Origin of the sequence: Botrimarina hoheduenensis (assembly GCF_007859815.1) — a bacterium.
GTDB classification, from domain to species: Bacteria; Planctomycetota; Planctomycetia; order Pirellulales; family Lacipirellulaceae; genus Botrimarina; species Botrimarina hoheduenensis.
This window is the reverse complement of the sequence record NZ_SJPH01000002.1, coordinates 802,289-852,765: the sequence shown is the minus strand read 5'-3', so window position 1 is coordinate 852,765 and position 50,477 is coordinate 802,289. Positions and strand designations below refer to the sequence as shown.

The 50,477-nt window shown below is 62.4% G+C and carries 34 protein-coding genes, 2 tRNA genes and 1 pseudogene (1 of these 37 cut by a window edge); 19 read left to right on the top strand and 18 right to left on the bottom strand.

The features are described from left to right. Positions 1–473 precede the first annotated feature (473 nt). From Pla111_RS07195 to astD, 13 genes are all read left to right on the top strand, one after another. Positions 474–998 (top strand): sigma-70 family RNA polymerase sigma factor, encoded by a 525-nt coding sequence (locus tag Pla111_RS07195; protein ID WP_197524832.1) that lies wholly within the window; start codon positions 474–476, stop codon positions 996–998. Further along, positions 995–2,668 carry a FecR domain-containing protein gene (locus tag Pla111_RS07190; protein WP_146572738.1) on the top strand — a complete coding sequence of 558 codons (1,674 nt, stop codon included), beginning with the start codon at positions 995–997 and terminating at the stop codon, positions 2,666–2,668. The genes Pla111_RS07195 and Pla111_RS07190 overlap by 4 nt, the downstream gene beginning before the upstream one ends. Positions 2,669–2,679: 11 nt before the next feature. Next, positions 2,680–3,762: a DUF1559 family PulG-like putative transporter gene (locus Pla111_RS07185; RefSeq protein ID WP_146572736.1), complete on the top strand. Its 1,083-nt coding sequence runs from the start codon at positions 2,680–2,682 to the stop codon at positions 3,760–3,762. Beyond that, the gene (locus Pla111_RS07180; protein ID WP_146572734.1) at positions 3,749–4,192 is read left to right on the top strand and encodes a carboxypeptidase-like regulatory domain-containing protein; all 444 of its coding nucleotides are present in this window, start codon (positions 3,749–3,751) and stop codon (positions 4,190–4,192) included. The genes Pla111_RS07185 and Pla111_RS07180 overlap by 14 nt, the downstream gene beginning before the upstream one ends. Positions 4,193–4,239: 47 nt before the next feature. After that, a complete protein-coding gene (locus Pla111_RS07175; protein ID WP_146572732.1) occupies positions 4,240–4,902 on the top strand; it encodes a hypothetical protein in 663 nt (220 codons plus the stop codon). A gap of 168 nt (positions 4,903–5,070) precedes the next feature. Then, entirely contained in the window at positions 5,071–6,720 is a 1,650-nt protein-coding gene (locus Pla111_RS07170) for a LamG-like jellyroll fold domain-containing protein (RefSeq protein WP_197524831.1), read from the top strand. A 122-nt stretch (positions 6,721–6,842) separates the two neighbouring features. Then, complete coding sequence (locus Pla111_RS07165; RefSeq protein ID WP_197524830.1) at positions 6,843–10,298, top strand: sulfatase-like hydrolase/transferase; 3,456 nt, start codon at positions 6,843–6,845, stop codon at positions 10,296–10,298. 23 nt (positions 10,299–10,321) lie between these two features. Then, entirely contained in the window at positions 10,322–12,976 is a 2,655-nt protein-coding gene (locus Pla111_RS07160; protein WP_146572726.1) for a glycosyl hydrolase, read from the top strand. Further along, a complete protein-coding gene (locus Pla111_RS07155) occupies positions 12,973–13,824 on the top strand; it encodes a glycosyl hydrolase (RefSeq protein WP_197524829.1) in 852 nt (283 codons plus the stop codon). Before Pla111_RS07160 ends, Pla111_RS07155 begins: the two co-directional genes overlap by 4 nt. Before the next feature lie 267 nt (positions 13,825–14,091). Continuing rightward, positions 14,092–15,477, top strand: a complete 1,386-nt coding sequence (locus Pla111_RS07150) for a sulfatase-like hydrolase/transferase (RefSeq protein ID WP_146572722.1) — start codon at positions 14,092–14,094, stop codon at positions 15,475–15,477. A 47-nt stretch (positions 15,478–15,524) separates the two neighbouring features. Continuing rightward, complete coding sequence (locus Pla111_RS07145) at positions 15,525–17,042, top strand: sulfatase family protein (RefSeq protein ID WP_146572721.1); 1,518 nt, start codon at positions 15,525–15,527, stop codon at positions 17,040–17,042. 50 nt (positions 17,043–17,092) lie between these two features. Then, positions 17,093–18,001 carry a glycoside hydrolase family 16 protein gene (locus tag Pla111_RS07140; protein ID WP_231930797.1) on the top strand — a complete coding sequence of 303 codons (909 nt, stop codon included), beginning with the start codon at positions 17,093–17,095 and terminating at the stop codon, positions 17,999–18,001. A gap of 160 nt (positions 18,002–18,161) precedes the next feature. Beyond that, positions 18,162–19,652, top strand: coding sequence for a succinylglutamate-semialdehyde dehydrogenase (gene astD, locus Pla111_RS07135; protein WP_197524828.1), 1,491 nt, complete (start codon positions 18,162–18,164; stop codon positions 19,650–19,652). A 39-nt stretch (positions 19,653–19,691) separates the two neighbouring features. Here astD and Pla111_RS07130 read toward each other — a convergent pair whose 3' ends face one another. From Pla111_RS07130 to Pla111_RS07100, 7 genes are all read right to left on the bottom strand, one after another. After that, positions 19,692–20,828, bottom strand: coding sequence for a thiolase family protein (locus tag Pla111_RS07130; protein ID WP_146572719.1), 1,137 nt, complete (start codon positions 20,826–20,828; stop codon positions 19,692–19,694). A 73-nt stretch (positions 20,829–20,901) separates the two neighbouring features. After that, positions 20,902–21,525 (bottom strand): 3-oxoacid CoA-transferase subunit B, encoded by a 624-nt coding sequence (locus Pla111_RS07125; RefSeq protein WP_146572717.1) that lies wholly within the window; start codon positions 21,523–21,525, stop codon positions 20,902–20,904. 63 nt (positions 21,526–21,588) lie between these two features. Next, positions 21,589–23,022, bottom strand: a complete 1,434-nt coding sequence (locus Pla111_RS07120; RefSeq protein ID WP_197524827.1) for a KamA family radical SAM protein — start codon at positions 23,020–23,022, stop codon at positions 21,589–21,591. Between the two features lie 50 nt (positions 23,023–23,072). Beyond that, positions 23,073–23,774: a CoA transferase subunit A gene (locus tag Pla111_RS07115; RefSeq protein ID WP_146572715.1), complete on the bottom strand. Its 702-nt coding sequence runs from the start codon at positions 23,772–23,774 to the stop codon at positions 23,073–23,075. Positions 23,775–23,825: 51 nt separating this feature from the next. Then, a complete protein-coding gene (locus Pla111_RS07110; protein WP_146572713.1) occupies positions 23,826–25,049 on the bottom strand; it encodes an aminotransferase class III-fold pyridoxal phosphate-dependent enzyme in 1,224 nt (407 codons plus the stop codon). A gap of 118 nt (positions 25,050–25,167) precedes the next feature. Beyond that, positions 25,168–26,271 carry a C45 family autoproteolytic acyltransferase/hydolase gene (locus Pla111_RS07105; RefSeq protein WP_146572711.1) on the bottom strand — a complete coding sequence of 368 codons (1,104 nt, stop codon included), beginning with the start codon at positions 26,269–26,271 and terminating at the stop codon, positions 25,168–25,170. Between the two features lie 33 nt (positions 26,272–26,304). Then, on the bottom strand, positions 26,305–29,400 hold the full coding sequence (locus Pla111_RS07100) for an aminotransferase class III-fold pyridoxal phosphate-dependent enzyme (protein ID WP_146572709.1): 3,096 nt from the start codon (positions 29,398–29,400) through the stop codon (positions 26,305–26,307). Positions 29,401–29,728: 328 nt separating this feature from the next. On the opposite strand from Pla111_RS07100, the gene Pla111_RS07095 reads away from it, so the two are divergent. Together Pla111_RS07095 and Pla111_RS07090 are read left to right on the top strand one after the other, a co-directional pair. Beyond that, positions 29,729–30,940: a DUF2088 domain-containing protein gene (locus Pla111_RS07095; protein ID WP_146572707.1), complete on the top strand. Its 1,212-nt coding sequence runs from the start codon at positions 29,729–29,731 to the stop codon at positions 30,938–30,940. Positions 30,941–31,411: 471 nt separating this feature from the next. Continuing rightward, positions 31,412–32,503 (top strand): annotated as a pseudogene (locus Pla111_RS07090) (IS3 family transposase); the annotation flags it as partial. Between the two features lie 196 nt (positions 32,504–32,699). Here the strand turns inward: Pla111_RS07090 and Pla111_RS07085 are convergent. Beyond that, positions 32,700–32,773, bottom strand: a tRNA-Val gene (locus Pla111_RS07085). Positions 32,774–32,922: 149 nt separating this feature from the next. Between Pla111_RS07085 and Pla111_RS07080 the strand changes: the two genes are divergently transcribed. After that, positions 32,923–33,885, top strand: a complete 963-nt coding sequence (locus tag Pla111_RS07080) for an aldose 1-epimerase (RefSeq protein ID WP_146572705.1) — start codon at positions 32,923–32,925, stop codon at positions 33,883–33,885. Between the two features lie 154 nt (positions 33,886–34,039). Here the strand turns inward: Pla111_RS07080 and Pla111_RS07075 are convergent, their stop codons facing one another. The 8 genes from Pla111_RS07075 to glgX form a co-directional block, all read right to left on the bottom strand. Then, positions 34,040–34,462: a hypothetical protein gene (locus tag Pla111_RS07075; RefSeq protein ID WP_146572703.1), complete on the bottom strand. Its 423-nt coding sequence runs from the start codon at positions 34,460–34,462 to the stop codon at positions 34,040–34,042. Positions 34,463–34,576: 114 nt separating this feature from the next. Then, positions 34,577–35,056 carry a hypothetical protein gene (locus tag Pla111_RS07070; RefSeq protein ID WP_146572701.1) on the bottom strand — a complete coding sequence of 160 codons (480 nt, stop codon included), beginning with the start codon at positions 35,054–35,056 and terminating at the stop codon, positions 34,577–34,579. Between the two features lie 5 nt (positions 35,057–35,061). Beyond that, positions 35,062–35,143, bottom strand: a tRNA-Leu gene (locus Pla111_RS07065). Between the two features lie 144 nt (positions 35,144–35,287). After that, on the bottom strand, positions 35,288–36,622 hold the full coding sequence (locus Pla111_RS07060) for a Gfo/Idh/MocA family protein (protein ID WP_146572699.1): 1,335 nt from the start codon (positions 36,620–36,622) through the stop codon (positions 35,288–35,290). Between the two features lie 255 nt (positions 36,623–36,877). Further along, a complete protein-coding gene (locus Pla111_RS07055) occupies positions 36,878–38,953 on the bottom strand; it encodes a vWA domain-containing protein (protein ID WP_146572697.1) in 2,076 nt (691 codons plus the stop codon). 85 nt (positions 38,954–39,038) lie between these two features. Further along, positions 39,039–39,902, bottom strand: coding sequence for a DUF58 domain-containing protein (locus tag Pla111_RS07050; protein ID WP_231930795.1), 864 nt, complete (start codon positions 39,900–39,902; stop codon positions 39,039–39,041). Between the two features lie 77 nt (positions 39,903–39,979). Continuing rightward, positions 39,980–41,239: a precorrin-6y C5,15-methyltransferase (decarboxylating) subunit CbiE gene (cbiE, locus tag Pla111_RS07045; protein ID WP_146572695.1), complete on the bottom strand. Its 1,260-nt coding sequence runs from the start codon at positions 41,237–41,239 to the stop codon at positions 39,980–39,982. 153 nt (positions 41,240–41,392) lie between these two features. Next, a complete protein-coding gene (gene glgX / locus Pla111_RS07040; RefSeq protein ID WP_231930793.1) occupies positions 41,393–43,471 on the bottom strand; it encodes a glycogen debranching protein GlgX in 2,079 nt (692 codons plus the stop codon). 373 nt (positions 43,472–43,844) lie between these two features. Between glgX and purM the strand changes: the two genes are divergently transcribed. Further along, positions 43,845–44,900: a phosphoribosylformylglycinamidine cyclo-ligase gene (gene purM / locus Pla111_RS07035; protein WP_146572692.1), complete on the top strand. Its 1,056-nt coding sequence runs from the start codon at positions 43,845–43,847 to the stop codon at positions 44,898–44,900. Then, positions 44,897–45,391, top strand: a complete 495-nt coding sequence (locus tag Pla111_RS07030) for a hypothetical protein (RefSeq protein ID WP_146572690.1) — start codon at positions 44,897–44,899, stop codon at positions 45,389–45,391. Before purM ends, Pla111_RS07030 begins: the two co-directional genes overlap by 4 nt. Before the next feature lie 137 nt (positions 45,392–45,528). On the opposite strand, the gene Pla111_RS07025 is transcribed toward Pla111_RS07030, so the two are convergent. Together Pla111_RS07025 and Pla111_RS07020 are read right to left on the bottom strand one after the other, a co-directional pair. Then, on the bottom strand, positions 45,529–47,448 hold the full coding sequence (locus Pla111_RS07025; RefSeq protein WP_146572688.1) for a protein-disulfide reductase DsbD family protein: 1,920 nt from the start codon (positions 47,446–47,448) through the stop codon (positions 45,529–45,531). Positions 47,449–47,595: 147 nt separating this feature from the next. Next, the gene (locus Pla111_RS07020; protein ID WP_146572686.1) at positions 47,596–48,588 is read right to left on the bottom strand and encodes a hypothetical protein; all 993 of its coding nucleotides are present in this window, start codon (positions 48,586–48,588) and stop codon (positions 47,596–47,598) included. A 211-nt stretch (positions 48,589–48,799) separates the two neighbouring features. On the opposite strand from Pla111_RS07020, the gene Pla111_RS07015 reads away from it, so the two are divergent. Next, positions 48,800–50,477 carry the 5' portion of a zinc-dependent metalloprotease gene (locus Pla111_RS07015; protein WP_197524826.1) on the top strand. 1,136 nt of this gene lie beyond the right edge of the window, so the window shows 1,678 of its 2,814 coding nt (coding positions 1–1,678); the start codon lies at positions 48,800–48,802; the stop codon falls past the right edge of the window.

The following is a 50,477-nucleotide window of genomic DNA, read 5'->3' as shown; positions in this document are numbered from 1 at the left end:
GGGGCGTAGGCCGAGGCGGTGAGGGTGGGCAGGGCAAACAGGGTCGCGGCGGCGAGCGTGAACAGGGTCTTCATCGCAAATCTCCTCAGATTAAAGGGGGTCAGCCCGTGGGGGGCGTGGGTGGGTGACGCGGGGCCGAGCGGTCGTCCGCTCGTCAGGCTCCCTCGTCAACCGCTCGACGCCCGGCCCCCGCCCCGTTGCGCGCCCAAAACCGAAAAAATGAAAAACGGCCCGCCGGCGTGTCGGGGAGCGGAATGGAGGGCGGCACAGAACCAGCTCTTAAACGGCAACAGTGGCGGCCGCAGGGGTTTTTTTGCGTCAAATTTCGGCATTTAAACCGTCTGTGCCGGGGTCTGGCTGAAGAAAAAAACTACGGATGGCGGATTTTCCCGCGTGTGAAAAGCGGGCCGATCAAAATCTAACTGCGGTGAGGCAAGGCTCTGCCGACCCCACTTCGAGTCAGGAGGCGGCCCTTGTCACGATCCGATCATCGCGAGCAATTCCTCGCGCTGCTTAGCGAACACGAAGCACAGCTGATGGGCTTTCTGTGCGCTGTTGCGCCGAACTATCAGGACGCCGAGGACTTGCTTCAGCAAACCGTACTGACGATGTGGCAGAAGTTTGACCAATACGAAATCGGCACGAGCTTTGTCGCCTGGGGGCGGCAGATAGCGCGCTACAAGGCAATGAACCTGTTGCAATCACGACGGCTCACACCGCTTGACGCTGACGTGATCGATCTGCTGATCGTGTCGCTCGACGAGCAGGAGCCCGAGCAGCGTGTCGCGCGGCGGCGGGCGTTGAGCGGTTGCCTGAGCAAGCTGCCCGCCGACGACCGTCGCTTGGTTGAAGTGGCGTACGCGGGGGAACAGAGCATTAAGGAGATCGCGGCAACGATCGATCGTTCAGCTGGTGGCGTCTACAACTCGCTCGCACGGATTCGCGCGGCGCTGCTTAAGTGCATTCAGTCGACGCTCGCCCAGGAGGGATTCGCGTGACGAACAACATTCAAGAGCAGCAGCTCTTCGACGCCGCCTGCTCAGGCCGTTTAGACAACGACTCGCACCAAGCGCTTCAGACGCTGCTGCGGACCTCGCCCGGGGCGCGTCAGCGCTACCTCGATTACACCGCGTTGCACGCCGATCTGTTTGCAGCGGTGCGTACCGCCCGCGTACACGTTCGGCTGGCCCAGCTGATTGAAGAATCGAGCCCGGCGGGCCCGAAGCACCTGGCTCCGCCTGCTGCTCGCGCCGGTTTGGGTCGCACAGGCTTAGGTCGCACAGGCTTGGGTAGCACAGGCTTGGGTAGCACGTTGGGGCGACGGATGCTGGCATTCGCCGGGGTCGTTCTTGCCACGGCAGCGGGTCTGCTGGTTGCTTTGGGCCCCGATCTTGGCGGCCCGGCAACGGAACCCGCGGGGGCTGATCTCGTTGCCGATCAAGACTTTAAGGAGCCGAGCCGTGTAGCACCGACGGAGGCACTGGAAAGAGAATCGCAGGACACCTTGCTGGATGACGACGCCCGTTGGCTCGAGTTGGTGGCGCGGGTGAGCCGTGTCGAAGGGGTGCAATGGAGCGATGACGGGCGTTCGTATGCGGTTGAGGATCTCCTCTCGGCGGGCGACGCAATCCGGCTGACGGACGGTCTCGTGGAGATCGAGTTCCGGCAGGGTGCCGTCGTGGTGCTCGAAGGCCCGGCCCATCTGGTTGCCAACGATGCGAATGCGGCCTTGTTGCTGCAAGGCAAGCTGGCCGCGGTGGCACCGCCCTGGGCGACCGGCTTTCGGATCGACACTCCCGGCGTTGATGTGATCGACCACGGGACGAAGTTCGCGGTGAACGTTTCGGGCGCTCTCGACGAGACCCAAGTGAACGTGGTGGTAACCGAGGGCGAGGTCGAGCTGGTTGCCGACGAGCAAGCCGAAGGGGGCCGACGCCTGCGCGCCGGTGAAGGGATCCAGTCAACCAAGAACGACGTCCAGGACGGCGATGACGCTGAGGCACGCCAGCTAACCAATCATTTGCCCAGTCGCCCGGGCCTGAAGAACGCGGTCGTGGTGGCCGATCGCTGGCAAGACTGGAAGCCGGGCGTAGCGAACCAGCCCAATCGTGAGGGCAACTGGCGGTACTACACCAACGGATCGGTCTCGTTTGGCGATACCAAAGGTTACGAAGAGCTCGTCTGGAACGAAGCTGATAATTGCTACCTTCCCGGCAACATGGAAGAAAAGCCCTGGCTCAATCATTACGTTCGCGTCCACCGCGAGGGGGGTCACCCGGGCAAGGGACGCGACCAAGTGAAAGACAAGATCGATCGCTACAGCATCACGGGCTTTGTCGTGCCGGAAGAAGGAAAGTATCGCATCGAGGCGGGCTGGCTCGAGCGGCGTTGGGCACGTCGTTGGGACCGCGATGCAGAGCTCGACGTGGCGATACACGTCAACGACGGTCCGATCTTGATGCGCAAGTTTTGTAACCGCGACTGCTACGTCCCCTTCCGACAACCGCTCGGAAAGCTTGCTGCGGGCGACACGATTTACGTGGGGGTTGGCCCGAACGGAGCTGACCACAACGACAGATTTCGTTGGGGGTTTTTCATCGTTCGTGAAACCACTCCGGCCGGTGAAGCTTCCATTGAATCTCAACGCGACATTGCATTGTCCGATTAGGCAAGGAAAGCATGACTCTTCTCAAATCTCTTCTCTCTTATCGCTCCCCTCGACGTCTCGCCCGCAGCCCCGCCGGCTTCACGCTGGTGGAGTTATTGGTGGTGATCGCGATTATTGGCATCTTGGTGTCGCTGCTGCTTCCGGCCGTGCAATCGGCGCGGGCCGCCGCGCGGCGTAGCCAATGCCAGAACCAGCTCAAGCAGATCGGTTTGGCTTGCCTGAATTACGAATCAGCACAGGGGGCGCTTCCGGCGGGCGTTGAGGGCAAGGGGCGTTTCAACGACGACGATGCTCCCGGCGGTCAAAAGGAAGAAGTCGGCATGGCCTGGGGCGTCACCCTGTTGCCCTACCTGGAAGAGCAGACGGTCTTCGACCAGTTCGATTTCTCGGGCGACAAAAACTTCCTGTCCACCGCCGTCAATTCTTCGGGCGTGTCAAACCTTCAAGCAGGCCGCACGGCGCTCTCGGTCTACATCTGCCCCGAGGACCAAGAGAGCGCCGAGCCCTTTGAAATCTTCAATAATCCGTGGGGCCCAAGCACTTATCGGGCCTGCTCTGGAACGATCGACCAAACCAAACAGGGTGGCGGTGCTTATATCTTTTGGGATCGCCTTAACAAGAGTGGCGTCACTGCCCGTAGCGATAACCGTAACTACCGAGGAGCTTTGATTGCCGCGGGCGGAAGGTTGGAGATCGCCCCGACTCGTATATCCCAGGTAACCGACGGCACCTCGCGCACGGCGATGGTGGGCGAGTTTCATCCGGGCCCCGAAGCCGTCCGCCGTAACACATGGGCTTCGGGGTGGCGGTACCACAGCAAAGGACATTTCGTCCGAGACGCTCAGGGACGCAGTTCGATCTACCGCACCGCGGGGGTTGAAGAGTGCTACGCCTCCACGAGAAATAGCCCGCCGGGGCTTGGTGGCGATGTCTTCTTGTGCATCCGCTCCTTCTCAACCGTACACCCGGGGGGCGTGATCCAGTACGTGTTTTGTGACGGCTCGGTCCACGGCATCCGCGACGTGATCGACGACGATGTTTACCTCACGCTCGGCACGGTCGCCGGAGAGGAGACGGTCCGTGGCGAGATCTAATCATCCATGGCTTTGTGTACCGCTGATGCTGTTCGCCGCTGCTGCCGGTTGCGGTGGTGACTTTCAGCTCGGAGAGGTCTCGGGAGTTGTCTCCCTCGACGGCGAGCCGCTGTCAGGCGCATCGCTTTACTTCCAGCCGCAGCGACAAGGGGAGGGTCTCATGGTCGGTCCCCCGTCGATCGGCGTGACCGATGAGCGCGGCCATTACACGCTAAAAACTTCCGAAGGTAGTTATGGCGCTGTCGTCGGACCACACAAGGTAAGCATCTCTACCTTTGAATCACGAATGGTAGATCCTAAGAACTCGGATCGTGTCGAAACGGTTTCGAAAGAACGCGTGCCGGCACGATACCGAGCTCCGTCTGAGCTGACGTTTACTGTTTCGCCGAGTGGCAGTAGCGAGGCCGATTTCGACCTCACGACTCGATAACTCGGTTTGTCTCTTGTTCCGCTTTTCTTACTCTCCCCCACAGCACCATGAAACGCTCCATGCAGACCTTCTTGGCTACGCTCTGCGTTGCCTGCCTCGTTCCCCTTTCGGCGCAAGCCGCGCTGATCAGTTTGGGCGATCCCACAACTGAACTGGAAGGCAGCTTGTTTCTCAACGACGCCACAACGGGCGGCGGCGACACCGCTATCATCACACCTCCGGGCTCATTAAATCCCGCTCGTTACTTCGATCTGGATGGCTTGCCGGGTGCGCCGGGTGTTGGGGGGGTCGTCACGATTCAAGGCTTTGGCTTCGCCACCAACGCATCGACCACACAGAACACCGCCACCTCGGTCACGATCACGGTCACCTACCTGGGAGCCGACGAGCTCGTTGGTGGTACGGATGACATCGAGATCGGCTCGGAATCGGTCCTGTGGAACAACGGTGCGGATGACGGCGGCTGGGATGGCGCAGGCACGTACTACGTGAACTTCGACACCGACCCGAGTGCCGCGATTGATGGCCTCGGCGAGCGCTTCCGCATTACTGTCGCGCCGGACAACGGCTCGATCCGCTTCAAGGTAGACACCGGCGGCGTGAAGTTCAGCATGTCCGGAACGTTTGCTGCGGTGCCCGAACCCGCGAGTCTGCTAGCGCTGATTTTTGGCGCTGCGGCAGTTCTGAGCGGACGGCCTCACCGCGTCTGATTCAAAGCCTCTGCCGTTCATCACGGTAGAGCAAACGGAAAGCCGACCGCGGCGGGGTGGTCGCGGTCAGCTTTCCGTCATTTTAAAACGTGAGATGTCCTCCTCCTGGAAAATCATCCAATCATGGCCTATCGACTCTCTCTTCTTCTAGCAGCGATCGCAGTGCTAATGGTCACTGCTTCGACCTCGTCGGCATTGGATCTCGTGCAGGGCTATGAGAAGGGCGTGAACCGCCTGGATCAGCTCGGCGCGGCGTTTGTTTTTGATGAAGCCATGACCGGTGGTGGCGACGCCACCGCCACCTCCGCTCCGTCGTCGTTCGGCTGGGTTGCCCAGTACACCGATCTCTGGGACGTGGGGACTGCCGTTTCCCTAACGGGTGTTGCGATTCCCCTTCATGCGCAGGGCTCGGCCGGGTCAAGCTCGACACAAAACGGCGACTGGACCTTTACGTTCTTTGAGCTGGACGGAGGTGCCAACCCGAATGCCTTCGACGGCTACGACTTTGCGACCACGACCGGCGAGACGGTGCTCGGCTCGGTCACCGCGACCTATACCTTCAATCCCTTGGGGCCCGACAACCAAACCGACGAGTACTTTGTTGCCTTCGATTCGCCGATCAATTTCACCTCGGCGAGTTCGGGGTTGGCGTTCCACATGCAGAGCACCAACACGATGCGTGTGAAGGTGAACACGCCGGGCGCAACGCGCCGGGCCGATCGGGTCAGCCTAGCGAACGGCACCCCCGTCGCGGGCACGAATTCTTCCTTCGCGGCAACGATCGCCGGCACGCCCGTCGCTTTTCCGCCGCCCCCGCCGCCGACCGTTTCGCACCGGGTGAACGCCGCGATCGAGACCCCGGGCAACCGCGTCTGGGAGACGCTGGCTCCCTCGCAGGAGCAGTACGCGTTCACTTTTCCGCAGTCAGGCGACTACAACGGCGACGGCCTGACCGACATCGCTGATTACACGGTATGGCGTGACAACCTGGCGGGCGATGCCGATCTCGCTTTCGCCGCCGGCAGCCGCAGCACCAGCAACAGCGGAGCGGTCAATCAAGTTGACTACAACTACTGGGTTAGCAACTTCGGCGAGCCCGCTAGCATGCCGGTCAACGACCCGTCGGTGCCCGGCATCACGCGGGCTTTCCGCCAAGGTGCCATCGGGCAGGCCAACGTGTACGAGAACCAAGTCAACGGCGTTCAGGCCAGTCGGCAAGATGGCTCGTTCGAGATCTGGTTCAAGCCCGACAGCCTTGCCGGTGCCGGCCAGGTTCTCTTTGAGATCGGCGGCTCGGGGATGGGGTCGTATCTGTCACTCGATGGCGACACCTTGAGTTTCTATGTGAAGGGGCAGTTCTCGGGCAACGAGCAGACGCTCACCACGTCTCTGTCAAACTCAGACTGGACCCAGGTGGCGGTGGTGATTCACAACACCTTCAGCCCGGATCTTCCCTCGCCGGATGACTATGTCGACCTGTACGTCGATGGCGTTCTGGCCGCCACCACGGCGCTTTCGCCCACGGACATCAATCGCTGGGCGGGTGGCAACCAGGGTGCCATTGGTCTGGACGGGGGGGTGATCGCCGAAGGGGGTCCGCTCACGGGGGATACGATCAATGTGGTCGAGTTCCCCTTCCTCGGCGAGATCGCCATCTTCGAGTACGCGACCACCGCTTGGAACTCGTCCGAAGTGCTGTCGCGCTACAACGCGATCACCAGCGCGACCTCGGTTGCGGTCCCTGAACCCGCCGCGGCAATGATGATGACCCTTTTGCTTGGCATGGCAGCCAGTCGGCGGGGTTACGTGCGCAGCTAACCGCGCCCGTTAAGCCCTGCTCGTTAACTTCTGAGACGCTTGTTGACTGCCCGTTTTGATGGGTGCCGGGGTGGCACCTATCAAAACAAGGCTTCACGCACGCACCTACCGTAGAGAACACTGTGAAAATTGCTTCTGTTACGCTCGCCTGCTGCCTGCTCTTGATAAGCAGTATCAGCGAGGTTGCCGGCACGCAACCCAACGTCGTACTGATCATCAGCGACGACGCCGGATGGGCCGACTACGGCTTTGTGCGTAACGCCACCGCCGACGCCAACCCGGGCGGAGCCGGAGCGGTTCCGACGCCCCACCTTGATCGTCTCGCCTCGGCAGGCGTCGTGTTCACCAACGCCTACACCGCCAGCGTGTGCTCCCCCTCAAGGGCCATGATCACTACCGGTCAGTACGGCATGCGGTTTGGATACGGTTCCAACATCATGGGGGGTACGGATCCCATCCATACGGCGGCGAATCTTCAGGGCCTCCCGACATCGGCGATCACCATCTGGGAAAGGATGCAGTCGGTCGGCTACAGCACCGCGGCGATCGGCAAATGGCACCTGGGAGAGCACGCCAACGGCGGAGGGCAACTCGGCAACCGCCCTGAGAACCAAGGCATCGAGCACTTCGAGGGGCTCTGGGGAGGGTCTCGCAGCTTCTTCGTCGGCGGGGCCACCAACAGCGAGGCGTTGCGACGCACGGTGTCCGATGGCATGGGTGCCATCACGAGCAACGCCATCATCGAAAACGATTACAGCGGACAGTATGTGACCGATGTCTTTGGAGATCAGTCCGTTGACTACATCCGTGACAGCGCGAACACCGCAAACCCCTTCTTTCTGTACTCGTCGTTCACCGCCCCGCACACCCCTATGCAAGCGACCGCGGCGGACCTGGCGTACATCGACACGCTCAATATCCCCGGCTTCACCGGCCAGCGTCGCACCTATGCCGCCATGCAGTACGCTATGGACCGCAACGTCGGCAAGATTCTGGACGCCCTGGACGACCCCAACGGGGATGGCAACACCGCCGACAGCATCGCTGACAACACGTTGCTGCTGTTTATCAACGACAACGGCGGTGACTGCTGCGACATCGGCCCCAACTCAAGCGACAACGGCGTGCTCCGCAACGGCAAAGGGAGCCAGTTTGAGGGGGGGATGCGGGTCCCGATGATTGTCGCCGGTGCCGGCGTCAAAGCTGCCGTAAGAGGCACCGTATCGACGAACCTCGTTCACGCGATCGACTTAGTGCCAACCGCCTTTAGCGGAGCCGGGGGGGGCGCGTTCGCGGCCAACGAGATCATCGATGGCAAAAACCTGCTGCCCTACATCAACAGCGAAGTCGCCGGTGTGGCTCACGAGGAGCTCTTCATCCCGCGCTACAACAACCTCCAGAGCGCGGTCCGAAAGGGTTCTTGGAAGTACATGTACCAACCCGGCACGGGTTATCAGCTTTACAACCTGGCCAGCGATCCCGACGAGTCGAGCAATGTCGTAGCATTGCCGGGCAACGCCGGTGTGGTGGAGGAAATGCACCAGCTCCTGGCAAGTTACCACGTTCAAATGGACAAGCCTCGGTACGACAACCAAGGACCCGAGACGAACGACTTCGATCACTTCCGCTTCCGTGCCGAGGCGCTCGCCACGGCGGCGTTCAGCACAACCGGAGCGTGGCTCGACGGAGATAGCCCCAACGCGCCGCAAACCGCGTCTTGGCGCGAAGGCTACGCTGACAATCGCTTGACGTTTCCCGCTCGATCCGGCGCGAGCTACACGGTGACGAACGATCTGACCTCGGTGGGCGGATTCGCTTACATGGCCAGTCGCCTGTCACTCGCCAGCGCATCGGCACCCCTGACGGGTGAGCACAGCGCGCGTATCGACGGATTGCCGATCATGCTGACCGCCAGCCGTTCGGGAGCGGGGCCCGTAATCGAGCTCGACGCAACCGATGCGGTTCCGAACGCGTTCACGTTCAACCACGACACCGATATCGTGATCTACGACGACCTGTCGATCACCGGCGATGGGAACCAGCGCTTTGTGTTCGGCGGACAACTGCGAGAATTTCGCAGTCAGCAAAGCGTCACCAAGACGGGTACCGCGGGTCTCACCTTGGCCGGAGGCGTCGATCTGACCGGTACGCTGCACCTGCAAGGGGGCCGCGTCGCGTTCACCAACGGTCAGATGCGTGGCAATCTTGTCGCGATGGCCGGCGTGACGGTTCAAGTCGGTCCTGCAGGGATTGTGCCCCGTGAAGGAGGCGGCTCGGGCACCCCCCGCCAGATCGTTTCCACGGGCCTAGAACTCAACTATGACGCCGCCCTCGATATCTCGGGTGACAGCCTCTGGAGCAACGCGGCAAGCGGCACCGACAGCCTGAGCTTTTCCGCGCCGGCGTCCGTATCGGCGATCAGCAGCAGCGTCTTCCCACGCTTGACCTCGGCCTACTCGATCCCGCTAACGGGGGGAGCTGGCGGGTTGAGCGACTTCTTTGAGCAGTCGGGGCCTCGCAGCCGACAAGACGGAACCTTTGAAGTGGTTTTTCACGTTAGTGACCTCAGCGCCGGAACCGATCAGGTTCTGTTGGAAACGGGTGGTGCCGCACGCGGAGTGGCTCTGGTGATCAACAACGGCGTGCTGACGTTCAACGTGGACGGCGACGCCAGCGATTACAACCTCACCACCAATCTTTCGACCGGTTGGCATCAGGCGGTGGGCGTCATCGACCTGAGCAGCGCCGACGACTCAATGACGCTGTACTTGGACAACCAACTCGTTGGCACCCTCAGCGGGCTCACGATTGGCGACTGGGCGGGAGGCAATCCGCTCGGCCTAGGCGCTGGCGAGAGCAGCGTCACGGGCGTCACGGCAGGAACGGGCCAGCCCTACCATGGCGAGATCGCCCTGGCGCGTTACTACAGCAACGCGGCTTTCGGCTCCACCGAAGTCGACACGAATTATCAGTGGCTGCTCGAATCGGATCCGGTCACCAGCGGTCAACCCGCGGTGACGCTCGCCATCGACGGCGACTTTTCGGTGCAGAACGGGACGTCGCTTGAAATGGATCTGCTGGACACGGTTCAACACGACCGGGTTGAGGCGACCGGCGCTGCGACACTTGGTGGCCAGCTCAAGATCACCGCCTCGGCAGGCTTCGCTCCCACAGCGGGAGACGCCTACGCGATGGTTGCTGGTGAGACGGTTCAGGGCGTTTTTTCAACGGTTGACCTGCCCGCTCTCGACACCGGCCTCATGTGGCAAGTTGCATATGGTCCGAGCAGCGTTTCGATCTTGGTCACGCTGGCCGGAGACTACAACGGCGATCTGGTTGTTGATCTCGCCGACTACACGGTTTGGCGCGACACGCTCGGACTCGAGGTGTCGCCCCACACCGGTGCTGATGGCGATGGAGACGGTCAGGTCACGCCTGCCGATCTTCAGATTTGGCAGGCCCAATTCGGAGCTGTTGTCCCCGCGCTGTCATCCGATACGGCGATCCCCGAGCCGGCGACGATCTTAGCCACCGGTTCAATGCTGGGCGGAATCCTGCTTGGCACCTCGCGGCGGTAATACTGAAGAGAAAGAGAAGAGCAATGGTAAATCGTGTCGTTAGCTATTCGTTAGCGATGTTGGTGCTCGGCATAGTGTCGTGCGTCGAGGCAGGCTCGCCCAAGCGTGGTTGGGCCGGCAGCAGCGCGCTGGATCACAACGCTTCCAACGCCAGTTGGTACTACCGGTGGTGGCATACGATCCCTTCCGATGCCAGCGGTACGTTGTCGGAGTTTATTCCGCTCATTAAGTATCCGAACAATATCCAGACAAAGGTGAGTTCGGTGGCCGCGCTACCAAATGTCGATACGCTGCTTGTGCTGAACGAGCCGGAAAGACCGGATCAGTCGAACACGACGGTCATGGAAGCCCTCGATATCTGGCCCGTAGTGCAAGCCGGTTTGCCGACACACAAGCTCGTTAGCCCGGGTGTCTCGGACAATGCCGCGGGGATCGATTGGCTGACCGACTTCATGAATGAGGTCGAACTGCGCAACGCCAACGCCAATCCGGCCGACGACCTGCGTGTCGATGCGATCGCGTTCCACTGGTACGGGGCAAGCTCACCCAACGCGGTCAGTGCCGCGAACTCGTTCCTCAACCGCGTGGATTGGTATCACACCCAGTTCAATCGGCCTGTCTGGATTACCGAGTTTGCGATGCATGACTGGGAGGAGAACGATCCTACTCAGGCCATGATCGAAGCGAACGCGCAGTTTCTCAGCATCGTGATCCCCGAACTCGAGTCGCGAAGCTATGTCGAACGTTACTCTTATTACAACTGGTTTGACGACGCGATGGTGTTCGAGTCGCCCAACAATATGCCCACGGTCATCGGCGATCAGTACGTCGACACCGCCCTACCCGGGACGATCCGCGATCTTGCGGGCGTGAGTCTCGGCACCGACATCGGCTACCTGCGTGGGGGCGAGATCACCAACACGGGAGCAGCCCTCCCCCTTGCGATGCGGGCCCTGGATGCCCTTGGGGGGGTTAGCAAGATCTCTGGCGTTACCGATTGGTCACTATCGGATCGCCGCGACACTTACACCCGCGTACGTCCGGGAGCAACGCTCCGCAAGACGGGGTCCAACACGATCAACCTGACCGGAGTGCTCGAACTCGACGGCAACCTGGAGGTGATCGAGGGCGTTCTGAGCCTTCAAAGCAATTCGCCCAGCGGCACCGGGGGTGCGATCCGTGTGAAAGAAAACGCGACGCTCCAGATTGTCGCCGGCCGCAACCTGTTCACCGTCGCGGCACGACCCTTCCAATCCGCGGGGACCGTTGAGGGAGCGATCCGCTTCAGCAGTGGTGCCAGCGTGACGGCAGACGGTCCGGCCCCGACGTTTACCTCCAACGTAACGGTCGAGGGCTCGGTGTTCGACATCGGCGGGGCCGGCTTCACCGTCGCCACCTCATTCTTAGCCCCCGTCACCACGCAACTGCGCTTGGATTACGACGCCGCGAACGACGCTCCAGGGGACAACCTCTGGAACGACGCCACCGGTTCGGCTGACAGCCTCACCTTCGGCAGCGTCGCCAGTCCGATCACGGTCGCTGACTCCGCCTTTCCCGGCGTGACCGCGGCATATCTCACGGCACCGATCGGGGGTGCCAGCGGACTAAATCAGTTCTTCGAAGGCGGCGGTCCCCGCAGCCGTCAAGACGCCACCTTTGAAGTTGTGTTCCGCGTGGACAATGCAGCAGCGGGGAGTGACCAAGTGTTGCTCGAAGTGGGCGGCGCTGCTCGCGGGGTCGCCTTTGTGCTCAACAACAACCAGCTAACCTTCAATGTTGACGGCGATGGAAACGACATCAACCTAACGACGGCTGTCGCTCAAGGATGGAACCATGCGGTCGGCGTGATCGACCTGGAGACCGGCGGCGACTCGGTGACGCTCTTCATCAACGGACAAGCGGCGGGCACCCTCAGCGGCCAGAGCATTGTTGACTGGTCGGGCGGCAACCTCAGCGGTCTGGGGGCAGGCAGCAGCTCGGCAACCGGTGTTTCCTCGGGACTCGGAGCGCCTTTTCACGGGGCAGTTGCGAACGCTCGGTATTATGAGAATTACAAATTCAGTGCCGCCGACGCTCTGCAGAATTACGAAGCTTTAACGACGGCTCCGCTGCTCTCTCCGACCGAAGCGTTGGTGCAGGGCACCTTCTCCATCGACACGACCAGTGAGTTGCGTCTGGACCTCGGCGACGCCGGTGCCGCTGACAAGCTAACCGTCGATGGTGCGTTTAGTGTCGTCGGCACAGCGCTGTCGGTGAACTACGTTGGGCAAACCCCGCTCGCCGCGGGGAACAGCTTCGACCTGTTCGACTACACCACGGCGAATCTGAGTTTCGGCGTCGTAACCCTCCCGACGCTCGATCCCACACTGCGCTGGCGGCTCGACGGACTCATGATAGACGGCTCGATCCAAGTCGTGCTCGCTGGCGATCTGAACGCCGACGGTTTCGTTGATATCGCTGATTACACGGTGTGGCGTGACTCGCTAGATCAGAGCGTAACACGCTTCACGGCGGGTGACTCGAACGGCGACGGCCTCGTGGACCAACTCGATCTAGCGGAATGGCAAAACAACTACGGTGCCAGTCTCTTCGGAACCGCTCAAGCGGTCCCCGAACCCGGATGCCTCGGGGCCATCCTCGCTACAGCTGTGGCCTTTATGCGAGGCAGGCGACGATGATCTCACGCCGGGATTTCACGAAGCTGGCCCTTGTCGGCACCCTTGGTGCCAGCCACGACGCCTTCGCGGCGGTCGCTCCGCGGTTGTCAAAGCGGGGCTGCTGCTTCACTGCCAAGTCAACCGATGCGGCCTGGGTACGGCGTATCGAAAGCCTCAATCCGGCTTGGCTGTACTCCTGGGGAAGCCAGCGTCCCGAGAAACTACCGAAAGGCGTCGAGTTCACTCCGATGATCTGGGGGAACTCAGAGAACGAGCGATTCAGCCAAACGATTGCCGATCTCAGAAAGCGCGCCGAGCTGGGTGAGTTGCAATACCTGCTCGGGTTCAACGAGCCTGATCAGCAGAAGCAATCCAACATGACGGTCGAGAGAGTGCTGGAGCTCTGGCCCGGTTTGATGGAGGTTGGTGTTCCGCTGGTCAGCCCCGGGTGCGTCCACCCCGACCGCGAGTGGATGAACGACTTTATGGAGCAAGTGGATCAAGGCGGTCTGCGTGTCGATGCGATCTCGGTTCACAGCTACATGGGACCCAGTGTTGAGCACCTGGTGCGCCGACTAGAAGCGGTGCACCAGCGCTTTGGACGGCCGCTGTGGATCACCGAGTTTGCGGTTGGCGACTGGCAAGCCACCACGCGCGCCCAGAACCGCCACTCGCCCCAACGTATCGCATCGTTCATGCGCGAGTTGCTGCCCACTCTCGACACGCTTGACTACATTCACCGCTACGCATGGTTCAGCGCTGCACCCGACAACGGCCCGCTCGGCACTTCGGCGCTGATTGGCGAAACCGGCGCGCTGACCGAACTCGGTAGAATCTACGCCAATCACCCCCGTAGACCCTCTCGCTAGCAGAGAACGAGACCGCTGCTATCCCGGATCTTTCAACAGGGCACCGATACACCGCTTGCACGACAAGCATTGATCGACACGCTCACAGCACAGTCACAATCGTTCTCAACGGCTTTGCGAATCGCCTGAGAGCGACCGCTGCACGCTGCTATTAAGGAAGCACTGCCCGCAAACCTATCAGGGCACGACTCTCCTTTCGAGTTTTTTATTCACCATCTCTCCAACTGACTACCTGTGCTTCGGATGTATCTAAAGCATTCTTGTGTGATGGGAAAACTGTTTGCTGTTGGTTTTCTGACAGGAATCTTGTTGTTTCTTGCGGTCATTCCGGCAGGGGCTTCGTCGCCAAACTTAGTCGTCATTCTGGCGGATGACCTCGGCTACGCCGATGTGGGCTTCAACGGCTGCACCGACATCCCCACCCCGCACATCGATCGGATCGCCGCGGAAGGAATCCGTTGCACCAATGCCTACGTGACTCACTCGGTTTGCGGCCCGAGTCGAGCCGCATTAATCACAGGGCGCTATCAGTGCCGTTTCGGCGCTTGCCGTAATCCGACCGTCGATCCGAGTGTTCCTAACAACGGCGTACCGCGGTCGGAGCAGAATCTTGCTGAGCTATTAAAGCCGCGTGGTTACCGCTCAATGGTGGTCGGCAAATGGCATCTGGGAACGTATCCTGATTTGCACCCTTTGGTGCGTGGCTTTGATGAGTTCTTCGGTTTCTTGACGGGTGGTCATAACTACTTTCCCGACCAGCTGACACTGCAAGACTTATCCGAGGTAAAGAAACCTTGGGATTGGTATCGGACCAAGCTTCTACGCGGTGAGGAACGCGTCACCACGACCGAGTACCTGACGGATGAGCTCTCTAACGCCGCCGTTGATTTCATCCATCGGAGTCACGACAAACCGTTTTTCCTCTACCTGGCTTATAACGCGCCCCACGAGCCGCTCCAGGCCACCGAGAAATATCTGTCCCGTTTTCGTTCGATCGAGGACCCGAAACGTCGCACGTATGCGGCGATGGTGTCGGCGGTCGATGACGGCGTGGGAAACGTGCTCCAGGCACTCTCCGATCATCAGCTCGATCGGCAGACCATCGTCTTCTTCTTGTCTGACAATGGCGGTCCCTCAACGAATGGATCGAGCAACGGCCCGCTCCGTGATTACAAGGGAAGTCCCTTCGAAGGGGGCGTTCGTGTGCCCTACGCCGTCCGCTGGGTCGGAACTCTCCCCGAAGGGGTTGATTACAACGCGCCCGTCTCTTCGATGGACATTGCGGCGACAATCGTTGCGCATTCCGGCGCAGAGGTACGGAGCAACAAGCCGCTGGACGGCGTTGATCTGATTCCGTACCTCAAGGGGGATACCGCTTCACTGCCCCACGCAGCTCTTTTCTGGCGATGGTACGACAATCAGCGCTGCGCCGTGCGTGTGGGCAATCGAAAGCTGATCATGATGGCAGAAGCCGCGGATCAGCAAGAATTCAATCCGCCGCTGTACTACGATCTACATCAAGACCTGGGCGAGACGAACAATCGGTTCAATCGCGAGGGCGCTCAGGTCGACGAAGCCGCGCAGTTGCTCTATCGATGGAAGCAAGAATTAGTGCCGCCGCTGGCACCGGGCCTTGGAAGCTGGCCCCCCTGAAGGCAAGAAGGTTCGCCACTTTCCATCAGACATCCCAAGTAAATTTGATGTTTCAAACGCTACGACTACTGGCACTGCTGGGTGCCGCCATTGCGGCATCGATCGGCGCGGCGGAGGCACCAAATATCGTGCTGATCTATGCCGATGATCTCGGCTATGGCGATGTGGGCTGCTACGGTGCCAAGTCGATACCGACACCCAACATCGATCGCTTAGCAGCAGGCGGGCTGCGCTTCACCTCCGGCTACTGCACCTCGGCCACTTGCACGCCAAGCCGCTACAGTCTGCTAACCGGACAGTACGCATGGCGCACGCCGGGCACCGGAATCGCTCCCCCCAACGGCACGGCACTGATCAAGCCGGGCACTCCCACGCTTCCGCAAACGCTGCGTGAGGCGGGTTATCGGACCGCGGTGATCGGCAAGTGGCATCTTGGTCTCGGAGCGGCTCCCAAGCCTAACTGGGCAGGAGAGATCAAGCCCGGCCCGCTCGAGATCGGCTTCGACGAAAGCTTTATCCTGCCGACCACCAACGACCGTGTGCCCTGCGTGTACGTGCGGGGTCACCGGATCGTAGGGCAAGATCCTGACGACCCGGTCGACGTTTTCGATACCCAGCCCGACGATCAGCCCACCGGCATAACCCAGCGTGACCAGCTCAAAATGGATTGGTCACACGGTCATAACGAGACGATCGTTAACGGAATCTCGCGGATCGGCTTCATGGTTGGCGGCGTTGCCGCCCGCTGGATCGACGAAACGATGGCTGAGATTTTCGTCAAAGAGGTCGATACCTTCCTCGACCAAGGCAAAGCCCAGCCCTTCTTTTTGTTCTATTCGGCCCACCAAACCCATGTGCCCCGGGCCCCCAACGCGATGTTTGTTGGTGCTACGCCCCACGGACCAAGGGGAGATGCGATCGTTGAACTCGATTGGTGCGTCGGCAAAATCGTGGCACAGCTCGAACAGCGCGGGATGCTCGAGAACACACTGATCCTGTTCACGAGCGACAACGGGCCGATTCTTGACGACGGCTACCGGGATCAAGCAAACGAGTTGCTTGGCAACCATCAGCCCGCAGGAGCTTTCCGGGGTAGCAAGTACAGCCGCTTCGAAGCGGGTACGCGTGTGCCATGGATTGTCCACTGGCCCGCTGAGGTAAAGGCCGGTGTCACTGACGCGATGATCAGCCAGGTTGACCTGTTTGCCTCTTTCTGTGCCCTAGCCGGTACGAACCTCGCTGAAGGCGTTGCCACCGACAGCCTTGATCTCTCACAAGCGCTGACAGGCCATCGGCCTGCTGCGCGAGAGTATGTGGTCGAGCACTCGGGCTTGACCGCCAAGCTTGCCGTCCGGCGTGGGGATTGGAAGTACATCGAGCCCGATGACGGTCCGCAGGTTCTTACCAATACGGGCGCAGAGACGGCAAATTCCTTTCATCCGCAGCTCTACAACCTCAGCACCGACGCGGGTGAACGTAAGAACGTTGCCGGCAAGCATCCTCAGATCGTCGATCAACTTGCCAACCTTTTGCAGCAAGAACGCCGTAAAACCGGTCGAGACTAACGCTGCTAAGCTCGTTGATCGACTAGCAAGCCCCGCCCCTAAGAGCTTTCATGATTCCTTCGGACGCTATGTACCGCTTCAGAGGATTACTCGCCGCCTTTGCCCTGACGGCGGGTGCCGATTTCGCGCAGGCCGAAGGAACCAACCGCTCAGCAAGCGCAGCAGCCCTCGCAGCCGACGGGTACACCTTGAGCTGGGCCGATGAATTTGACCAGGACGGCCCCCCCTCAGCAGACAACTGGAGCTTCGAGCAAGGGTTTAAGCGGAACGACGAGGCTCAGTGGTACCAGTCGCAAAACGCCTACTGCGAAAACGGCCTGCTGATTATCGAGGCGCGGCGCGAACGGATCGACCTCAAGCATGTGAAGGACAAGAGTCTGATTCCGGGCTGGGCCCGGCAGCGCTCGCATGCTGAGTACACTTCGTCATCGCTGTTGACGAAAGATAAGCACGAGTGGCTGTACGGCCGCTTTGAGATGCGTGCCAAAGTGCCGACCGCCGACGGCTCTTGGCCGGCGTATTGGACCCTGGGCAAGGGGCGTTGGCCCGCGTGCGGCGAGATCGACATCATGGAGTACTACGACCGTAGTGTGCTCGCAAACGTGGCATGGCTCGGAAGGCATAACAAAACCGAGTGGCGGACCGTAAAGACACCTGTTGTCGCGTTGGGCGGTCCCGCTTGGGCCGAGGCGTTTCACCTTTGGCGGATGGATTGGAACGCTGACTCGATCGAGCTGTACCTGGACGACCAACTGCTCAACCGGACGGATACCACCGAGATCCGTAACGCGAACGCTGCGGCAGATAATCCTTTCCGCAAGCCGAACTTCTTGCTGCTTAATCTGGCGATCGGTGGCGAGAAAGGGGGAGACCCCTCCCGTACCGTTTTCCCGCTTCGGTACGAGATCGATTACGTTCGCGTTTACCAGCGAACTCCCCATACCGCTGCGATACCGTGACTCTTATTGGCTATCGTGCGGCTGCAGCGCGCTAGCCCGCCAACGTCAGCAGGGGTGACTGACCCTCGCCACGCGGCAAAGCGCCCCCCCGACGGGTTTCGTACCGCCGCCAATCTGCGATAATCGAACCTCGCAAGAGGGCGACCGCTCTCTGGATTCTTTGAGCACGCCTTCCGCCCGAGTCGATCGGTTGAACACCAACTTCATCAACGGCAAATGGACCGCCGCCAGCGGGTCTCCCTTTACCTCAACTGATCCGTACAACGGAGCAGAGATCTGGAGCGGGGCGGCGAGCACGCCGGCCGAAGTCGCGACGGCTGTCGAAGCCGCGCGGGCCGCATTTCCCGGGTGGGCGTTGCTGACCCTCGCCGAGCGCGCCGAGCGGCTGCGGGCCTTCGAAGCGCTGGTCGTTCAGCACGAGGCACAGATTGCCGAGCTGATCAGCCGCGAGGTTGGCAAGCCCCTCTGGGAGGCCAAGACCGAAGCGACCGCCATGCACAAGAAGATCGGCGTTTCGATCCAGGCAATGGAAGAGCGGTGCGGTGAGCGCGCGACGCCAATGGGAGCGGGGCAAAGCGTGACACGCTTTAAGCCCCACGGCGTGGTCGGCGTATTTGGTCCGTTCAATTTTCCCGCGCACCTGCCCAACGGACACATTGTTCCCGCCCTGTTGGCGGGTAACACGGTGGTCTTCAAGCCGAGCGAATTGACCCCCGCAGTGGGACAGAAAGCGATCGAGCTTTGGGAAGCCAGCGGACTCCCCGCCGGGGTGATCAACCTCGTTCAGGGAGCGCGGGAGACGGGCGTCGCGCTGGCCAGCAATCAGGGACTCGACGGGCTGTTCTTTACCGGCAGTTCGCAGACCGGCAAGCTCCTGCACGAGCAGTTTGGCGGTCGGCCCGATAAGGTGCTTGCGCTGGAGATGGGAGGCAACAACCCGCTGGTGATCCACGACTTTGAAGACGTCGATGCGGCCGTCTACCTGACTTTGCAATCCGCCTATGTCACGGCAGGGCAGCGCTGCGTGTGCGCGGGACGCCTTATCCTGACCGAGAGCGAAGCCAACCACCGGTTCCTCGAGGCCCTGTTGGCGGCGCTGCCCAAGATCCGCGTTGGACACTACACCGAGCAGCCCGAACCTTTCATGGGTCCGCTCATCTCGGCGCAGGCCGCAGAGAAGGTGCTCGCTGCGCAAGAATCGCTGCAAAAACTCGGGGGCAAAACGCTCTACCCGGTTGAGCGCAAGCCGGGCTCCGCTGCGCTGCTAGGTCCGGGACTGATCGATATGACCGACGCCACGGAGCGTCCTGACGACGAGGTCTTTGGCCCGCTCTTGCAATTGGTTTGGGTGAAGGACTTTGACGCCGCGATCGAAGAAGCCAACCGCACGGCTTATGGTCTCTCGGCAAGTCTTGTTAGTCGACAGCAAGAGGACTACGACAAGTTTTACAAACTGAGTCGAGCCGGCGTTGTGAACTGGAATCAGCCAACGACCGGCGCTGCCTCGACGGCCCCGTTCGGCGGGGTCGGCATGAGCGGCAACCACAATCCCAGCGCTTACTTTGCGGCCGACTACTGTGCCTACCCGGTTGCTTCGATCGAGCAGGCCACGCTGCAGGTTCCGGCGGTCAAGACGCCGGGGCTCGAGTAATCCGGCGACTCGACCGGCCTGCGGCGTGACGAAGGTGGCCTACAGCTGGACATAACGCAGCAGCAGGGCCATCCCCATGCCGCCGCCGACGCACAGGCTGACGATCGCCAAGGCACCGTTTTGCCCCTCGGCCGCGAGCCGATCCTGCGCCGTCATAACCAGCCGCAACCCGCTGGCACCCAGCGGGTGGCCGAGCGCCATGGCTCCCCCCCAGGTGTTGATCCGCTCACTTGGCAAGCCGAGTTCGGCGGCCGAAGCGAGCACCTGAATCGCAAACGCCTCGTTGATCTCGTAAACCGCAACCTCGTTGGGAGTCAGCTTGTTGCGTGTGAAGAGCTTCTGCATGGCGGGGACGGGACCCATGCCCATCACCTCGGGGGGCACGTGAGCGACGGTCGCATCGAGAATCTCTACCGCTGAGCTAACACCGGCTGCTTCGGCCGTTGCCCGATCGATGACCCAGCCGCTGGTCGCGCCGTCAGTGAGTGGTGAGCTTGTCGCGGCGGTTACCGACCCTGCCTCGGCAAAGGCGGGTGGCAGCGTCGCCATCTTCTCGCGATTCACCGGGTACCGGATGAACTCGTCGCGGTCGATCAGGTGGGCGAAAATCTGACTCGCATAGTCGCCGCGTTCGTAAGCTTTGTGAGCAAACTCATGGCTTCGTTCGGCAAGGTCTTCTTGGGCACCGCGCGGGAACTGCGGGTACTGCTGTGCGACGATCTCGGCGGTGTCGCCCATGGGAATGTAAGCCAGCTGGCAAACCCGCTTGATCTCGGCGGATTCCGAAAAATTGGCTCCCCGGCGTGGCACGCGGCTCATCGATTCGACCCCCGCCACCAGATAGCGCTCTCCCCATCCGGCTGCGATCCGCGCAGCGGCGATGGCGACGCTCTCCAAGCTGCTCGCGCACAGCCGGTTGAGCGTCAGTCCCGGGGCCTCGAGTCCCGCCCCGAGCGCGGCCATGCGACCGAGGTTGTAGCCTTGCTCTCCTTCGGGGTACGCGCAACCCACGATCACGTCATCAACCCCTGCCCCGACGATCGAGGGCCGCCGGCGCACCTGCTCGCAAAGTAGTGCCGTCAGCAGATCATCGGGGCGGATCTCGCTGTAGGCGCCCTTAAAAGCACGACCAAAGGGCGTCCTCAAACCGCCTACAAACAACGCGTGCTGGGGCATAGACAAATCAATTCAAACGAAGGAGAGGACCAGCGGCGGAGAATCGAGCAGGCGATGCCCGCCAATGGTTTGACTAACAGAGCAACTCGGCGGGCAGCCATAGATCGTCGGCGCTTACGCCATCGGCGAGCTTATCCACTCGAAACGCGGTGCCTGTTGGGCTGAAGATCCCCAGCTCGGTGATTACCGTGTGGACCACCCCCACGCCGGTCAATGGCCAGGTGCAGCGGGCCATCAGTTTTCCGCTACCGTCCTTAGCAAAGTGGGTGAGCATGACGATCACGCGCTTCGCGCCGTGGACGAGGTCCATGGCCCCTCCCATGCCAGTTACTTTTTTGCCGGGAATCATCCAGTTGGCGAGGCTCCCCCGGACGTCCACCTGCATGCCGCCGAGCACGCAAAAATCGATGTGCCCGCCGCGGATGATGCCGAAGCTGGTAGCGCTATCGAAATAGCTGACACCGGATCGAACCGAGATGCTCTCTTTGCCGGCGTTGATCAGCGTCGGCGAGATCGTCTCGCGCGTCGGGCGTCCTTCGACCCCCAGCACCCCGTTCTCGGAATGGATAAAAACCTGGCGTTCAGCAGGCAGTCGCTCGGCGATGAGCGTCGGCATCCCGATGCCCAGGTTAAGGCTACAACCATCGGTGAGCATGCCGACGATTTCGTCGGCCATTTGCTCCTTCGTCCATACCATTGTGCAACTCGACTAGAAAACGACGCGCCCCGCGGGGCTCGGGCGGAAGGCACCTGATGAGTGTCAATGCACCGCGATCTGCAACAGGTCTTCGATCATCTTGGCTTGCTCGCCGCCAAGATTCGGCTCGACCTGATGGATCGCGTCGCGGACCATCGCCTCGCGCTCGGCTTGAACGGTCCAGCGCTTCTGCATCTCGGGGCTCAGCGCGTGCAGCGGATCGAAGTAAAGGAACAGTCGTCCCGGCTTCACGCGCGGGGCCCGCCAGACCGAGACCCCGGTCTCCGGGTTGTAGTGCTCGTGCGAGGCGATGTGGCGTTTGCCACCGCCGCCAGGTGCATCGCAGACAAAGGTCGGCACATGGAAGCCCGCCGTCGTGCCGCGGAGCTGTTTCTCGAGCTCGATGCCCACTCCCAACGGCGTACGCAGGTGCTCACACCCCGGCACCATATCGTGCTGGTACACATAGTAAGGCTGGAGGTTCATCCACGAGAGCTGCTTGGTCAACAACGAGAGCGTCTCGATCTTGTCGTTCACACCCGCCTGCAAGACCGCTTGATTGCGGACAATCACGTGCTCGGCATAGAGCCGCTGCATCGCCATGGCAGACCACTTGGTGATCTCGCGGGGCGAGGAGAAGTGCGTGTGAATGTACACCTGCTTGCCCATCTCGTGAGCACGCTTGTGGATAGCTAGAAAAGCGCCTACCCACTTATCATCGGTGAGGATCTTCTGCGGCAAGATCGCGATCCCCTTGGTCGCAACGCGCAGGCGACGGATGTGAGGAATCGCCAGCAGATTCTCGCCGATGTGCGTCAGGTGCGTTGCGGTCATGTTGAACGCGTCGCCGCCAGAGATCACCACGTCTTCCACCTGGGGGCTCTGCCGCAGGTACTCGAACGCCGCTTCCCACTTCTCCTTGTTAGCACCGTAGGTGTCCTTCTCCACGGTCTCGGTCGAGCCCCCGATGATCCGGCTGCGGGTGCAGTAAGAGCAATAAACGGGGCACGTTGTCAGCGGCAGGAACAGCACCTTGTCGGGGTACCGATGCGTCAGCATCGGTACGGGGGCGTCGGTATCTTCGGCGAGCGAGTCGGCCAGATAGAACGGATGGTCGGGCAGCATCTGCGATCCCAAGGGCAGAAACTGCTTCCGCAGCGGATCGTCGGTGGGGTTGTCCCAATCGATCAGCGCAAACACATACGGTGTGATGCGGATGTTCATGGGAGCCTTGCGTAGACCGGCCTCAACATCCGTAAAAAAGCTGTCCGGCACGCGCGTGCCCAGCACCTGGCGCACCTGCTTAAGATTGATGACCGAATTCTTGGACTGCCACAGATGGTTGCCAAACTCGGCCTCGGTCACATCGCTCCAACCGGGGATGTCGCGCCAAAACTCGTCGGTGCGGAACTCCCGATGAAGCTGAGGCGCACTGGCGGCTGCCGACGGTCCGATCGAGAGGGGGGTGACGACTGGGGTCGTAGTGTGGCGAATCACAGCAACGCTCGCTTGACGGAAGGATGGGGAGAGAATTCCTTAAAGGGCTCTTACTCCCCCGCATAAATGGGGATCTCAATCGTGTTCTGGTAGTTCGCGCCCTGGTAAATCCGTTGGACAAAGATCCCCGGCAGATGCACGTCTTCGCCGCGGATCTCTCCCAACTCAACCAGTTCTTCCACCTCCGCGATGGTCACGCCGGCGGCCATCGCCTGCAGGGGCGAGAAATTACGGGCGGTTTCTTTGAACCATAGGTTCCCATAAGTATCACCTCTTTGCGCCTTGATGATGGCGAAGTCTGCGCGAAGCGGATATTCCAAAACGCATGGCTTATCAAACTCGCGGGTTTCCTTTCCCTCAGCGATCGGCGTGCCGTATCCCGTGGGCGTGTAGAACGCGCGGATGCCCATGCCTGCCGCCCGCATCCGCTCGGCGAAGGTCCCCTGCGGCACGAGGTTCACTTTAACCTCGTTCGCCAGCATCTGTTCCTCGAGATCCGGATTCCCCCCCACGTAGGAGCACGTTGCCTCGCTGATCTGGCGATTCTTGAGCAGCACCGCGAGCCCCCGGCCCGAGTTCCCAATGTTGTTCGAGATGGCATGCAGGTTCTTCACACCGCGGCGGGCGATCTCGGCGATGCTGTTCTCGGGAATGCCGCATAAACCAAAGCCACCACTCATCAAGCTCACGCCATCGACCATGTCGAAGAGCGCTGCGGTGGCGTCGGGATAGACTTTCGTGGCGGCGGCCATTGCGATCGATCGGGAGGTTACGGGGTGGTGATCCCGTGGGGGATGGAGCGGTTAAGCCTGAAGCGTAATTGGTGCTCGCGCGTCGTTCAGCGATGCGACGATCAGCTCCTGCAAGGTGTCGAGAGCCGCGGCCAACCGGTCGGGGTGCGAAACCAGCGGGGGTCCCAACACGAGCATCGAGCCCTTGCTGAACAGATGCAACCCGCGATCGAAGCAGGCCCGCCAACTGGGCGCGGTACCGGGCAGCTCGATCGCGGCGAGCAAACCCTTGCAGCGATAACGCTCTAGCCAGGGTTCCCGCGACCACGCACGCAGGCGCTCGGCCAGCACGGTTTCGAGCTGTCGCTGGTTGGCTTGGAAGACGGGGTCCGACATCACGTCGAGCACCGCATCAAGCGCCGCCAGCCCCAGCGGATGCGCGTAGCTGGTCAGCCCACAGGCAAGCAACTCCTGCTGATAGTAACCCGTAATGCGGGGTCCGGTGTAAACGGCCCCAAACGGCACATAGCCCCCGGTGATCCCTTTGGAAAGGCAAACCAGGTCGGGCCGCAAACCATAGGCTTGCAACGCGAAGTCGGTTCCGGTCCGTCCGAAGCCGCACAGCACCTCGTCGCTGATGAGAACGATTCCGGTCTCATCGCACAGTTGCTGCACCGCATCGAAATAGCCCTGCGAAGGAATCGCAACACCGTTCGCTCCGCTGACGGTTTCAAGAATGATCGCGGCGATGCTGTCAGCGCCCGCTTCTTTCACCAGCCTGTGTGTCTCGGTCAGGTCAGGATCGTTGCTCGGCTCGGGGATGCGGATCGTCTCGGAGTCGACCGTCCAGTGGGGCCCGTTGCGCCAGTCTCCGGTGACCGACAACGCGCCCAACGACGCGCCATGGTACGACTCACGCCGAGCGAGCACCTTCGTTGCTCCGCGGAACTGGCGTGCCATCTTCAGCGCGTTCTCGACCGATTCGGAGCCGCTGGTGGTGTAAAAGAGCTTGCCACCAGGCAGACCCAGCTTCTGCAGAAGACGCTCCGACACCCGCTGCTTCAGCGCGAAAGACGCCTTCGGCGAAGCGATCGGCATCGTATCGAGCTGCTCGTGTATCCGCTTGCGAAGCAGCGGATGGCTATGGCCGTAGTTCGACTGAAAACTGGTCGAGATAAAGTCGTACACCCGGCGCCCGTCTTCGAGCACAAACTCATCGTGCTCTGCGCAGCGCACCGGGAACGCCCCGAGATCGGCTTGCCGGCTCCACGTTAGATAGTAGGGGTAACTGTCCATCGGTCCGACAGAGCGTTTGTTATTGAGGTTTTCGCGTTGTGTGGCCCGGTAGCTCTCGACCTTGGCACGTGATCCGCACTGCCGTTAGTCGCCCGCGAGACCTTTGGGAGCGTGCCGTTCAATCGAACCGAAATTCGTGTCGAACGAAGTTGTCGTCGTAAAGCTCATCACCACGCCACATGGTTACCCGACCGTTCGTCAGATCGCCGACGGCACCGCCGCAGGTGATCGCCGGATCCAGCGCTGACGTCTGATGGTTCGAGCAGATCGACTGGGGGTAATTCTCATGGTCATTGAGCAACGCGTAGACGTCGTCAAAGCTGCTGATCGCGTTGATCTTTTTCTCGATCAGGTCGTAGCGGATATGGGTCGAAGAGTTGAGCGCCGCCGCCTGCTCGCGTGCCACCGCCTGCCCCGCTAGACAGTGGTTGGTGTGGTAGATCCTGCGGTTAGACTCGCCGTAGCGGCTCGCACACTCGGCCAGATCGGGCATCACTTCCCACATCTCGGCCCGACTCTGGTGGTCCGCTGTCCGCGAGGCAACCAGGTAATTGTGTCCGGACGTGACCGCCGCATCCTTCAACTGGCTGACCATCGCATCGTGGGTGCGTTGGGCAAGTGTCTTGCGCACCAGGGCGGGCCACACCACTCCCGGGCGAGCCCCGTCCGTGTTGATGTTGTTCACCCCCACGGCGGTTCGCCAGCTCGTGTAGCCCATCATGCCGAGACAGCCGACGATGCTGAAAACGACCATCCGCTCCTCAGAATCGGGCACCGGCACATCGAGGCAGCAGACGAAACGCTTGGCCGAGCCGTGCATGTCCCAGGTTTGCCCGGCGATGGCCCCGGCACCGGTATCAACGAAGACCGCCGAGCACCCCTCGTCTTGCAGGCGCGTCCCCTCCCCCGGTTGGATGTCACGGAAATCGGTGTAGTTGTTCACCACCACCAACTGTGTGTTGGTGAGCCCCGCCCCCTCGCCGATTCCCAGCAGCTCATCTGCCAAGAGGGGGTCCAACTTCTCGGTAGCATCCCACTGCTCACCCGCCAGCTGCTCGACAACTGCGGGGGTCAGCGCACCGTTCTTCTCTTGCATGAGCGCCAAGCGGATCTCGAACAGCTCTTGGATGCCCTCGCGATGCGCCTCGCCGTGCGCGCGGCCCCACTCACGCGGGGTAGCGCCGCGACGGTATTCGATGATCGGGAAGCCTTCGTCCTGCATATGCTTGTCGCGTTCTTTAGCCTGTGGGTGAAATCATGAGCCGAGATTCGCCGCGTTAAAGCGGAGCATCTCAGAGTAAGCCGGACAGCTCCGCCAGAGGTTCGATTCCTGCTGGGCCAGATGCCGCATGAGGGGTTCGCTAAGCGGGCCCTGGATCAGGCCGACGCCCCGAGCGAGCGTGCTCGTAACGCCCGGCTGGCCGGCGAGCAGGGTATCGATCTTCTGCTGGTAGGCGGCAACCGTTTGGTGATAGGCGGCCTGGTCGTCCTGCACGAGCGTCATCGCGCGGGCAAACTGCGCGAGCGATAACGCATCGCCGTCCCATGTGCTGATCAGCAGCAGCGGCTCTTCGAGAAAGAGCGCGTCCGAAGCCGCGACCAAAGCCGTTTGGCCGCCCAGGTACGCAATCGTTGCGTCGGGCTGCATGCCCTCGACGGCCGACGGGCCAAAAGCCTCCGACGAATAACGATAGAACATTCCCGCCGTGTCATTGTAAACGACCGGCACGCCGTGGTCACGACAGGTCGTGACAAGCCGCGTGAGCGCGTCCTGCGACACACGTTGCAAAGTGCGCCGCATGAGTGGTTCGACAAAGACCCCCATCAGCGTGTCGCTAGCCACACGCGATTCTAGCTCGCGGAAGAACGGCTCGTCGGCGGCGTCGCGGGGCAGGGGCAGAGAGTCGGTGGCAAAGTACGCCTCGCCCGCACCGGAGAGAGAACGCGACATAAAGCTGCCGGAACCAAAATCGCTGCCGGCGATCGTCAGCAAACCCGTGCGTGGTTTGCGGTGGGTCCACAGCACCTTGACGATCTTGTCGACCGCCTCGGAAAGCCCGCTGGCGGTGTAGAGCCGCCGCAGCGGAGCCGGAAAGGCATGCGAGACCGTCTCGAGGTCTGTCAGGAAGTCGTCGGTCACAAAGTTGGAGAGGGTCAGCTTGTTGACCAACACCGGCAGATTACGTCGGACAAACGCGGCGTCCAGGTGGGCGGGACCCAGCGGTGCCTCGATGCCCGACGCCAAATCGATCGGGGCCGACCAAGCGGTTTCGGCCCGGTAGTACAAACAATCGCGGTAGCGCTCTTGGTCAGGATAATCGCGGGGCAGATACTGGCTGACGTACGCCCCCAGCGACAGGTTGATCGACCACATGCCCGCCGCCATCCGATCACGATTGCGCCCGTGCAGAGCCGAGACGCCCGTCGCCAGGGCGAGCAGTGTCATGGCCTGCTTCATCGCCCGACCCAGCCCCCCGCGAAACTGCTCGTCGATGGTCAGGTCCATCGCGTAGTGAACCGTCGGATCGTCGTGCGACGGATCGTCTTTGACGCCCCGCATGTAATCGAAGCGGGCGAGGGGCCCCGCAAACGCCATCGCGACGATCCGATCGCCCTTGAGCACCGCGAGCGCCAGCGGATTCTCGCCGGCGAACAGGGCGTCGAACTCTTCGGCCGATGACCGCCGCGTTGGCTCGTAGACCGCTTCTTGCATCGCGACAATTCGGTCACGATGCGCGGGGTATTTCGCGGCTTCGAGCCGCACGACGGTGAGGGTTTCAGCCGGGTAGGCGGTCGCGACATGACGCTCGACGAGGGCGAGCGCATCGTGCACCGCCGGGCGTTTGCCCTCGTGCAGCAGATCTAGCTTGGCCTCGATCAGTTCCGAGTGGACCTGATAGTAGCTCGCCGCCCCGCGGGTGCGGGTATCAGCTGGCGCACCGATCGCCGCATCGCTGGCCTCGGCAAAAGTCGAGTCGAGCGCTTCCTCAAGCTGCGACCAAAACAGATCCCGGTCCGCCGCGGCAAAGCCAAGGTTCATCCGGAACCGGGCGGTCTTGGCCCCGGCCGGGTAGTACAACAAACCGTGCTGGAAGCGCTGGGCCACGAATCGCCCGACCTCGTCGGCCGAGTCGAGATCAAACGCGAACGACATACCCTGCACGCGCGGCGCACGGACTCGGTCGCCCTGTCGCTCGACCAGATCCGTTAGGCGCTGACGATTCTCACTTTCCATGGCGAGCAACTCGTCATGGAACTGATCGATCACCGATGCCTGGATGTAGCCCCGCACAACAGAAGCGGCGCTGGTCTGCTCGATCGCGGTTGCGGCTCCGGCTTGGATCGGCCCTTGCGGCTGGTAAACCAGCGCAACGCCAGCCTGGGCTTTCTTGGCACACACCACCCCAGCCGGGAAGAACTCGTCGCCCGCGGGCGTTTGCAAACAGAACTTTCGGTGCCAAAAGAACTCGGCCCCCAGACCAAAGCCGGTCTGGATCTCGTCGTAGACAAGCGGCGTGTTGTGGGTGTGGCTCAGCAGGGCGAGCCCTTGGTGGAATCTTCGCGAAGAGTACCGATCGCCCCCTTCGCACTGCATCGGTTCGATCAAGATGGCGAGCACCTCGCCCGCGAGGATCGCCGATCGCACGGCGCTCAGCGAAGCCGCCTCGGCGGCCAGCCCCGCGTCGGCCGCCGTGGGGAGCTTCGAGAGCAGCGTCTGGTGCCGCGTGTCGTCGGTTTCGGTCCACACGGCCTGCCAGCCGTCGGGCTCGGCAGGAGCATGCACATCGTCCCCTTCCATGACCGGATAGGGGACGAAGATCGATTCATGGCCCGGCAGGGTGAACGGCTCGCGCTTCGCGGGGTTCCAGGTCGAGGCGAGCGAAACGAACATCCGGCCGTGGAACGACCCCTCGAACGCTAGCACCCGACGGGCCGAGGGGTGGCGGCGATGCTCAAACAGGTGGCCCAGCACGGTCTCGTTCGCCTCGGCCCCCGACGCACAGAAGCACGCCGCAAAACGATCCGACCCCAGCTTGCGTTGCAGCAAGGCCTCATAAGCGGCGCGGACCGCGGCGTAGTGGGGCGTGTTGGTTTGATTGGTCCAGCTCTCAAGATGCTGGCCCGCGCCAAACTGAGCCCCCGGGTTGAAACCCAATCCGATCGAGGCAATCTGCGAGGCCCCGTCGCAGATGAGCCCCCCCCCGCGCACCGCCATGTACGGCCCCGAGGAAGCCTCAAGATCGATCAGAAAGGGCTTCTTCTCGGCCGGGATCAAACGTTTGGCGTAGATCGCGTTCAAACGCTCGGCCGACGGAGCGTGACTGGTCGTTTGATTGAGGAGCGTCGACATCGGGGGCACATTGCTTCGCTGAAAGACGGCGGGCAGGACCTCTCCTTGAGAGCAGCCCCGGAGGAACAACTCCCGGGGCCGGGCACGGAGAGGGGAATTGGGCGAAAACTACGGGGAAAACGCCCCCTCCGCCACGTCAAACCGTCAATCTAGTCCTCCGCTCACCGGGTGCGAACCCGTACCCCACCTGCCGCATGGAAGGCGCGAAAAAATCACGGAGAAGTGAGACCCCCCCCGCTCTCAGCGAGGGTTCTGCGAACCGCTGGCGGTTTCGACTAGACTCGGGACGCACCCCTCCACCGCCCCTGCCCGCCCCTTTTCTTGACCTATGCGCGTCGTTCAGGTTCGCCAGCGTCTTGTCTCTGCCCCGATCGCCGATGTGACAGCCGAAGTCCGTCGGCAGCTGGACGGGCTCGGCGCGCCGCCGCAAGGCGAAGTCGCGCTAACGGTCGGCTCGAGGGGCATCGATAACTTGGTCGAAATCACCCGTGCTGCGGGCGATTGGCTGCGCGACCACGGTGCCACGCCCTTTGTTGTGCCCAGCATGGGCTCGCACAACGGTGCCACCGCCGAGGGGCAGCGCGAGATGGTCGAGTCGCTCGGCGTGACCGAGGCCACCGTCGGCATGCCGATCCGCTCCAGCATGGAGTGCGTCCGGGTTGGCGCCGTCCCCACCGGCGATGTCTGGATGGACCGCCACTCGTTCGAATCGGCAGGCGTGCTCGTCATCAACCGTGTGAAGCTCCACACCTGTTTCAGCGGACCGGTGCAGAGCGGGCTAACGAAGATGATGGTCGTCGGCATGGGCAAGATCCGCTCGGCCGAGACCTTCCACGCGACCCCCACGCCGCAGATGAAAGACATGCTGCTCGAGATGGGGCGGCTGCTGGTCGACTCGGGCAAGATCTGGGCCGGGCTGGCGATCCTCGAGGACGGCTACGACCAAACGGCCGAGCTGCACGCCCTACCCGCCGCCGAGATCCTGACGCGCGAGCCGGCGCTGCTCGAAAAACACCGCTCGTATTTCCCCCGGCTGCCGCTGGACCAAATCAACGCGCTGGTCGTCGATGAGATCGGCAAGACCTACAGCGGCACGGGGATGGACCCGAACGTGATCGGCTTCCGCGGCGTGAAAGGGTACGAAGACATCGTCCAGCCCGAGGTGCGGGTGATCGCCGCTCTCCGCCTGGCGGAGGCGTCCAAGGGGAACGCGATTGGCGTGGGTCTGGCCGACTTCATTACGCGCCGCCTGCGTGACGCGATCGACGAGCACAAGACGTTCATCAACGTCTTTACCACCGGCGATATGGATCGGGCAAAGATCCCCGCCACGCTGGCCGACGATGCCGAGGTGATCGCCAAGATGCGTGAGCGCTACGGCGACCACCGCTGGGTGTTCATCCCCAACACGCTGCACCTCGACACGCTGTGGGTGAGCGAAGACCTGGCCGAAGAAGTCGCCGCGAACGAAAACTGCGAACTGATCGGCAAGCCACAGGAGCTAACGTTCATCGCGGGCCGACACGAGCTGGCGTTTTAGGTAGCAAGCAGTTAGGCACTTACTACGTGCATTTCCTATAAAATAATATCTAAAATCATGGAACTGATAAAATTCAGGTCGCTTGGCGATTGCAATTCACTCCTAAGAGCAAAAGATATAATCGGCAAAAATTTGTTTTGGTGCAGCAGAATTTGGGAAATGAATGATCCCATGGAGGGCGTCTACAAATGCTATCCAAACAGTAACGCTATATCCAAATTATACAACGCGAAAAAAAAGCGTTTTATTTGCTCCTGCTCTGACACCGCCGCCTTATCCACTCCATCTATGTGGGGCTACTATGCGAACGGATTTAGGGGGATTGCGTTGAAATTTACAAGCAATAGCAGGCAACTAAATAAAATACAATACTGTGACGAGTTGCCAACGATAGAATACTGGCCTGCTGTCGAAAATCTGATCCACGCGTTATGAAGGTCTCACCCGCCGTAGTGGCCAGGAGACCGAAGGATGAGCGAGAAGCGAAGGAAGCGGCATTCGCCGGATCAGATTGTCCGCAAGCTGCGAGACGCGGACGCGATGCTCAACGCGGGGAAGGAGACGGCAGCCGTGCTGCAAGCGCTGGAGGTGAGTGAATCGACGCTCGACCGCTGGCGTAAGCAGTACGGCGGGATGAAGTCAGAGGAGGCGGTGCGGCTGAAGAAGCTGGAAGACGAGAACAAGCGGTTGAAGCAGTTGGTGGCCGACCTCTCTCTCGACAATCAGATGCTGAAGCATCTGCAGGAGGGAAACTGGTGAGCCCTTCTCGGAAGCGTGCGGCGGTCAAGGAACTCCGACGCGAGTTCTCGACATCCGAGCGGAGGGCGTGCCGCGCGATCGGCCAGCCGCGTTCAAGTCAGCGATACCAAGCGAAGCCACGCGGCGACGAGCCGCGATTGGTGAAGCGGATGCAGCAGCTGGTGCGGAAGCGTCCACGGTTCGGGTACCGGCGGATCGCGGCGCTCTTGCGGGCCGAGGGCTTCCGCGCGAGCGAGTCACGCGTGTTGCGGTTGTGGAGGAAGGAGGGCCTAAAAGTGCCGCAGAAGAAGCGGAAACGGCGTCGGCTTGGCGTGGCGGAGAATGGCTGCGACCGGCGGCGGGCGACGCACCGCAACCACGTGTGGACGTGGGACTTCGTATTCGACAAGACGACGGGCGGTGGCCAGCTGAAGTGGCTGTCGATTGTCGATGAGCACACCCGCGAGTGCCTCGCCCTGAAGTGCGACCGGAGCATTACGAGCGAGGACGTGAATCGATACGCTGGCGGAGCTCTTCGCGATGCACGGCGTGCCGCAGCACATCCGCAGCGACAACGGCGCGGAGTTCACTGCGAAGGCGATCCGGCGATGGCTCGAGCGGCTGGAGGTCGAGACACTGTACATCGCGCCGGCGAGCCCGTGGCAGAACGCGTACGCGGAGAGCTTCCACAGCCGGCTGCGGGACGAGTTCTTGGCGGTCGAGGTGTTCGAGTCGCTCGCCTCGGCTCGCAAGCTCACGGCCGCTTGGCGAGAGGATTACAACAACTACCGGCCGCACGGATCGCTGGGGTACGTCGCCCCGAGTGAGTTCGCGGCCCGCTGCCCCGCTTCCGCTCCGAAGGCTGCTTCGGCTACGCCTCAGCAGCCTTCTCCGCTCCAGCAGGGCAGCGGCATTACCCAACCCATACCTTCATAGCGGGTGGTACAGGAATTCGACGCTGGTCACTGCCGCGTTGCCCCCAAGCAGCGGTTCCACAGGGCACCCGTAAGGCGGGCAATAGTGGGCGATGAGGGACTCGAACCCCCGACATCCTCGGTGTAAACGAGGCGCTCTAGCCAACTGAGCTAATCGCCCTTGCAGTTGGTATCGCAGTTTACCCTGCGGCAGGGCCAAGGGCGAGCCTCCCGGGCGGGTGGTTGCCGCGGTAGCAGTGCGGCATAATCCGCGCCATCACTTCCCGGCCGCCGTTTGGCCCCTCCCCCCTCTCTGGCTACGCCCCGACGATGAGCTCTGCCCCCGTCACGATCCAAGATCCCGCGAGCGGATCCTCTGCCAGCCTGTTGCCGTCGCTCGGCTTTAACTGCTTCAGCTGGCGTCCCGCACTCGCCCTGGCCGAGGGCCCGGCCACACCCGAGATGCTGTGGGCAGAAGAGGAGTTTGCGCAGGGCTCGGGGCGACCAAGCCGCTCCGGTACACCGCTGCTGTTTCCGTTTCCTGGCCGGATCCGGGCCGGGGCCTTCGAGTTTGAGGGCAATCGCTACCAAGTCGAGCCCAGCGATGGCCTAGGAAACGCCATCCACGGTTTCGCGCTCCGTGCCGCGTGGCGCGTTGTCGAGCAAACGACCGAGGCGATCACGGCCGAATACCAACCCTCGATCGATGACCCCGACGCGGTGGGACAGTGGACCGGCGACTATCGGCTGCGGGCGACCTATCGCGTTGTGGGAACGCGGCTCGACTTGAGCGTTGCTGCAACCAACCTCAGCGATCACCCCTTGCCCTTCGGCTTTGGCACGCACGCGTACTTTCGTTTGCCGCTGGCGGGGGCAACGGACGACGCCGAGGCAACGATCGTACGGGCCCCCGTGGACGCGGTGTGGAACGCAGCGGGCTTGGTGCCCGATGGGGGAACGGCTCCGCTGGGTGCCTTGGGCGAATCGCTTCCCGCTGGGGGCGCGCTGGCCGGCCGCGAGTTCGATACCCCCTACCGCTTCGCCTCCGGCGCTCGTGAAACGGTCATTCACGATCCCCGGTCGGGCGTCACACTCACCCAAACGTTTGATGAATCCATGCGGTGCTGCGTGATCTACACACCGGGCCACCGCGAAGCGATCTGCCTTGAGCCGTACACCTGCGTGCCAAACCCGTTTGAGCTTGAAGCCGCGGGGATCGATACGGGTTTGTTGGTGCTCGCACCGGGTGAGACCTACCGGACCGCGATCGGCCTTGAAGTTTCTGTGGCCTAAGCGTCGGGCCTGAGCGTCGGGCCTGAGCAGGCGGGGGCTTAAGTGCCGCGGCTAGGATACGCCAGCTTGGCAAAGAGCCGTACGAAATGAGCCCCGCGTCGCTAACCGAGCGACGCGGGGCTCGTAGTTTTTGTGGAGCGCTGCGGAGCCGGCTTCAGTCTTCCGACGGCTCTTGCTGTGCCTCTTCAAGCGTTCCCCCGGGCAGACGCCCCTCGGCGATCAACTCGCCAAACGTGGGGGCCCCTTCCGCCTCGGCGTTGGAGGATTCGGCGGCAACCGTCTCAAGCGCCGCGACGATCTTTTCAACGTCCTTCTTGTCTTTCTTGCCGAGGTAAGCTTCTAACGCTTGGCCGTAGGCGTTGCGATTTTTCTTGTTTTTGCCCTGGTGACAAACGAAGCACTTGGCTTCTTTCGCGGTGTCGGTAAACGCCGCGTCGGTACCGTCGGCGTACTTGGTCAAGAACTCTTTTTGGAACTGCGGGAAAGCCTCGGCACCCGGCAGCGGCACTAGCGCGACGAGGGCGACCGCAATAGCGGTCCGAGTCCAGGCAGCACGCAACGAGAACGCACGGATCATGGTGAAGTAACTTTTGCTGGCGGGGAGGCTTGGATAGGAAGACCGGGTGGTCCAATAAACGCTAGTTCTGCGGCGCTGTGCGTCCACGCGGGGGAACGAACCCCCCGCGCTTCGTCAGCCCTCGGCCGGTGGGGGCGTCTCCGAATCGTCGTTGGCCTTTTTCGGCGGCTCGACCTTCGCGTCCTCGATCGAGCCGCCGGGCAACTCGTTCCGCAGCAAGCGCTCTCCGAAAGTTCCCGACGTTTCGTCGGCCGAATCGATCGGTTCTTGCTCGACGGTGCGCAGCGCCGCGACGATCTTCTTTTTGTCTTTCCGATCGTCTTCGGTCAGATGGGCGGTCAGGGCTTGGCCGTAGACGTTGTAGTTGGTGCGATCCTCTTTGCCTTGGTGGCAAGCGTAGCACTTGGCCTTCTTGGCAAGCGTGCGGAAGCCCCTGTCCGCGTCCTTGCCCGCATAGGTGCGGAGGAATTCTTTCTGAAACTCGCTGTGAGCCCGTACGGACGGCGCGATTGCCAGCAGAGAATGAAGGGCCGCGGCGCATGCCAGCAGCCAGAGCATGCGGTGCCCGGCCCCAAGCCGGACACCGCAGCCCATACGAGTAGGGGCGACAGGAGTTGAACCTGCACTCCCGAAGGAACTGGAACCTAAATCCAGCGCGTCTGCCAATTCCGCCACGCCCCCTCGCTTTGTCATTTGCCCCCACCCGTTCGTCGGACGAACCTGCGTGGGGAGCACTTTACGTTCTGAAAACTATACCACGCTACGCAGCGTTGGTTGAGTCGGGTTCGGTCCAACGTGCGGTTTCTGGGTAAAGGCCGCTGGAAGTCAAACCGTGACGGTTTTGCCGGGCTCGGCGATCGGGTAACGACCGTCCGAATCGGGCAGCACCGGCGGTGTGGCGTCGAAGGCGTACCGCTCGGGGGCCAGGCTTATCGACGAGTTCATCGCCTCGTCCCATTTGATGACTTGGCCGGAGTAGGTCGCCATCCGCCCCATGATGGCCGTTAGCGTGGCCTCGGCCCCAATCGAGGTCTCGTTGTAGGGGTTGTTCGCTCGGATCGAGGCTTGCAGATCGGCATGCTCGGTCCCGTAGCCCGTTTTAAACGGACGCTTGAGTCGGCTCACGGTCTTGCCCTGTCGATCGAGGAAAATGCCGTTGCCCACGTGGCACGAGCCCGTGGGGCCGTGCGCAAACTCGTTGACTGAGGTCCAGGTACCGGGAATGTGGCGGCACTGGCTCATCATCGTGGAGCCATCGGCGTAGGTATATTCGACGGTGTGGTGGTCGAAGATCTCGCCGTTATCGATGCCGGTGCGAACCTGGCGGCCCCCCATCCCGCGGGCCTCAACGGGCGTTGCGTTCATGACCCAGTTTCCGACATCCAGGTTGTGGATGTGTTGTTCGACGATGTGATCGCCGCACAGCCAATTGAAGTAGTACCAGTTGCGCATCTGGTACTCCATCTCGGTCTGTTCGGGCCTTCGCGGTCGAGTCCACACACCACCGCCGTTCCAATACACGCGGGTGTATAGCGGATCGCCACCGAGGGCCCCGGCGTGAATTTTTTCGATCGTTTGCAAATAGTGCTGCTCGTGGCGACGCTGCAAGCCGACTCCGACGGCGAGCCGCTTCGCTTGTGCCTTGCGGCCGGCTTCCAGCACGCGCCGCACGCCGGGGGCATCCACCGCGACCGGCTTCTCCATGAACACGTGCTTGCCAGCATCAACGGCGGCTTCAAAATGAATCGGCCGAAACCCGGGCGGTGTCGCGAGGATGACGAGGTCCAAGTCGCAGGCAAGCACGCTCTGGTACGCATCGAAGCCAACAAACTGACGCTCTTTCGGCACCTCAACGCGTTCTGGAAAAGCTCTCTGAAGAAGCGAGACGGCATCTTCCAGACGATCTTGGAAGGCGTCGGCCATCGCCACAATCACCACGTCTTCGCCCGCTTCGAGGGCGTCTTGCGCCGCTCCACGACCTCGATTGCCTGAGCCGATTACTCCCACCCGCAGCCGTGAATCGCCCGCCGCGTGAACCCCTGCGAGCGGGGCGTCTTGCGAAAGAACTCGGCTCGCGGCGAGCACGCCGCCCGTCGCGGCGGCAGAAGCAAGAAACCGGCGCCGGCTGGATGCGAGCGTATCAGTGCGGTCGTGTGGCATGAGAAGTGTCTTACAAGAGAGAAGAAAAAGGACCGACGGCGTCATCCGGTAGACGGTAAGACGTCATCACCCTCTATATTCTATATTTGCGGTGAGCGACCGATTACACGTAAAAAAGGCCTAACCGACGCTACTCCAAGCCACAGCAGGCATCAAGTAGCGCTATCAGGCCTCCGATTCGCGCAGGCTCCTGATCAACGGCAACTGCGGAGGGCTCCGTGCGTAGCCCAAGGAGTCGCTCAGCAGCCACGCTGCTCAGAGTGCCACCCGGCGGTGGTACAGGTACCACTCTACGAGCAGCAGTACGAGGGCGGCCACGAGCAGCGGTTTCCAGATTTCTTGCCGCGAGGGGGCCGCGCCGGCTTTGGCCGCCACGGTGATGTTGCCAATCCGGACCGAAGCGATCTGGGCTTGTTTCTCTTGGTCGGGAGTGCCGAGGCGGAGCCGGACGTCGCTCTCCCGGCGGTCCAGCAAGTTGACGGCGAACCGCTGGGTCTCGTCTCCCGCTTCGAGGACACGATACACCCCCAGCTTGCTGCCCGCTTGCCAGACAAAGGGCTGCGCGCTGCGGCGCGTCAGCTCGCTGCGTACGCCCGTGGGATCCACAAGCGTGATCGATGTTAGGGTCGGATCGCGCGGCGCGATCTCGATGGTTTGGCCTGCCTGCAGGCTGGGCGTTTGCCCGTCGCTGCCTCCGACAAAGTACTCCAGCGTGTTCAGCCAGAAAGTCGGAAAGCTGTGGCGATTGATCCAATCCGTGTTGCGCTGCACGCGGCCCTCGCTCTCGATGAGGATCGCGAATCCCAGCACAAGGTCTTCGTAAGCATCACGCGGCCCGATCGCGGCGAGCGGCCCTTCGGACGCATCGATCAGCGCAACGCCCCCCACCGGCGGAGTCACAATCTGCGACTCGACGATATCGAAGTTTCCCAGTTCGGCATTGGCAAACAGCGGGTGCACTCGATTCCAGTCGATCACTTGCGGAGCGACCACGGTCACTGGCTTCAAGATTTTTTTCTCCTCGTCGCGCGGTTGCCAGGCCTCGGTCGGCGGTGTGGAGCCAACAAAAACCGTATTGGCCCTCGGCATCTCGGTCGGTTGGCAACGATCGTAAATGATCAGGTCGAAGGCCCCCGCCGCGGCAAGCCGCTGATGCTGCGGCGTCTTGAGGGCCTCGGGCATAAGGGTCTCGACGAGTCCTAGCCGACTGGTGCGACCCGTCGCCAGCGATTGTTCAATGGCAACATTGCCAGGAGTGACCAGCAGAACACGCCCCCCCCGCGGATCGTTGAGCCCCACTGAGGCTTGGTTGTCGAGCGTCAAGCGATCATCAACAGCGGCCAGCGTGGCATCGGCCAGCCGGGCTTCGAGCACGCCGCCGGTAGCAGCTCCGTCTCGATCGAGCGGGAAGAGGGCACCGGCGACGCCGCCGGCCTCGATGGCCAGCCGTTTGGCATCGATCACACGGCCGTCGAGCCGCAACTCGGCGATCGCTTCGACCGGCTCGGTCGAGAAGTTTGCCACCTGCAAGAACGCCTGTCGTTCTCCTGGCACCGCTTCGCTGGAACGCGTGGTGAGGGCCGTGATCGCCAGATTGGCCGTCTCGGGCGAACCCAGCGGTACATAAACCGGTTCGAGGTTGCCCAGGGAAAAGTCATCCACGTCGTCGAACTTGCCGTCGCTGAGAATGAACAGCGTGGCCGGCTCGGGGGCGACGACCTCTTGTTCGGGGGCACCTTCTTGAACGCTCAGGCCGGTTGGATTCGCAAGCCCACTGGCGAGCTGCAAGGCACCGGTCAGGTCGGTTCCCTCGGCGGTCGGTTCAACCGTCGCGAGCCGCTCCTTCAGCAGCCGGACATTGCTCGTAAACTGCTGAACCACGTTGGGCTCCGCGGTGAACGACACAATCATGGCCGACATCGTCCGGTCCATCTGATCAAGAAGCCCGGCGACCCGCGCCTTGGCCACGTCGAGCCGTGATTCGTCGCCATCGTCTCCCGCATCCTTGGTCGACATGCTTGCCGAGTTGTCGATCACAAACACGAGCCGCTGACCAGAGAGGTCGGTTCCCTGCCAGCCGGGGCGCAGCAGCGCCAGGATCGCGAGCGCCACGAGCAGCAACTGCAAGAAGAGCAAGAAGCTCTGCCGGAGCCGTTGCCACAGGCTGTTGACCCGCAGGTCTTCGATCGTCTTGCTCCACAGATAGGTGCTGGGCACCTCCAGCGGCTGACGACGCAACTTCAAAAAGTATAGCGCCAAGATCGCCGGCGGCACCGCCGCGATTATCGCCCACTGAGCGGGGGTCAGCGTGTTGCGGAAAAGCTCATTCATGCCGGCTCACCCGTACGGGCCGCACGCGTTGGGGTCCGGAGCGCGTCTTGTTGCCGAGCGATTGGTGTTGATCGCAGCGAAGGCGTCATCGCACCAGCCCTCGGCGCCGGAGATACGATCCCACGAGGTCCTTCACCGGCGTTTCATTACTCGTCAGCAGGTAGCTCATGCCGCGTTTGCTGCAATAGTGCTGCGCGCCGCCGGTGAACGCTTCGAGTGTCTGCTTGTAGCGGGCCAGGAGCGGAGCCGTGATGGTCACTTCCGCTTCGTCGTCGTCTTCGCAATCGACTAGCCGCAGATCGCCAACCACCGCCGGATCGATCTCTTCTTGGCTGAGCACCTGAATCACGTAAACGTCCATCCGTTGAGCGACCAGATACCTGAGAGCCGACTCATATCCCTGCTTGTCCATCAGATCCGTGAGCAGCACCACCACGCCGCGCCCGGCGTTTCGTAGGCAAAAACCTTTGACCCCCTCCTCCAGCGTGGCCGACTCCTCCGGCTCGATGCCCTCCAGGTATTCGACCATCCGCGATAGACTCTTGCGGCCGCGTAGCACGGGGCTCTGCTTGCCGCCGAGCGTCTCGATGCGGATACGGTCAGCCCGCACCAGTCCGATATAGCCCAGCGCCGCGGCGATCTGCTTGGCGTGGTCGAGCTTGGTCGGCTCGCCGAACGCCATGCTCGGGCTGGCGTCGATCAGCGTGTAGAAGTGCAGGTCCTCTTCTTCGAGGAACAGCTTGATGATGAGCTTGTCGAGTCGCGCGTAGAGGTTCCAGTCGAGGGCCCGCAGGTCGTCGCCCGGGACATAGTTGCGAAAATCAGCGAACTCGACACTCTGCCCCTTCCGCTGACTGCGACGCTCCCCCTTCATCCGCCCGCGAAACACCTTGCGCGTGACAAGCTCAAGCCGTTGGAGCTGGGCGATAAGGTCGGGCGGGAGGAGCACTTGTCGGACCCAAAAAAGCAGGGGGGCGGACGATCCGGCGTCGCGTGTGGAGCGCGGTCTTGAAGCTACGTTGCTGATTACCCCTTAACTGCCGCTAACAAGAAGTTCGGCTTCACGGCTTCGAAGGTCAGGCGTTCGAGCTGGTCGGCACCACGGGCGATGTTGACCATCCACACGTTCAGGCTCACGTCGCCGGTGGCGGACGATCCGCTGGCGGCCTCGAGGATCGCGCTGCGGACCGCGGCCAGGTTGTCGATGGCGATCATGTTAACCACTAGGCGGCCACCGCTGCGGAGCCGACCGTAGGCGGCCGTCGCGAGGTTGATCACCTCTCGACCAGCACCCGCGATAAACACGCAATCGGGGTCGGGCAGCGTCTTCCAGGCGTCGGGGGCTTTGCCGAGGATCGGCAGCACGTTGCCGGCTCCAAACCGCTCGGCGTTCTTGGTGATCAGCTCGTGATCCTCGGGGTCCATCTCGATGGCGTACACGGCACCGTCAACCGCGAGTTGAGCCGCTTCGACACTCACACTACCCGAGCCCGCCCCGACATCCCACACGATACTGCCCGGGGCGATATCCATTTGCGCCAGGGCGAGCGAGCGGATTTCTGCCGGAGTGAGCAGGCCTTGCTTGGGTTTGGCTTGCAAGAAGGCGTCGTCCGGATTGCCGAACAACCGCCGACCGATCGCGTCGCGCGGTCGGTCCGGGGCATCGGGCTTGCGGATGAGGATCATCACGTTCAGCGCGCCGAAGTCGCCGGTGGCAATCTCGCTCAGCTCGCCGCGTGTGACCCGCTCGTCGCGCGCGCCCAAATTCTCACAAACGTAAGCGGTGAAGTAATCAACCCGCTTGTTCAGCAGCGACTGTGCAACCTGGGCCGGACCGACCCGGTCGGTTGTGAAGAGCCCCACCTTCTGCGCCGTGCGGATCCGATCGACAATCGTCGGCAAGGGATGCTGCGAGACGTCCGTCAAATAGGCCTCGTCCCAGCTCTCCATCACGCGGGCAAAGGCGAGCTGCATGCTGCTCACATGCGGCAACACCTCGAAGCGGTCCTTGCCAAAACGGTCCGTCAAGAACCGGGCGAGCCCGTAGAACATCGGATCGCCAAAGACAACCATCGCGGCGGTCGCGTTGCCGAGCGCCTCGATCTGCGCAGCCACTTGCTCGAGGTCGCCGGTGATCGGCACGCGTTGCCCCTTGGCCGCCTCGCCCAAGAGCGAGAGCGCACGCTCATCGCCGAGCAGTTTCTCGGCGCCAAGGATCCGTTCACGGGCAGCCGCGGTGACCGCGTTCAGGCCGTCGTCACCGACGCCGATGATCGAGAGTTTCATAAGAGGTGCGAGCCGTTCACGCGGTAATCAGGAAGCCCGATGCGGGGCGACCAATCGCCATGGTGCGCCCCGCCCGGATCATATCGCTTCTGATCGTACCGACTTCCGCTCGCAGCCCCCAGCCTGCCTGGCACTGGGGGGGGGGAAGCAGGCTCACCGCGCCACGTAGACCCGCAAGGAGTGGTGCTCCATCCGGATCGGCATGCCCGTGTCGAGCAGCGGGCCTTGTGACTCGACAAACGCATCGGCGGGAGAATCGGCACCCGTGTCGATCACCAGCCGCCACTCGAGCTTACGAGCGGCGATTGGCGTCTGGAACGCCTGTGGCTGACCGCCCGAGTGCATCAAAATCAGCACGTGGCGGGCCGCCGGATCGTCGATCCCCGAAGGGCCCAGCAGGCACGTCAGGCTGTGGAACGTGTGGTTCCAGTCGATGACCTGGCCGTTCGTGCCGTACCAGCTCACGTCCGGGAGCTCTCCCGCTCCGTGCGGCGAACCCGTGAGGAAGTCGGCCCGCCGCAGCGTGGGCTGGTGCACCCGCAGCGCGATCACGGCTTGCGTGAAGCGGAGCATCTCGGCGTTGCGCTGGACCAAACGCCAGTCGAACCACGACAGCGCGTTGTCCTGACAGTAGGCGTTGTTGTTGCCGCGCTGGGTGCGGAGCACCTCGTCCCCCGAGACCATCATCGGCACGCCCTGGCTCAGCATCAGCGTCGCGAGGAAGTTCTTCGCCTGCCGCCGACGGAGCTTGCGGATCGGCAACCGCCGGGTGGGGCCCTCTACGCCGTAGTTTGCGGCGTAGTTGTTGTTATCCCCGTCGCGGTTTTCTTCGCCATTGGCAAGGTTGTGCTTACGCTCATACGACACAAGGTCGTTGAGCGTGTAGCCGTCGTGCGAGGTGATGAAGTTGATGCTGTGGTAGGGCTGCCGTCCCGACGACTGGTACAGGTCGCTCGAGCCCGCTAGCCGGGTTGCCATGGGCCCGGTCATTCCCAGATCGCCCCGCCAGTAACGACGCACATTGTCGCGGTAAGCGCCGTTCCACTCGGCCCAGCGGCGCGTGGCGAATGACCCCACCTGATACGCGCCCGCCGCGTCCCACGCCTCGGCGATGATCTTGGTGTCCGAGAGCATCGGGTCTTCGGCGATGTACTCCACGAGCGGCGGATTGGGCACAAGTTCGCCGTTCCGGTTGCGGCTCAGGATGCTCGCCAGGTCGAACCGGAATCCGTCGATGTGGTAGTTGTAAACCCAGTGCCGGAGGCAATGGAAAATCATCTCGCGGGTGATCGGGTGATTGCTGTTCACCGTGTTTCCGCAGCCGGAGTAGTTCTTATAAGAACCGTCTCCGTTGAGCATGTAGTAGACGCTGTTTTCGAGGCCCTTGAAGCTGAAAGTGGGGCCCTGGTCGTTGCCCTCAGACGTGTGGTTGAACACCACGTCGAGGATCACCTCGATGCCCGCGGCGTGCAGCTCGCGGACCATTTGCTTGAACTCGTTGACGTGCGCGCCGGGTTCGGTTCCTTCGGCATAGCCACGGTGCGGGGCGAAGAAGGCCATGGGGTCGTAGCCCCAGTAGTTGGCCCGCTTGGTGTTGGTGCCATCGCTCTCGTTGGTGGGGAACTCGTGGACGGGCATCAGCTCGACCGCTGTTACGCCGAGCGATTTCAGGTAGGGGATCTTCTCGATCACGCCCAGATAAGTGCCCGGCGAATCAACACCCGACGTGGGGCTCTTGGTAAACCCCCGGACATGCATCTCGTAGATGACGGTCTCGCTGAGCGGTCGGCAGAGGTGCCGGTCGCCGCCCCAGTCAAAGTGATCGTCCACGACCACACACTTGGGCGGCCGCACCACGCCATCCGTGCCGGGCAAAAAATCGCCCGCCAGCGCCTTGGCAAACGGATCGATCAACCGCGCATGGGGATCGAAGCGGTGCCCTTGTTCGGGCTCAAAAGGCCCGTCGGCCTGCAAGTGGTACAGCGTGCCCGCCTTGAGCTCGGGCACGAACGCACACCACAGGTCGCCCCAGCGGTCGGTGTCGGGGTTGAGCTCGATCAGCCGATAGGGCTCGGGATCGGCCGGGCTGCGGTACAGCAAGATCCGCATGGCCGTGGCATTCTTACTGAACACCACAAACTGCACGCCATCTTCACGCAGAATCGCTCCATAGGGGAGCGGATAGCTGAATTGCAGCATGGGCTGCGAGGCGGTCGTCGTCGAGCTAGCCATGACGAGGCCCGCCGGGCGGGCAAGCGAGGGGAGAGGGCCGTGGGCAATCATTACGCTCATAGGGAGAGGACATTCTAAGTCAGGCGCCGCCTTCCCTGGCCCTGGAATCACCCCCCCGATGTCCTACGCAGCTTGCGCGAACCGGGGGCATAACGCTAGCATCGACCCTTAGCAGAGGCCGGCTTCATACCGCTGGTTGGTGCCAGCGCGGCTTCGCGCGTCCGCATGACCGGACACCGCTCAGCACGCCTTCACATGCGATTCGCGGCACCTGAGATGGAGGCCGCTTGCCCTAAACCCCTCCTAACGGGACTATTGCCGCTTCGACAGCTTTGCCAATCCCTAGCGCCTGACTATGCCTCAGCGCCTGACTATGCCTCCGATTCAGTACAAGGACGCCGGCGTCGATCTGGACATCTACGAGCAGTCGATGGCCCGACTGCCGAGCCTGATGCGCCGGACCCACACCCCGCGGGTCATGCCGCTCGAAGGGGGGTTTGCGGGGCTGTTTCGCCTCGATTTTGCCGGCAAACTGTTTGCCCGCCAGTATCGCGACCCGGTCCTCGTCTCGTGTACCGATGGCGTCGGCACCAAGCTCAAAGTCGCCCAAAGGGCCAATCGGCACGACACCGTCGGCCGCGATCTGGTGGCCATGTGCGTTAACGACGCCCTCTGCACCGGGGCCGAACCGCTCTTTTTTCTCGACTACATCGCCATGGGGCGTGACGATCCCGATCGTCTCGAACAGGTGGTCCGCGGCATCAGCGACGGTTGTATCGACGGTGAGTCGGCCCTGATCGGTGGCGAGACCGCCATCATGCCCGACCTTTATGGGCCCGATGACTACGATCTGGCGGGCTTCTCGGTCGGCGTTGTCGAACGCGATCGGCTCATCGACGGTTCGCGTATCGGTGCGGGCGATGTGATCCTCGGGCTGGCCTCGAGCGGTTTGCACTCGAACGGCTACAGCCTGGTGCGCAAGATCGTCTTCGACGCAGCCGGACTTGGCCTAGAGGACACGGTCGCGGAATGTGACGGTAGCACGGTGGCCGATCTGCTCATGGTCCCCACACGCATCTACGTCCAGCCGGTGCGGGCTGTGCTGAGGCACTATCGCAAGAAACAGGTGGTGCACGGCATCGCGCACATCACGGGCGGCGGATTGGTGGAAAACCTCAGCCGAATACTCCCCGCCGGCGTGATGCTCGACATCGACCCGGGGAGCTGGCCTGTGCCGCCGGTTTTCGGATGGCTCCAGCGCCTGGGCGAAGTCCCCGCCGAAGAAATGGCGCGGGTCTTCAACCGGGGCGTTGGGATGGCGCTGGTCGTCAGCGAGCACTTTGCCGAGAGCATCGCGCGGCAGCTGATCGAGACAGGAGTCGAGACCTGGCCGATCGGCCGCATTCTGGCAAGGCACGACGGCCCTTGAGTGCTTCGGACGACGAAACCGCCACCGCCTATCACGAGGCGGGGCATGCCTTTACGGCTGCCTATGCCGGCGGGCGGGTGCTGAGCGTTTCGATCGCTCCGGACAACGACGATGGCCCCCACCGCTACGGCGACACCCAGGTGGCATGGCGCCGCGCTGCGTTCGCTCCGCTGGTTCTCGCCGAGAAGCTGGTGCTGGTGGCGCTCGGCGGCCCCGTGGCGGAGATGATCTATACGGGCGAGCCGTTCCATCCGGCGTTGGTTGCCGAGTGGTCGGCCGACTGGCAGCACGCCTGGTCCGAAGCCGCCGCGCTGCGTCCCGAGGAACGCCCCCGCACCGTTTGGCTAGAAGCCCGCACCGCCGGGCTGCACGGGCTGCTCTCGGACGATCGGCACTGGGAAGCGATCGCTGGCGTGGCCGATCACCTGCTCGCCCACGAAACGCTCGATGAGGAAATGTTCGCCGAGGTGGTCAGTGCGTGGCTGGGGTGAGCGAGGCGTCGAAAAGCTGCCCTAACGCTGTGCGGCACCGCCTCACTCGTAGGTTCAGCTCTTCGTGACGCAGCGCCATCAGTACACTTCGGGCTCCTCTCCTTACCGCCTTAAGGTAATGAGCCGGTGCGCTGGGTCTACCGCATCGCGCCGCCTGTGGTGACGCCGATTTCGATCGTCGGTTCCACCAACTCGCCGCCGTTGTCGATCGTCGCTCCCGCTTCGCGCAGGGCACTTAGCAGTTGCTCCTGCTTGATCCGGTCCCACAGCAGGATCGGGCGGTCGGGACGGCCCGCTGGGTAAATCGCCAGCAGCGGGATGCTGCGGCTGCCGAGCGCTTCGATCGCCTGCTTGATCTCGTCGTTTCGGTCGGTCCAGTCGGCTAGCAGCGGCTCGATGTCGTTCGCTTCAACCACCGCCTTCACTTGGTCGGTGTTGATCGCGAGTTTGAGGTTTAGCTTACAAGTGAGGCACCAGTCCGCCGTGAAATCAACAAGCACCGTCTTGCCGGCGTTTTGCGCCGCGGCGAGACTCGCTTGGCTGTAGGGCTTCCACGCCAGATCGTGGCCGCCGTAGCTCGCCAAGCTGAAAGCCAGCCACCCTACCACCGCCGCCACTCCCGCTCCGCCGTACCAGGCGGTCGAACGGGCCACGGGCGAGGCCGTGATCGGCGTGCGCCCGATCCACCAGCAGGCCAGCGCGATCGCCACCAGCGTGGTGAGCGCGGGCAGGTAGAGGTCGGTCGAGACCGTCGAGAACAGGTAGACCACGGTGCCCATCAGCACAAAGCCCATCAGCTGCTTAAAGGTCTCCATCCAGGCGCCCGGCTTGGGGAGCCAGGCAACGAGCGACGGAAACAGGCCGATGAGCAGATAAGGCGAGGCCATTCCCAAGCCGACAAAGCCAAAGATGAGTAGCGTGATCGCCGGTGGCTGACCGAGCGTGAAACCGAAAACCGGTCCCAAGAACGGCCCGCTGCATGGCGTAGCGAGGATGGTCGTAAAAATCCCCTTGAAGAACGCGCCGGAAAGTCCCTCTTGCTGCTGCAGGTCGTTCGCGGCGCGGGCTCCGGCAAACCCGGGGAGCGGGATCTCCCACACGCCCAGAAAGCTCAGCGCCATGGCGAACACCAGCACGATCATCGCGATTTTGAACCAGGCGATCGTGTACAGCTCGCCCCAGCCGAGGCTTTCGTTGGCTAAACCAAGCTGCGCAAGCGAGGCGAGCAGGGCGAGCAACAGGAACACACCAATCAAACCTGCCGAGTAGGCCAAGTTCATCGCCAGCACGCGGCCCCGCTGATGCCCCGCCTGCTCAGCAAACGAGAGCACCTTCAGGCCGATCACCGGCAGGACGCACGGCATGAGATTCAGGATGAGCCCGCCCAGCAGCGCGGCTCCCAGGATGGGTAGCAGGGCTGCGGTGCTAAGGGGCTCGGCCGTGCTGCCGACCGGCGGCGCAGTCGAGTTCGTGCTGATGTCTGCGGGTTGAGCCAGCGGGCTCGCCAGCCAAGCAGCCGCAATCTCAGCCGACGCCGGAGCCGAGCTCGGTTTGGCCGTGAACTCAAGTTCGAGCGGCTCGCAGCTACCGGCGTCGCAGGCTTGCGTAGTGAGAACGCCGGCCACCGTTGGCCGCTCAAGGTCAGACGACCAGTCAATCGGGGCAAACCAGGTGATCTTGCCGCTGTGCTCTTCGATCGGCAGGCCGGGCCAAATCTCGGCGTACGACTTGATCTGCGGCGCGGGAGTGACGGAAAAGGCACCGACCCGGACGCCGGGCATCGGCCGGAGAGAGAGCTTGGAAGGCTCGGGGCCGCCCGCGGGCTGCGTCAGCGAGTAGAGATGGTACCCCGGCGCGACCGTTGCGGTGACCAGCAGCAGGGCCGGCCGCTCGGTCGTAGCAGGAGCGATCCGCGCCTCCAAGCGGACCGGCTCCGTTGACGCCTCCCCCCCCAGATTGGGAGGCAGTTCGAATTTAAACTGAGCCGTAGCCGAGCCGGTGCAGTACCCGCTGATCAACAGCAAGAGCGTGGCGAGCCGGCAGACAGAAGGTTTCATCGGAGCGGTCGTTTGAGGTTCGGAGCGGATAGCGTCAATCGCCGGGGCGTTGCAAAGCGTGGTTATCCCCGCGGCTCCCTTGCCAACGCAACCGCGGTTCGGTGGGTTCACCCCGCTGAAACCAATTTCCCGCTACCGTGGGCTATATCACCCCTGCGAGGAAGAAGCTCGCAAGAGCCGGTCCAATCGCCATTCTAGGGCTTCTCGCCGAGTTATGCCTCCCACTTCTTGCCAACGCTCGCGGTCGGGCCCCGCCAGCCAGCCCCGCCAACGGCTGACCGCTATCACGGTCGCCGCAAGGTCGAGGGCTCCTACCAGCTCGCAGGGAGCCCTATCGCCGGTGCCGCTGGCTTCGGCATAGACGCGTACTAACTGGTCGCGGTACGCCGCGTCGCCATCGGCAAGCTCGCCCGTCAGCCTTGCGACATCGCGCCACGGCGTGTCGACTGCCAAAGCCCCGTCGTCGATCCAGCCCGCAAGCTTTCCCTCCCGCACGCGGGCGTTTTCGGGACGGGCATCGCCGTGAACCGTTTGCACGGCAAAGACCTCACGGGCGAAACGCCGCATCTGCTTGATCGCCAGCGCACGCGCCCCGGTTTCTAGCGTCGTAGCTGAGACCGGGTCGTCTGCGGCCGCCTCGAGCGCCGCCAAGCGGGTGGCGAACACCGGCGGGGGCGGTATCGAGGGCGATATTGATGGCAACGTCGAGGGGAGATCAGCCACGCGAGTCGATTCGCTCCACGCAGCATGCAGCGCGGCGAGCCCACGGACTGCGACGTCGGCGGTGGCAGGCGTGGCGGGGGAGCCCTCGATCCAATCGCGCACCTGCCAGCTATGCCCTGCTTGGAAAAACGCTGGCTCGCCGTGGAGGGTGGTGTACGGCCGTGCCATGTGTGGCGTGCGGCGATTGGCGCGGCTTAGCTCACTCGCAACCCAGGCGTCGCGTGCCGCGTCGGGCTGGGCCTGCTGGCAGGCCTTAACAGCGTACCTGCCGGTCGGGGCCTCGACCCGCAGCACACGGGCACCGCTGAGTCCGCTCGGCACCAGCTCAACTCGGCGGGGGTCCCGCAGCTCAGCAAACGCCCGCTGAACCTCGGGGGGCAGCCGGTACACGGGATCGGCGTTCGAGACAGGAGCCATACATAGGGGGCCCGACCACCGGGCCTCGGCAGGTACAGGGGATTTAAGAAAAGAAGAACGGTCAAGCAGCGTGGGTGGAATGGGGTATAGTTACAAGCCTGTGCCTGGACCCGGTCGTGGGGTTGTAAGGTTCTTGCCGGTTAGGCCAACCGTTTTCGCTGCGTGCTCACCTGGAGGGCAACGCGGTGCTCAGCAATTGGATACTCGATCGATGCTCACTGCTTTGATTCGCTGTGCGATGCTTACCCGTATTGCTCTGGTTGTCGGTGCGCTGACGTTGTCCGCCGAGGTCAAGGCGAACGAGGTCAAGGCGGACGATGCCCCCCCCACCGAAAAGACCAAGGGGAGCGTCGCCGCGGAGTCTCCCGATAAGGCGAGCGACTCGAAAGAGTCCAAGTCCTCGGAGAAGCCCGCGGAGTCCAAGTCCTCGAAGTATCCGCCCCTGTCGAAGGTTCTCAAAGATACCGAGGCCGTCGAGGGACTGCTCAAGCTCCATTACGCCGACGACCGGCTGTTCGCCGAGCTGGATCCCAGCGATCTCAACACCGACTTGATCGTGCTGATCACGATCGCCAAGGGGATCGGCCAAACGCCGCTGCTGGGCGGCTTCAGCTGGGGCTTTGGTGACGACTGGGTTTGGCAGTTCCGCAAAGTGGGCGAGCAGATCCACGTGGTCCGCCGCAACGTCCGCTTCCGCGCGAAGCCGGGCACGCCGACCGCCGAGGCCGTAAAGCTCGCCTACACCGACAGCGTGATGTTCAGCCTGCCGATCGCCACACGGGGTTCGGGCGGATCGTACATCATTGATATGACTCCGGTCTTCTTTAGCGATCTGCCCCAGATCGGCATGGTGCTGCCCGGATTTTCGTTCACCAAGCAGCGCAGCACGTTCCTCGAACCCAAGGGGTACGACCGGAACGTGGAGATCCAGGTCGCGGCGACCTACGCCTCGAGCGGCTATACCGAGTACGACACGGTCGCCGACTCACGCGCCGCAACGATCAATGTTCACTATTCAATCAGCCGCCTTCCCAAGACCGACTATCGCCCGCGCCTGGCGGACGACCGGATCGGCTACTTCCTGACCGCGGTGAAGGACTTCTCGAAGCCGGAAGACGAAGACCGCTTTGTGCGTTACATCACGCGCTGGGACCTGCAGAAGGCAGACTCCGACGCAGAGTTTTCGACCCCTAAGCAGCCCATCAAGTTCTGGCTCGAGAAGACGATCCCCTTCAAGTATCGCAAGCCGATCCGGGATGGCATCGAAGAGTGGAACCTCGCCTTTGAGAAGGCGGGCTTCTACGACGCGATCGACGTCGATCAGCAAGCCGAGGACGCCAACTGGGAGCCCGGCGACATCAACTACAACACGTTCCGTTGGATCACTTCGGACGCGGGCTTCGCAATGGGCCCGTCGCGCGTCAACCCCATCACCGGACAGATCCTGGACGCCGACATCATCTTCGATGCGAACTTCCTGCAGTACTGGAAACTTGAGTATCAGACCGTCACGCCGCAAGGCATCGAGATGCTAACCGGCGGACCCGTCGAGATCGGTGCCTACGAGGCCCAGCAGAAAGGTCTCCCGCTGCATGTACGGCAAGGCCATACGGGCCGCTGCTCGTGCAATCTGCTGGGCGGATCGAGCCAACAGCTGGCGTTCGCCGCTGCGGTAAGCTCGGCCCGCAAGCGTTCGCCCGAAGAGCTCGAACGGCTCATCATGGAGGGCCTCAAAGAGGTCACCATGCACGAGGTAGGGCACACCCTCGGTCTGCGTCACAACTTTAAGGCCAGCACGCTGCTCTCAACCGACGAGCTCCACAACACCGAAAGCACCGCCAAGACCGGCTTGAGCGCCTCGGTGATGGACTACCACCCCACGAATCTCG

Bases quoted from the DNA above. Each gene is read 5' to 3' on its own strand.
- Pla111_RS07185 (WP_146572736.1), top strand. From the start codon at position 2,680: ATGACTCTTCTCAAATCTCTTCTCTCTTATCGCTCCCCTCGACGTCTC.
- Pla111_RS07175 (WP_146572732.1), top strand. From the start codon at position 4,240: ATGAAACGCTCCATGCAGACCTTCTTGGCTACGCTCTGCGTTGCCTGC.
- Pla111_RS07170 (WP_197524831.1), top strand. From the start codon at position 5,071: ATGGTCACTGCTTCGACCTCGTCGGCATTGGATCTCGTGCAGGGCTAT.
- Pla111_RS07160 (WP_146572726.1), top strand. From the start codon at position 10,322: ATGGTAAATCGTGTCGTTAGCTATTCGTTAGCGATGTTGGTGCTCGGC.
- Pla111_RS07155 (WP_197524829.1), top strand. From the start codon at position 12,973: ATGATCTCACGCCGGGATTTCACGAAGCTGGCCCTTGTCGGCACCCTT.
- Pla111_RS07150 (WP_146572722.1), top strand. From the start codon at position 14,092: ATGGGAAAACTGTTTGCTGTTGGTTTTCTGACAGGAATCTTGTTGTTT.
- Pla111_RS07145 (WP_146572721.1), top strand. From the start codon at position 15,525: ATGTTTCAAACGCTACGACTACTGGCACTGCTGGGTGCCGCCATTGCG.
- Pla111_RS07140 (WP_231930797.1), top strand. From the start codon at position 17,093: ATGATTCCTTCGGACGCTATGTACCGCTTCAGAGGATTACTCGCCGCC.
- Pla111_RS07130 (WP_146572719.1), bottom strand. From the start codon at position 20,828: ATGCCCCAGCACGCGTTGTTTGTAGGCGGTTTGAGGACGCCCTTTGGT.
- Pla111_RS07125 (WP_146572717.1), bottom strand. From the start codon at position 21,525: ATGGTATGGACGAAGGAGCAAATGGCCGACGAAATCGTCGGCATGCTC.
- Pla111_RS07115 (WP_146572715.1), bottom strand. From the start codon at position 23,774: ATGGCCGCCGCCACGAAAGTCTATCCCGACGCCACCGCAGCGCTCTTC.
- Pla111_RS07110 (WP_146572713.1), bottom strand. From the start codon at position 25,049: ATGGACAGTTACCCCTACTATCTAACGTGGAGCCGGCAAGCCGATCTC.
- Pla111_RS07105 (WP_146572711.1), bottom strand. From the start codon at position 26,271: ATGCAGGACGAAGGCTTCCCGATCATCGAATACCGTCGCGGCGCTACC.
- Pla111_RS07100 (WP_146572709.1), bottom strand. From the start codon at position 29,400: ATGTCGACGCTCCTCAATCAAACGACCAGTCACGCTCCGTCGGCCGAG.
- Pla111_RS07095 (WP_146572707.1), top strand. From the start codon at position 29,729: ATGCGCGTCGTTCAGGTTCGCCAGCGTCTTGTCTCTGCCCCGATCGCC.
- Pla111_RS07080 (WP_146572705.1), top strand. From the start codon at position 32,923: ATGAGCTCTGCCCCCGTCACGATCCAAGATCCCGCGAGCGGATCCTCT.
- Pla111_RS07075 (WP_146572703.1), bottom strand. From the start codon at position 34,462: ATGATCCGTGCGTTCTCGTTGCGTGCTGCCTGGACTCGGACCGCTATT.
- Pla111_RS07070 (WP_146572701.1), bottom strand. From the start codon at position 35,056: ATGGGCTGCGGTGTCCGGCTTGGGGCCGGGCACCGCATGCTCTGGCTG.
- Pla111_RS07060 (WP_146572699.1), bottom strand. From the start codon at position 36,622: ATGCCACACGACCGCACTGATACGCTCGCATCCAGCCGGCGCCGGTTT.
- Pla111_RS07055 (WP_146572697.1), bottom strand. From the start codon at position 38,953: ATGAATGAGCTTTTCCGCAACACGCTGACCCCCGCTCAGTGGGCGATA.
- cbiE (WP_146572695.1), bottom strand. From the start codon at position 41,239: ATGAAACTCTCGATCATCGGCGTCGGTGACGACGGCCTGAACGCGGTC.
- glgX (WP_231930793.1), bottom strand. From the start codon at position 43,471: ATGGCTAGCTCGACGACGACCGCCTCGCAGCCCATGCTGCAATTCAGC.
- purM (WP_146572692.1), top strand. From the start codon at position 43,845: ATGCCTCCGATTCAGTACAAGGACGCCGGCGTCGATCTGGACATCTAC.
- Pla111_RS07025 (WP_146572688.1), bottom strand. From the start codon at position 47,448: ATGAAACCTTCTGTCTGCCGGCTCGCCACGCTCTTGCTGTTGATCAGC.
- Pla111_RS07020 (WP_146572686.1), bottom strand. From the start codon at position 48,588: ATGGCTCCTGTCTCGAACGCCGATCCCGTGTACCGGCTGCCCCCCGAG.